At 54.4% G+C, this 57,405-nt stretch carries 54 protein-coding genes, 1 tRNA gene, 1 other RNA gene and 1 pseudogene (2 of these 57 running past the window's edge); 36 read left to right on the top strand and 21 right to left on the bottom strand.

All coding sequences use genetic code 11. The annotated features are described in order from the left end of the window. Both ACMVME_RS15225 and ACMVME_RS15220 read right to left on the bottom strand, forming a co-directional pair. Positions 1-273, bottom strand: the start of a protein-coding gene (locus tag ACMVME_RS15225; protein ID WP_025203270.1) for an OprD family outer membrane porin. The gene continues 996 nt to the left of window position 1, outside the view; 273 of the gene's 1,269 nt are visible here — the first part of the coding sequence; the start codon lies at positions 271-273; its stop codon lies beyond the left edge, outside the window. Positions 274-493: 220 nt separating this feature from the next. Beyond that, the gene (locus ACMVME_RS15220; protein ID WP_020883714.1) at positions 494-1,252 is read right to left on the bottom strand and encodes a M48 family metallopeptidase; all 759 of its coding nucleotides are present in this window, start codon (positions 1,250-1,252) and stop codon (positions 494-496) included. 272 nt (positions 1,253-1,524) lie between these two features. On the opposite strand from ACMVME_RS15220, the gene tkt reads away from it, so the two are divergent. The 7 genes from tkt to ACMVME_RS15185 all read left to right on the top strand — a co-directional run bounded on the left by tkt (position 1,525) and on the right by ACMVME_RS15185 (position 9,957). Next, positions 1,525-3,516, top strand: coding sequence for a transketolase (gene tkt / locus ACMVME_RS15215; protein WP_020883715.1), 1,992 nt, complete (start codon positions 1,525-1,527; stop codon positions 3,514-3,516). Between the two features lie 381 nt (positions 3,517-3,897). Continuing rightward, positions 3,898-4,917, top strand: a complete 1,020-nt coding sequence (gene epd / locus ACMVME_RS15210; protein WP_014171537.1) for an erythrose-4-phosphate dehydrogenase — start codon at positions 3,898-3,900, stop codon at positions 4,915-4,917. Positions 4,918-4,966: 49 nt separating this feature from the next. Next, on the top strand, positions 4,967-6,130 hold the full coding sequence (gene pgk / locus ACMVME_RS15205; RefSeq protein ID WP_014171536.1) for a phosphoglycerate kinase: 1,164 nt from the start codon (positions 4,967-4,969) through the stop codon (positions 6,128-6,130). Positions 6,131-6,221: 91 nt separating this feature from the next. Next, a complete protein-coding gene (fbaA, locus tag ACMVME_RS15200) occupies positions 6,222-7,301 on the top strand; it encodes a class II fructose-bisphosphate aldolase (RefSeq protein ID WP_014171535.1) in 1,080 nt (359 codons plus the stop codon). 187 nt (positions 7,302-7,488) lie between these two features. After that, positions 7,489-8,343: a small-conductance mechanosensitive channel MscS gene (gene mscS / locus ACMVME_RS15195; RefSeq protein WP_014171534.1), complete on the top strand. Its 855-nt coding sequence runs from the start codon at positions 7,489-7,491 to the stop codon at positions 8,341-8,343. A 146-nt stretch (positions 8,344-8,489) separates the two neighbouring features. Further along, positions 8,490-9,125 carry an arginine exporter ArgO gene (argO, locus tag ACMVME_RS15190; protein WP_068795001.1) on the top strand — a complete coding sequence of 212 codons (636 nt, stop codon included), beginning with the start codon at positions 8,490-8,492 and terminating at the stop codon, positions 9,123-9,125. A 91-nt stretch (positions 9,126-9,216) separates the two neighbouring features. Then, a complete protein-coding gene (locus tag ACMVME_RS15185; RefSeq protein WP_025203272.1) occupies positions 9,217-9,957 on the top strand; it encodes an oxidative stress defense protein in 741 nt (246 codons plus the stop codon). A gap of 47 nt (positions 9,958-10,004) precedes the next feature. Here ACMVME_RS15185 and argP read toward each other — a convergent pair whose 3' ends face one another. Further along, positions 10,005-10,898: a DNA-binding transcriptional regulator ArgP gene (gene argP / locus ACMVME_RS15180; protein ID WP_008499727.1), complete on the bottom strand. Its 894-nt coding sequence runs from the start codon at positions 10,896-10,898 to the stop codon at positions 10,005-10,007. A 127-nt stretch (positions 10,899-11,025) separates the two neighbouring features. Here argP and rpiA point away from each other — a divergent pair, with 127 nt between their 5' ends. After that, positions 11,026-11,685: a ribose-5-phosphate isomerase RpiA gene (gene rpiA / locus ACMVME_RS15175; RefSeq protein WP_014171530.1), complete on the top strand. Its 660-nt coding sequence runs from the start codon at positions 11,026-11,028 to the stop codon at positions 11,683-11,685. A 271-nt stretch (positions 11,686-11,956) separates the two neighbouring features. After that, positions 11,957-13,189 carry a phosphoglycerate dehydrogenase gene (gene serA, locus ACMVME_RS15170; protein WP_014171529.1) on the top strand — a complete coding sequence of 411 codons (1,233 nt, stop codon included), beginning with the start codon at positions 11,957-11,959 and terminating at the stop codon, positions 13,187-13,189. A 45-nt stretch (positions 13,190-13,234) separates the two neighbouring features. Here serA and ACMVME_RS15165 read toward each other — a convergent pair whose 3' ends face one another. The 3 genes from ACMVME_RS15165 to zapA form a co-directional block, all read right to left on the bottom strand. Further along, the gene (locus ACMVME_RS15165) at positions 13,235-13,831 is read right to left on the bottom strand and encodes a 5-formyltetrahydrofolate cyclo-ligase (protein ID WP_068795000.1); all 597 of its coding nucleotides are present in this window, start codon (positions 13,829-13,831) and stop codon (positions 13,235-13,237) included. Between the two features lie 25 nt (positions 13,832-13,856). Further along, a non-coding RNA gene (gene ssrS / locus ACMVME_RS15160) (6S RNA) lies at positions 13,857-14,040 on the bottom strand. A gap of 41 nt (positions 14,041-14,081) precedes the next feature. Further along, complete coding sequence (gene zapA, locus ACMVME_RS15155; protein ID WP_006811891.1) at positions 14,082-14,411, bottom strand: cell division protein ZapA; 330 nt, start codon at positions 14,409-14,411, stop codon at positions 14,082-14,084. A 168-nt stretch (positions 14,412-14,579) separates the two neighbouring features. Between zapA and ACMVME_RS15150 the strand changes: the two genes are divergently transcribed. From ACMVME_RS15150 to ACMVME_RS15115, 8 genes are all read left to right on the top strand, one after another. Continuing rightward, positions 14,580-15,158 (top strand): YecA family protein, encoded by a 579-nt coding sequence (locus ACMVME_RS15150; protein WP_025203274.1) that lies wholly within the window; start codon positions 14,580-14,582, stop codon positions 15,156-15,158. Between the two features lie 31 nt (positions 15,159-15,189). Next, a complete protein-coding gene (pepP, locus tag ACMVME_RS15145) occupies positions 15,190-16,503 on the top strand; it encodes a Xaa-Pro aminopeptidase (protein ID WP_025203275.1) in 1,314 nt (437 codons plus the stop codon). Beyond that, positions 16,500-17,678 carry a 2-octaprenyl-6-methoxyphenyl hydroxylase gene (ubiH, locus tag ACMVME_RS15140; RefSeq protein ID WP_049023380.1) on the top strand — a complete coding sequence of 393 codons (1,179 nt, stop codon included), beginning with the start codon at positions 16,500-16,502 and terminating at the stop codon, positions 17,676-17,678. Before pepP ends, ubiH begins: the two co-directional genes overlap by 4 nt. 12 nt (positions 17,679-17,690) lie before the next feature. Beyond that, on the top strand, positions 17,691-18,893 hold the full coding sequence (gene ubiI / locus ACMVME_RS15135; RefSeq protein ID WP_068794999.1) for an FAD-dependent 2-octaprenylphenol hydroxylase: 1,203 nt from the start codon (positions 17,691-17,693) through the stop codon (positions 18,891-18,893). Positions 18,894-19,323: 430 nt separating this feature from the next. Next, positions 19,324-20,418 carry a glycine cleavage system aminomethyltransferase GcvT gene (gene gcvT / locus ACMVME_RS15130; RefSeq protein ID WP_020883724.1) on the top strand — a complete coding sequence of 365 codons (1,095 nt, stop codon included), beginning with the start codon at positions 19,324-19,326 and terminating at the stop codon, positions 20,416-20,418. A 23-nt stretch (positions 20,419-20,441) separates the two neighbouring features. Continuing rightward, positions 20,442-20,831, top strand: a complete 390-nt coding sequence (gene gcvH / locus ACMVME_RS15125; RefSeq protein ID WP_014171522.1) for a glycine cleavage system protein GcvH — start codon at positions 20,442-20,444, stop codon at positions 20,829-20,831. A 125-nt stretch (positions 20,832-20,956) separates the two neighbouring features. Continuing rightward, the gene (gcvP, locus tag ACMVME_RS15120; RefSeq protein ID WP_014171521.1) at positions 20,957-23,830 is read left to right on the top strand and encodes an aminomethyl-transferring glycine dehydrogenase; all 2,874 of its coding nucleotides are present in this window, start codon (positions 20,957-20,959) and stop codon (positions 23,828-23,830) included. Positions 23,831-23,903: 73 nt separating this feature from the next. Continuing rightward, positions 23,904-24,647, top strand: coding sequence for an SDR family oxidoreductase (locus tag ACMVME_RS15115; protein ID WP_025203278.1), 744 nt, complete (start codon positions 23,904-23,906; stop codon positions 24,645-24,647). A gap of 36 nt (positions 24,648-24,683) precedes the next feature. On the opposite strand, the gene bglA is transcribed toward ACMVME_RS15115, so the two are convergent. After that, positions 24,684-26,117 (bottom strand): 6-phospho-beta-glucosidase BglA, encoded by a 1,434-nt coding sequence (gene bglA / locus ACMVME_RS15110; protein ID WP_068794998.1) that lies wholly within the window; start codon positions 26,115-26,117, stop codon positions 24,684-24,686. A 116-nt stretch (positions 26,118-26,233) separates the two neighbouring features. Next, complete coding sequence (locus ACMVME_RS15105; protein ID WP_040018863.1) at positions 26,234-26,965, bottom strand: MurR/RpiR family transcriptional regulator; 732 nt, start codon at positions 26,963-26,965, stop codon at positions 26,234-26,236. 266 nt (positions 26,966-27,231) lie between these two features. Here ACMVME_RS15105 and trhA point away from each other — a divergent pair, with 266 nt between their 5' ends. Beyond that, positions 27,232-27,891: a PAQR family membrane homeostasis protein TrhA gene (gene trhA, locus ACMVME_RS15100; RefSeq protein ID WP_014171517.1), complete on the top strand. Its 660-nt coding sequence runs from the start codon at positions 27,232-27,234 to the stop codon at positions 27,889-27,891. Positions 27,892-28,001: 110 nt separating this feature from the next. On the opposite strand, the gene ygfZ is transcribed toward trhA, so the two are convergent. Further along, positions 28,002-28,982, bottom strand: coding sequence for a tRNA-modifying protein YgfZ (ygfZ, locus tag ACMVME_RS15095; RefSeq protein WP_020883730.1), 981 nt, complete (start codon positions 28,980-28,982; stop codon positions 28,002-28,004). Between the two features lie 294 nt (positions 28,983-29,276). Here ygfZ and sdhE point away from each other — a divergent pair, with 294 nt between their 5' ends. Further along, positions 29,277-29,543 (top strand): FAD assembly factor SdhE, encoded by a 267-nt coding sequence (gene sdhE, locus ACMVME_RS15090; RefSeq protein ID WP_003863437.1) that lies wholly within the window; start codon positions 29,277-29,279, stop codon positions 29,541-29,543. Then, positions 29,524-29,934 (top strand): protein YgfX, encoded by a 411-nt coding sequence (locus ACMVME_RS15085; protein ID WP_014171514.1) that lies wholly within the window; start codon positions 29,524-29,526, stop codon positions 29,932-29,934. The genes sdhE and ACMVME_RS15085 overlap by 20 nt, the downstream gene beginning before the upstream one ends. Before the next feature lie 6 nt (positions 29,935-29,940). Here the strand turns inward: ACMVME_RS15085 and fldB are convergent, their stop codons facing one another. Then, the gene (fldB, locus tag ACMVME_RS15080; RefSeq protein ID WP_014171513.1) at positions 29,941-30,462 is read right to left on the bottom strand and encodes a flavodoxin FldB; all 522 of its coding nucleotides are present in this window, start codon (positions 30,460-30,462) and stop codon (positions 29,941-29,943) included. A gap of 101 nt (positions 30,463-30,563) precedes the next feature. Between fldB and xerD the strand changes: the two genes are divergently transcribed. The 5 genes from xerD (at position 30,564) to lysS (ending at position 36,652) form a co-directional block, all read left to right on the top strand. After that, positions 30,564-31,460, top strand: a complete 897-nt coding sequence (xerD, locus tag ACMVME_RS15075; protein WP_014171511.1) for a site-specific tyrosine recombinase XerD — start codon at positions 30,564-30,566, stop codon at positions 31,458-31,460. Positions 31,461-31,483: 23 nt separating this feature from the next. Next, the gene (gene dsbC, locus ACMVME_RS15070; RefSeq protein ID WP_020883731.1) at positions 31,484-32,197 is read left to right on the top strand and encodes a bifunctional protein-disulfide isomerase/oxidoreductase DsbC; all 714 of its coding nucleotides are present in this window, start codon (positions 31,484-31,486) and stop codon (positions 32,195-32,197) included. 5 nt (positions 32,198-32,202) lie between these two features. Next, positions 32,203-33,936 carry a single-stranded-DNA-specific exonuclease RecJ gene (recJ, locus tag ACMVME_RS15065; RefSeq protein WP_040018865.1) on the top strand — a complete coding sequence of 578 codons (1,734 nt, stop codon included), beginning with the start codon at positions 32,203-32,205 and terminating at the stop codon, positions 33,934-33,936. A gap of 90 nt (positions 33,937-34,026) precedes the next feature. After that, positions 34,027-35,125, top strand: a protein-coding gene (gene prfB / locus ACMVME_RS15060) for a peptide chain release factor 2 (protein WP_104440355.1) whose coding sequence is annotated in 2 segments (ribosomal slippage) — positions 34,027-34,101 and positions 34,103-35,125 — 1,098 coding nt in all. Because the reading frame shifts where the segments join, the coding sequence is not laid out codon by codon here. Between the two features lie 9 nt (positions 35,126-35,134). Then, positions 35,135-36,652: a lysine--tRNA ligase gene (gene lysS / locus ACMVME_RS15055; protein ID WP_025203283.1), complete on the top strand. Its 1,518-nt coding sequence runs from the start codon at positions 35,135-35,137 to the stop codon at positions 36,650-36,652. Between the two features lie 39 nt (positions 36,653-36,691). Here the strand turns inward: lysS and idi are convergent, their stop codons facing one another. Continuing rightward, positions 36,692-37,234, bottom strand: coding sequence for an isopentenyl-diphosphate Delta-isomerase (gene idi, locus ACMVME_RS15050; RefSeq protein WP_014171506.1), 543 nt, complete (start codon positions 37,232-37,234; stop codon positions 36,692-36,694). A 25-nt stretch (positions 37,235-37,259) separates the two neighbouring features. Here idi and ACMVME_RS15045 point away from each other — a divergent pair, with 25 nt between their 5' ends. The 6 genes and pseudogenes from ACMVME_RS15045 to ACMVME_RS15020 all read left to right on the top strand — a co-directional run bounded on the left by ACMVME_RS15045 (position 37,260) and on the right by ACMVME_RS15020 (position 39,904). After that, complete coding sequence (locus ACMVME_RS15045) at positions 37,260-37,415, top strand: hypothetical protein (RefSeq protein WP_153852832.1); 156 nt, start codon at positions 37,260-37,262, stop codon at positions 37,413-37,415. Further along, positions 37,397-38,137 (top strand): amidase activator ActS, encoded by a 741-nt coding sequence (gene actS, locus ACMVME_RS15040; RefSeq protein ID WP_014171504.1) that lies wholly within the window; start codon positions 37,397-37,399, stop codon positions 38,135-38,137. The genes ACMVME_RS15045 and actS overlap by 19 nt, the downstream gene beginning before the upstream one ends. Before the next feature lie 80 nt (positions 38,138-38,217). After that, positions 38,218-38,291 (top strand) — tRNA-Gly (locus ACMVME_RS15035). 374 nt (positions 38,292-38,665) lie between these two features. Next, positions 38,666-38,899 carry a hypothetical protein gene (locus ACMVME_RS15030; RefSeq protein ID WP_078774200.1) on the top strand — a complete coding sequence of 78 codons (234 nt, stop codon included), beginning with the start codon at positions 38,666-38,668 and terminating at the stop codon, positions 38,897-38,899. A gap of 103 nt (positions 38,900-39,002) precedes the next feature. Continuing rightward, positions 39,003-39,545, top strand: a pseudogene (locus ACMVME_RS15025) (type IV secretion protein Rhs). Positions 39,546-39,547: 2 nt separating this feature from the next. Next, positions 39,548-39,904: a putative T6SS immunity periplasmic lipoprotein gene (locus ACMVME_RS15020; RefSeq protein ID WP_414743454.1), complete on the top strand. Its 357-nt coding sequence runs from the start codon at positions 39,548-39,550 to the stop codon at positions 39,902-39,904. Between the two features lie 570 nt (positions 39,905-40,474). On the opposite strand, the gene ACMVME_RS15015 is transcribed toward ACMVME_RS15020, so the two are convergent. From ACMVME_RS15015 to ACMVME_RS14990, 6 genes are all read right to left on the bottom strand, one after another. Continuing rightward, entirely contained in the window at positions 40,475-40,687 is a 213-nt protein-coding gene (locus ACMVME_RS15015; RefSeq protein WP_080346982.1) for a hypothetical protein, read from the bottom strand. Positions 40,688-40,756: 69 nt separating this feature from the next. Then, positions 40,757-41,716 carry a LacI family DNA-binding transcriptional regulator gene (locus tag ACMVME_RS15010; RefSeq protein ID WP_025203317.1) on the bottom strand — a complete coding sequence of 320 codons (960 nt, stop codon included), beginning with the start codon at positions 41,714-41,716 and terminating at the stop codon, positions 40,757-40,759. Positions 41,717-41,793: 77 nt separating this feature from the next. Next, the gene (locus ACMVME_RS15005; RefSeq protein WP_333177413.1) at positions 41,794-42,699 is read right to left on the bottom strand and encodes an ROK family protein; all 906 of its coding nucleotides are present in this window, start codon (positions 42,697-42,699) and stop codon (positions 41,794-41,796) included. Positions 42,700-42,740: 41 nt separating this feature from the next. Next, positions 42,741-43,070 (bottom strand): PTS lactose/cellobiose transporter subunit IIA, encoded by a 330-nt coding sequence (locus tag ACMVME_RS15000; protein WP_074148033.1) that lies wholly within the window; start codon positions 43,068-43,070, stop codon positions 42,741-42,743. Between the two features lie 2 nt (positions 43,071-43,072). Next, positions 43,073-44,395 (bottom strand): PTS sugar transporter subunit IIC, encoded by a 1,323-nt coding sequence (locus tag ACMVME_RS14995; RefSeq protein ID WP_014171498.1) that lies wholly within the window; start codon positions 44,393-44,395, stop codon positions 43,073-43,075. A 14-nt stretch (positions 44,396-44,409) separates the two neighbouring features. Then, on the bottom strand, positions 44,410-44,721 hold the full coding sequence (locus ACMVME_RS14990) for a PTS sugar transporter subunit IIB (protein WP_014171497.1): 312 nt from the start codon (positions 44,719-44,721) through the stop codon (positions 44,410-44,412). 169 nt (positions 44,722-44,890) lie between these two features. Here ACMVME_RS14990 and ACMVME_RS14985 point away from each other — a divergent pair, with 169 nt between their 5' ends. From ACMVME_RS14985 to manA, 5 genes are all read left to right on the top strand, one after another. Further along, a complete protein-coding gene (locus ACMVME_RS14985; protein ID WP_333177416.1) occupies positions 44,891-46,162 on the top strand; it encodes a PTS sugar transporter subunit IIC in 1,272 nt (423 codons plus the stop codon). Between the two features lie 208 nt (positions 46,163-46,370). Beyond that, on the top strand, positions 46,371-47,708 hold the full coding sequence (locus ACMVME_RS14980; protein WP_025203318.1) for a maltoporin: 1,338 nt from the start codon (positions 46,371-46,373) through the stop codon (positions 47,706-47,708). A gap of 11 nt (positions 47,709-47,719) precedes the next feature. Next, positions 47,720-49,915, top strand: coding sequence for a CBM35 domain-containing protein (locus ACMVME_RS14975; protein ID WP_414743453.1), 2,196 nt, complete (start codon positions 47,720-47,722; stop codon positions 49,913-49,915). A gap of 51 nt (positions 49,916-49,966) precedes the next feature. Continuing rightward, entirely contained in the window at positions 49,967-51,385 is a 1,419-nt protein-coding gene (locus ACMVME_RS14970; RefSeq protein ID WP_032678911.1) for a glycoside hydrolase family 1 protein, read from the top strand. Next, positions 51,382-52,548, top strand: a complete 1,167-nt coding sequence (gene manA, locus ACMVME_RS14965; RefSeq protein ID WP_333177422.1) for a mannose-6-phosphate isomerase, class I — start codon at positions 51,382-51,384, stop codon at positions 52,546-52,548. The genes ACMVME_RS14970 and manA overlap by 4 nt, the downstream gene beginning before the upstream one ends. A 77-nt stretch (positions 52,549-52,625) precedes the next feature. Here the strand turns inward: manA and ACMVME_RS14960 are convergent, their stop codons facing one another. The 4 genes from ACMVME_RS14960 to ACMVME_RS14945 form a co-directional block, all read right to left on the bottom strand. Then, entirely contained in the window at positions 52,626-53,696 is a 1,071-nt protein-coding gene (locus tag ACMVME_RS14960) for an ABC transporter ATP-binding protein (RefSeq protein WP_020883751.1), read from the bottom strand. After that, a complete protein-coding gene (locus ACMVME_RS14955) occupies positions 53,689-55,458 on the bottom strand; it encodes an ABC transporter permease (protein WP_014171489.1) in 1,770 nt (589 codons plus the stop codon). Before ACMVME_RS14955 ends, ACMVME_RS14960 begins: the two co-directional genes overlap by 8 nt. Before the next feature lie 78 nt (positions 55,459-55,536). Further along, positions 55,537-56,625, bottom strand: coding sequence for an ABC transporter substrate-binding protein (locus ACMVME_RS14950; RefSeq protein WP_020883753.1), 1,089 nt, complete (start codon positions 56,623-56,625; stop codon positions 55,537-55,539). A gap of 168 nt (positions 56,626-56,793) precedes the next feature. Next, a protein-coding gene (locus ACMVME_RS14945) for a response regulator (RefSeq protein WP_014171487.1) crosses the window boundary here: on the bottom strand, positions 56,794-57,405 show its 3' portion. It continues 90 nt past the right edge of the window; 612 of the gene's 702 nt are visible here — the last part of the coding sequence; its start codon lies off the right edge, out of view — the gene reads right to left on this strand; the stop codon is at positions 56,794-56,796.

The raw sequence follows: 57,405 nt of genomic DNA, 5'->3' as shown, positions 1-57,405 counted from the left end.
GCCATCCAGACGCACGCCATACTGGGCAATGCCGTCCACACCAAAGCCAACCAGCCCTTCGGTATAGCCGGATTCAAACGTGGCAACGATACCCTGACCCCATTCGGCTTTGTCCTGCTGGCCCTGATGATAATCACGGCTGATATACGCATTGCGTAAAAACAGATCTAAATGGCTGTCGTCAACAAACCCTTTGCTGTCGGATTGCTGGCTTGCAACGGCGGGTAATGCGGCGAATAAACTTAACGCAATTAATGAAAATTCTTTTTTCACGGAGGGAACGTCTCTGTCTTAATATTGTAAATTGAATTACTGCGAGCTCGATAATTACCCGAATGGTAAATGATTGCAATAATTATGTGACGAGACGTTTCAGGGCAATAAGCCAGTGTTTGCGCGGCTTAGAAAGGTACTCAAGCGCTATTACCGATATGTGCGGTTAAATTAACAATTCATGCGAAATAAAAAGGAGGCAAATATGCCTCCTTTCGAATTATTTAATTCCGTCTGCGGCCATACGGTCGCGAATATGCTGTGCGCGCTCTTCTGACGCCGGGTGGTCATCAAACATAGAGCTCTGGCGACCGGCTTCCAGTTTGGCCAGTTTTTCGAAGCTGGTGGCTAAACCTGATGGATTAATGCCGCGTTTGCGCAACAGATCGTAGGAGTAGTCATCCGCTTCGGATTCCTGACGCTGCGAGAACTGAGAGTTAACCAGTTTTTCACCCACATCGCCAAGCTGCGACTGTGACAGGCTGCCGACGATACCGCCCGTAGACGCCGCCGCGGCGCGGATGGCGTTAGTGCCTAACGCAACCTGCATGCCTTTCTTCACGTGGCCAAGTGCAACGTGGCCCATTTCATGGCCGATAACCGCTTCAACTTCGTTGTCGGTCATCATATCCATCAGCCCGCTGTAAACGCGGATGCAGCCGTTCGCCATCGCGAAGGCGTTTACATCTTTGGCCATGTACACCTTATAGTTCACCGGCTGGCCGTTAATGTTATCACCCAGCGCGGAGGCTATCTTATTCAGACGCTGCGTGTAGGTACTATTGGCCGGGGCAAGCGTGGCTTTTCCGTCCATATCTTTACAGGCCTGGTCGCTCAGCGCTTTAACCTGTGCGTCGCTCAGGGAGTAGGCCTGAAAGGCTTCTGCGCCTGAGGACATCAGGCCGTTAGAATCCATATTCTGACAGCCGCTCAGCAGGAGCGTTGTACCCAGGGCCAGCACTATTGCACGCATTTTCATGATGTCGCTTCCGTACTCGTTAATCTGAATAAAATCTGAAAAGTGCACCGGCAACGAAGCCGGGGTCGGGCTAAGTATAAGGAATATCTACGGGGCCGGGCGAGCAGATTGCGCAACATGCGAGCATGATCCAGAGATTTCTTAAGCTGCAAAAGAATGCTCCATGTACATGACATGCCGCTTGGGTTACATTGTTGGCACTTTTTTCCGGCGTAGCCCAAAACGCGCTGTCGTCAAGGGCATGGCCTTTAACAGTCCGATCTGGAGTTAAAATGTCCTCACGTAAAGAGCTTGCTAATGCTATTCGTGCGCTGAGCATGGACGCAGTACAGAAAGCCAAATCCGGCCACCCGGGCGCCCCTATGGGGATGGCTGATATCGCCGAAGTCCTGTGGCGCGATTTCCTGAACCACAACCCGCAGAACCCTTCCTGGGCTGACCGCGACCGTTTCGTGCTGTCTAATGGCCACGGCTCAATGCTGATCTATAGCCTGCTGCACCTCACTGGCTACGATCTGCCAATTGAAGAGCTGAAAAACTTCCGCCAGCTGCACTCCAAAACGCCAGGTCACCCGGAAGTGGGTTACACCGCAGGTGTAGAAACCACCACCGGTCCGCTGGGTCAGGGTATTGCTAACGCGGTGGGTATGGCGATTGCCGAGAAAACCCTGGCCGCGCAGTTCAACCGTCCAGGTCATGACATTGTTGACCACTTCACCTACGCATTCATGGGCGACGGCTGCATGATGGAAGGCATTTCTCACGAAGTGTGCTCCCTGGCAGGTACCCTGAAGCTGGGCAAACTGGTTGCGTTCTATGACGACAACGGCATCTCCATCGACGGTCACGTTGAAGGCTGGTTCACTGACGACACCGCGAAGCGTTTCGAAGCTTACGGCTGGCACGTTGTGCGTGGCGTTGACGGTCACGATGCTGACTCGATTAAACGTGCAGTAGAAGAAGCGCGCGCAGTGACGGACAAGCCGTCACTGCTGATGTGCAAAACCATCATTGGTTTCGGTTCTCCAAACAAAGCGGGTACCCACGATTCCCACGGTGCGCCACTGGGCGACGCGGAAATCGCACTGACGCGCGAAGCGCTGGGCTGGAAATATCCTGCTTTCGAAATCCCATCTGAAATTTACGCGCAGTGGGATGCTAAAGAAGTGGGTCAGGCGAAAGAATCCGCATGGAACGAGAAGTTCGCTGCCTATGCGAAAGCCTTCCCACAGGAAGCGGCTGAATTTACCCGTCGTATGAAGGGTGACATGCCGTCTGACTTCGACGCCAAAGCGAACGAGTTCATTGCTAAACTGCAGGCGAACCCATCCAAAATCGCCAGCCGTAAAGCCTCTCAGAATGCGATTGAAGCGTTCGGTCCGCTGCTGCCAGAATTCCTGGGCGGCTCCGCTGACCTGGCGCCATCTAACCTGACAATCTGGTCTGGTTCTAAAGCAATCAACGAAGACACTGCCGGTAACTACATCCACTACGGTGTGCGTGAATTCGGTATGACCGCGATTGCGAACGGTATCTCCCTGCACGGTGGTTTCCTGCCGTACACATCTACCTTCCTGATGTTTGTTGAGTATGCGCGTAACGCCGTGCGTATGGCTGCGCTGATGAAACAGCGTCAGGTGATGGTCTACACCCACGACTCCATCGGTCTGGGCGAAGATGGCCCAACTCACCAGCCGGTAGAGCAGGTGGCTTCCCTGCGCGTGACGCCAAACATGAGCACATGGCGTCCATGTGACCAGGTTGAGTCCGCCGTGGCGTGGAAATACGGTGTTGAGCGTCAGGACGGCCCAACCGCACTGATCCTCTCCCGTCAGAACCTGGCACAGCAGGAACGTACTCCAGAGCAGCTGGCGAACATCGCCCGTGGTGGTTACGTGCTGAAAGATTGCGCGGGTCAGCCAGAGCTGATCTTCATCGCGACCGGTTCTGAAGTTGAGCTGGCTGTTGCCGCATGGGAAAAACTGTCTGCCGAAGGCGTTAAAGCGCGCGTGGTTTCCATGCCGTCTACCGATGCGTTCGACAAGCAGGATGCAGCCTACCGTGAATCCGTACTGCCTAAAGCCGTTACCGCGCGCGTGGCAGTAGAAGCAGGTATCGCTGACTACTGGTTCAAATATGTGGGCCTGAACGGCGCAATCGTCGGCATGACCACCTTTGGTGAATCTGCTCCGGCAGAGCTGCTGTTCGAAGAGTTCGGCTTCACCGTTGAAAACGTTGTCGCGAAAGCAAAAGAACTGCTGTAATCGTTTGTAGGGGAGGGGCGCGAGCCCCTGTCCGTGCTCTCACTGAGAAGAGGGCGCAAACACCCTAAACGGTAACCTTTGGGTTACCGTTTTGTTTTTTCACGCTATCCGCTTTATATGTCCACTATTCCTCAAACATGTAACGTTCCTGTGAATTATTCCATCCAAAATGTGACGCAAGTCATATAGCGCGCTTATTGCTCTGGACAGACATTCCTTTTATTCACTGATTCGCTTATTCTAGCTGAAGCGTTTCAGTCGATTAAATGTTCGACAATTGACCAATCAATCGCAGTTTGTGACAGCAAGGATTCCCCTTCGGGCGTAGCTGGATTACTCTTTCAGCCACCTCAAACTCAGGGATAGCTTTGCAGGAGATCTATGACCGTACGCGTAGCGATTAATGGCTTCGGTCGCATCGGGCGTAACGTGGTTCGTGCTTTATATGAATCCGGGCGTCGGGCGGAAATAACCGTGGTGGCTATCAACGAACTGGCGGATGCTGCGGGCATGGCGCATTTGTTGAAATATGACACCAGCCACGGACGCTTTGCCTGGGATGTTCGCCAGGAAAGAGATCAGCTGTTTGTCGGCGACGATGCCATCCGCGTGCTGCATGAGAGCAGTATTGCCGGGCTACCGTGGCGTGAACTGGGTGTGGATATCGTACTTGACTGTACTGGCGTATACGGTAACCGCGAGCATGGCGAAGCGCATCTGACAGCAGGTGCGAAAAAAGTCCTGTTTTCCCATCCTGGCAGCAACGACCTCGACGCGACCGTCGTATTTGGCGTGAATCAGCATGAGCTGCAAGCCGAACACCGCATTGTTTCCAACGCCTCCTGCACCACCAACTGCATTATTCCGGTCATCAAACTGTTAGACGATGCGTATGGCATTGAATCCGGCACCGTAACCACGATTCATTCAGCGATGCACGATCAGCAGGTGATTGACGCCTATCATCCGGACTTACGACGCACGCGAGCCGCGAGCCAGTCAATCATTCCGGTGGACACAAAACTGGCGGCAGGTATCACCCGTTTTTTCCCGCAGTTTAATGATCGTTTTGAAGCAATTGCCGTACGTGTACCGACGATTAACGTCACCGCAATTGACCTGAGCGTGACGGTGAAAAAACCGGTAAAAGCCTGTGAAGTCAACCTGTTGCTGCAAAAAGCGGCACAGGGGGCATTTCATGGTATAGTTGACTATACGGAATTACCGTTGGTCTCAGTAGATTTTAACCACGACCCGCACAGCGCCATTGTCGATGGCACTCAAACGCGCGTCAGTGGCGCACACCTTATCAAGACGCTGGTCTGGTGTGATAACGAATGGGGCTTTGCTAACCGAATGCTCGACACCACGTTAGCAATGGCCGCTCAAGGTTTCAGGTAAGACGCATCGTGCGTCTGCAAAACTTTAAGAATCAACGAGAGGATTCACCATGTCTGTAATTAAGATGACCGATCTGGATCTGGCTGGTAAACGCGTTTTCATCCGTGCTGATCTGAACGTACCGGTTAAAGATGGCAAAGTGACCAGCGACGCGCGTATCCGTGCATCTCTGCCAACCATCGAACTGGCTCTGAAGCAGGGCGCTAAAGTGATGGTGACCTCCCACCTGGGTCGTCCAACTGAAGGCGAGTACAATGAAGAGTTCTCTCTGCTGCCAGTTGTTAATTACCTGAAAGACAAACTGTCCAACCCGGTTCGCCTGGTAAAAGATTACCTGGACGGCGTAGACATCGCTGCCGGTGAACTGGTTGTTCTGGAAAACGTTCGCTTCAACAAAGGCGAAAAGAAAGACGACGAAGCGCTGTCCAAAAAATACGCTGCACTGTGTGACGTATTCGTGATGGACGCCTTCGGTACTGCTCACCGTGCGCAGGCTTCAACCCACGGTATCGGTAAATTCGCAGACGTTGCGTGTGCCGGTCCTCTGCTGGCTGCTGAGCTGGACGCACTGGGTAAAGCGCTGAAAGAACCTGCTCGTCCAATGGTTGCAATCGTTGGTGGTTCTAAAGTTTCTACCAAACTGACCGTACTGGATTCCCTGTCTAAAATCGCTGACCAGCTGATCGTTGGCGGTGGTATCGCGAACACCTTCGTGGCGGCACAAGGCCATAACGTCGGTAAATCCCTGTACGAAGCGGATCTGGTTGACGAAGCAAAACGTCTGCTGACCACCTGCGATATCCCGGTTCCAACGGATGTTCGCGTCGCGACTGAGTTCTCTGAAACAGCGACTGCGACCCTGAAATCTGTTAACGACATCAAAGATGATGAGCAGATTCTGGACCTGGGCGACGTTTCTGCACAGAAACTGGCTGAAATCCTGAAAAACGCAAAAACTATCCTGTGGAATGGTCCTGTTGGCGTGTTCGAATTCCCGAACTTCCGCAAAGGTACTGAAATCGTTGCTAACGCTATCGCAGACAGCGAAGCGTTCTCTATCGCAGGCGGCGGTGATACGCTGGCAGCAATCGACCTGTTCGGTATTTCTGACAAGATCTCCTACATCTCCACTGGTGGCGGCGCATTCCTCGAGTTCGTGGAAGGCAAAGTACTGCCAGCAGTAGCAATGCTCGAAGAGCGCGCTAAGAAGTAAGCCATTCAAGGGCAGGGAAACCTGCCCAATTTTCAGCGCGCTTTAAGAGCTCGCACCTTTTCTAACGGCCGAAGATACAGGACTAAGCAACATGTCTAAAATTTTTGATTTCGTAAAACCTGGCGTGATCACTGGTGATGACGTTCAGAAAGTGTTCCAGGTAGCTAAAGAAAACAACTTCGCTCTGCCAGCAGTTAACTGCGTTGGTACCGACTCCATTAACGCCGTACTGGAAGCCGCTGCAAAAGTTAAAGCACCGGTTATCGTTCAGTTCTCTAACGGTGGCGCAGCATTCATCGCTGGTAAAGGCGTGAAAACTGACGTTCCTCAGGGCGCGGCAATCCTGGGCGCAATCTCTGGTGCGCACCATGTACACCAGATGGCTGAACACTACGGTGTTCCGGTTATCCTGCACACTGACCACTGCGCGAAGAAACTGCTGCCGTGGATCGACGGTCTGCTGGACGCGGGTGAAAAACACTTCGCAGCGACCGGTAAGCCACTGTTCTCTTCTCACATGATCGACCTGTCTGAAGAGTCCCTGCACGAAAACATCGAAATCTGCTCTAAGTACCTGGCGCGCATGGCCAAAATGGACATGACCCTGGAAATCGAACTGGGTTGCACCGGTGGTGAAGAAGACGGCGTGGACAACAGCCACATGGACGCTTCTGCACTGTACACCCAGCCAGAAGACGTTGATTACGCTTACACCGAGCTGAGCAAAATCAGCCCACGCTTCACCATCGCAGCGTCCTTCGGTAACGTACACGGCGTTTACAAACCAGGTAACGTGGTTCTGACCCCAACCATCCTGCGTGATTCTCAGGAATACGTTTCTAAGAAACACAACCTGCCGCACAACAGCCTGAACTTCGTCTTCCACGGCGGTTCCGGTTCTTCTGCTCAGGAAATCAAAGACTCCGTAAGCTACGGCGTAGTGAAAATGAACATCGATACCGACACCCAGTGGGCAACATGGGACGGTATCCTGCAGTACTACAAAACGAACGAAGCTTACCTGCAGGGCCAGCTGGGCAACCCGAAAGGCGAAGACCAGCCGAACAAGAAATACTACGATCCACGTGTATGGCTGCGTGCTGCGCAGACTTCCATGGTGGCGCGTCTGGAGCAGGCTTTCAAAGAACTGAACGCGGTTGATGTTCTGTAATTTAAGCTCCTCATAGCATCAGAAGGCCCGCGAATGCGGGCCTTTTTTTATGCTTTTTCAATGGTCTGCCCGGTCCGTTTATGTGATCTGTTTGGCAAAACCGGTCCTTTTTGTTTACCCTTTACTGACCTGCCTGTCTCCATGGGGGATGGATTTTGTGTTTTTGGGATAACAAAAGGAAGACTAAATGGAACAACTCGATGTTGTAGACAGCATCAATAATGCCGGTAACTGGCTGGTGCGCAACCAGGCGCTGCTGCTGAGCTATGCCGTTAACATCGTCGCGGCGATTGCCATCATCATCGTCGGGATGATCGTGGCACGTATCGTATCAAACGCCGTAAACCGCGTGATGCTGGCGCGTCACATTGACGCCACTGTGGCTGACTTCCTCTCTGCACTGGTGCGCTACGGTATTATTGCCTTTACGCTGATTGCTGCACTGGGGCGTGTTGGCGTACAGACTGCCTCGGTGATTGCTGTTCTCGGTGCCGCCGGTCTGGCCATTGGTCTGGCGCTGCAGGGGTCGCTCTCGAACCTGGCTGCGGGTGTGTTGCTGGTAACCTTCCGTCCGTTCCGCTCTGGCGAGTACGTTGACCTGGGCGGTATTGCCGGCACCGTACTGCAGGTGCAGATTTTCTCAACCACCCTGCGAACTGTTGATGGCCGTATCGTGGTGGTACCGAACGGGAAAATCATCGCGGGCAACATCATTAACTTTTCCCGCGAGCCGGTGCGTCGTAACGAGCTGATTATCAGCGTGGCGTATGATTCTGATATCGATCAGGTGAAATCGCTGATCGCCAATATCATTGCCTCCGACGATCGTATTCTGAAAGATAAAGAGCAGACCGTTCGCCTGAACGAGTTGGGGGCATCGTCCATCAACTTTGTTGTGCGCATCTGGAGCAAAAGCAGCGATCTGCAAAACGTTTACTGGGATGTTCTGGAACGTATCAAACGTGATTTTGATGCCAACGGGATCAGCTTCCCGTATCCACAGATGGACGTGAACCTTAAACGCGAGAAAGAAGCCGAGTAATCCTCTTCCTCAGGAGGCCCGGTGAGCGGCAACGCCACCGGGCCTTTTTATTAGCAATACTAATCACCAATTAATATTATCAATTTCCTCTAATAAGATTCTCGCAGTATAGTCAGCTCCCAGGACAACTTGCTGAGAATTTATTCATGTTATCTTACTATTTTCAAGGCCTTGCATTAGGCGCGGCCATGATCCTTCCCCTTGGCCCGCAAAACGCGTTCGTGATGAACCAGGGCATTCGCCGTCAGTATCATCTCATGATTGCCCTGCTGTGCGCGGTGAGCGATTTGCTGCTGATCTGCGCCGGAATCTTTGGCGGCAGTGCGCTGCTGATGCAGTCTCCCTGGCTGCTGGCGCTGGTGACCTGGGGTGGCGTGGCGTTCCTGCTGTGTTATGGGTTCGGGGCGCTGAAAACGGCAATGAGCAGCAATCTCGAACTGGCGAGCGCCGAGGTCATGAAGCAGGGCCGCTGGAAGATTATCGTCACCATGCTGGCGGTCACCTGGCTCAACCCGCACGTTTATCTGGATACCTTTGTGGTGCTGGGCAGCCTGGGTGGGCAGCTCGACGTTGAGCCAAAACGCTGGTTTGCCCTGGGTACCGTCAGCGCCTCATTCCTGTGGTTCTTCGGTCTCGCGATTCTGGCGGCATGGCTGGCCCCGCGTCTGCGTACCGCTAAAGCCCAGCGGATCATCAACACGCTGGTGGGCGTGGTAATGTGGTTTATCGCCTTTCAGCTGGCAAAAGAGGGGATTCATCATGTTCAGGAATTGCTCAACTAAGCGTTGTCTTATGGACAACTGAGCGAGAGCCGCTAAGCTTGCTGGCATGCGCCCTGTTGTTGGGCACTCTTCGCAACATGGAGGAATGACAGTGAAGTTTAAAGTGATGGCCCTGGCGGCATTAGTGAGTTTAGGTGCGGTGTCGGTGCAGGCAAGTGAATTGCCTGATGGCCCGCACATCGTCACTTCAGGCACCGCAAGCGTGGATGCGGTACCCGATGTTGCAACGCTGGCAATTGAAGTGAACGTGGCCGCGAAAGATGCCGCTTCTGCCAAGAAGCAGGCTGACGATCGTGTTGCGCAATATCTCTCTTTCCTGGAGCAGAACGGTGTCGCTAAAAAAGACATCAGCTCTGCCAACCTGCGTACCCAGCCTGATTACGACTACCAGAACGGTAAAAGCATCCTGAAAGGCTACCGTGCCGTGCGCACCGTTGAAGTGACCGTGCGTCAGCTCGATAAACTGAACTCGCTGCTGGATGGCGCGCTGAAAGCGGGTCTGAATGAAATTCGTTCCGTCTCACTGGGCGTTGCGCAACCGGAAAAATACAAAGACCAGGCGCGTAAAGCCGCCATTGATGATGCAATCCATCAGGCGCAACAGCTGGCGTCCGGGTTCAACAGTAAGCTCGGTCCGGTATACAGCGTGCGTTACCACGTCTCAAATTATCAGCCAAGCCCGATGGTGCGGATGATGAAGGCCGACGCGGCGCCGGTGTCTGCTCAGGAAACTTATGAGCAGCCGACGATTCAGTTCGACGATCAGGTTGATGTGGTGTTCCAGCTGCAGCCGACCCAAAGTCAGCAGACTGAGCCGGCAAAAGCGCAGTAATCTGTCTTCACGATCCCCCTCTCCCGTCAGGAGAGGGGAATTGTTCCTTAATCCTGTCTCAACACCTTATGCCCATACGCCAGCAGCGCGTCGGTGACGTTGCGCATCATGCGGCTTTCTGGCGCAAAACGGTGCCAGTAGAGCATCCGGCGCTGATACAGCCCCGGCGTTAAGTCAATCAGCTCACCGCTTTTCAACTCTTTCTCTATCTGCAGGTGCGGGATCATACAGCAGGTGGTGCCCTGACGTGCGAGCTGCACAAACGCTTCAGACGAGTTCACGATATGACATGGCACGCTGCCCGGCGGCAGATCGAAGTTTTGCTGCAGGAAGGCCTGATGCATATCGTCCAGATGGTCGAACGCCACCGCAGGGGCTTTCAGCAGCGCGGCGCGGGTGACACCATTCGGGAAGTAGCGCTCGGCAAACGCTTTTGAGCCGACAAACAGGTAGTCCAGTGCGCCCAGCTGATCGACAAGACAGCTCGGCAGCGCCTGAGGCTGGATACTGACCGCCCCAACCACTTCACCGCGACGCAGGCGCTCCTGCGTACGGGTTTCATCTTCAACCTGCAGATTCAGGCGAATCGGGGAGTCTGCTAATACCGGCGCAAGGGCCGGCAACAGCCAGGTTGCCAGACTGTCGGCGTTCACCGCCAGCGAGAGCAGCAGCGGCGTTGAGCCGGTCTGTTCGTCACCCAGCCACTCATCTTCGAGCAGTTCAACCTGGCGCAGCAGGGCGAGGAGCTTTTGCCCTTGCTCCGTTGGACGCGGTGGAACAGTACGTACCAGCAGAGGCTGCCCGAACATGTTCTCCAGCTGTTTGATGCGTTGTGATACGGCGGACTGAGTGATACAAAGCTTTTGCGCTGCGCGCTCAAAACCGCGTTCACGAATAACTGCATCAAGTGCCTGTAGTGTTCTGTAGTCCGGACGTTTCATTGCTCTGGCTGACTCCTTAATTTTGCTTAATCTGCACTATGACACAATTTTCCCTTCGTGGCAGACGAAATCCACCCGACGTGTTCTATAATGCGGCCTACGTTTTCACACCACAGGCTAAACGATCATGACGCAGGATGAACTGAAAAAAGCAGTAGGATGGGCCGCTCTCCAGTATGTGCAACCGGGTACCATTGTCGGTGTTGGTACGGGCTCGACGGCGGCACACTTTATCGATGCGCTGGGCACGATGAAAGGGCAGATCGAGGGCGCAGTTTCCAGCTCCGACGCTTCCACGGAAAAGCTGAAAAGCCTTGGCATCACCGTTTTCGATCTGAATGAAGTTGACCGTCTTGGCATCTACGTTGATGGCGCGGATGAAATCAACGGCCATATGCAGATGATCAAAGGCGGCGGTGCGGCGCTGACGCGTGAAAAAATCATCGCCTCCGTGGCGGATAAATTCATCTGTATCGCCGATGCGTCAAAGCAGGTTGATATCCTGGGTAAATTCCCGCTGCCGGTAGAAGTGATCCCAATGGCGCGTAGCGCTGTGGCGCGTGAACTGGTGAGACTGGGTGGACGCCCGGAATATCGTCAGGGCGTCATCACTGATAACGGCAACGTGATCCTCGACGTTCACGGTCTGGAAATTCTCGACGCCATTGCGCTGGAAAATGCCATTAACGGTATTCCAGGCGTAGTGACTGTGGGGTTATTCGCCAACCGTGGCGCGGATGTCGCGCTGATCGGCACGGCAGATGGCGTGCAAACCATCGTAAAATGATCTGATGGGGGGAGCCCTCCCCCCGCTAAAAAATTTTGAAAAGCTAAATTCGGTGACTTGTGTCACGCTTTTTACCTCTCGTTTGCCGATCCTGCCGCATTCGCAAATTTCTACAGCATTTTCCTCTGTCATTTTGCTCTGTATGACTTTTCTTCAGAGTGCCGACGCAAACGTTCATATTGCTGCAATAGTTTTTTTTGATATGTTGGCTACAGCGGATTTTAATCCAGCACAACATCAGTTCAGACAAAAACAGGGTCGGGTAAGGTAAATGGCAAAGGTATCACTGGAGAAAGACAAGATTAAATTCCTGCTGGTTGAGGGCGTGCATCAGAAAGCGCTTGATAGCCTTCGTGCAGCAGGTTACACCAACATCGAATTTCACAAAGGCGCGCTGGACACCGAAGAGCTGAAAGCGTCCATCCGTGATGCCCATTTCATTGGCCTGCGATCCCGTACCCAACTGACTGAAGACGTGATTGCCGCGGCGGAAAAGTTGGTTGCCATCGGCTGTTTCTGCATCGGTACCAACCAGGTTGATCTGAATGCCGCCGCAAAACGCGGTGTGCCTGTCTTTAACGCCCCGTTCTCCAACACCCGTTCCGTGGCGGAGTTAGTGATTGGCGAGCTGCTGCTGTTGCTGCGTGGTATTCCGGAAGCTAACGCCAAAGCGCACCGCGGCGTGTGGAACAAACTGGCTGCGGGTTCATACGAAGCCCGTGGTAAAAAACTCGGTATCATCGGCTATGGCCACATCGGTACTCAGCTGGGGATCCTGGCTGAATCCCTGGGGATGCATGTCTATTTTTATGATATCGAAAGCAAACTGCCGCTGGGCAACGCCACTCAGGTTCAACACCTCTCTGACCTGCTGAACATGAGCGACGTGGTCAGCCTGCATGTGCCGGAAAATGCGTCGACGAAAAACATGATGGGTGCTGAGGAACTGGCGCTGATGAAGCCAGGTTCACTGCTGATCAACGCCGCGCGCGGTACGGTTGTCGATATTCCGGCGCTGTGCGATGCGCTGAAGCGTAAGCATCTGGCGGGGGCGGCAATCGACGTCTTCCCGACTGAGCCTGCTACCAACAGCGATCCGTTCACCTCTCCGCTGTGCGAATTCGACAACGTGATCCTGACGCCGCACATCGGCGGCTCGACGCAGGAAGCGCAGGAAAATATCGGTCTGGAAGTCGCGGGCAAGCTGAGCAAATACTCCGACAACGGTTCTACGCTCTCTGCCGTGAACTTCCCGGAAGTGTCTCTGCCGTTGCACGGTGGCCGTCGTCTGCTGCACATCCATGAAAACCGTCCGGGCGTGCTGACTGCGATCAACCAGATCTTTGCCGAGCAGAGCGTCAACATTGCCGCGCAGTATCTGCAAACGAACTCTCAGATGGGTTACGTGGTAATTGATATTGAAGCGGACGAAGATGTAGCGGAAAAAGCGCTGCAGAGCATGAAGGCCATTCCGGGTACCATTCGCGCCCGTCTGCTGTACTGATTCTGTTTCTGTGAGCATAAAGCCGGGTCGCTACCCGGCTTTATTTTACCAGCGCCAGGTTTTGCCCGGCGTCACTACCGCAGGCAGCGGAATATCCCACTTCTCTACCGGCAAGGCTTCCACGCCCTGACAGTCATATGCGTATCCCACAGGCTGTAAATGATACTGCTGCCAGTTTTGCAGCGTCCTGTCATAAAAACCGCCACCCATCCCTAAGCGCTGACCCTGCTCATCAAACGCCACCAGCGGCGTGATCAGCACATCCAGTTCTGATAGGGGGAGGACGTCGCGGACGTCGAGTTTTGGTTCGGTGATTTTCAGACGATTCACCACCAGTTCGCTGTGCGGATGGTAATGTAAAAACAGCAAATTTCCCCGGCTAAACGGATGCAGCACCGGCAGGTACACTCTTTTCCCGGCGCGCCACAGCTGTTCGATCAGCGGTTGAGTATCCAGCTCGCCATCAAACGAGAGGAACAGGGCGACGGTACGCGCCATCACAACAGGGGGATAGGCCATCATACGGGCAGCGCCTTGCTGGGCAAACTGTGCTTGCTGTTCGGGAGTTAACGCACGACGGCGTTGACGCATGAGCTGACGGATGTCCTGGCGTGAGGAAGAGACTTCAGGGAGTTGGGTCATGGTAGTCGGTAGAAGAAAAAGAGAGGGAATCTCCGAGATGCCGCCGCAGGCTGTAACCCTTGAACCCTTGGTTCAAGGTGAATGTGTCGTCATAGTTTTAAGGCTTCTCGGACGAACCGAGCATGCTCACCAACCATGGAGCGCCACATTCTTGTGGTATGAAATATCGGCTCAGGGGACTGGCCCGCTTGCGAACATCTCAGAGAAATTTTGTCTTCACAGTTACTCTACCATAGTCAACTGAGAAGTGTTATTCAAACTTTGGTCCCGGTCTTTCGGGATTGCGACCTTGATCAAGCAATGCTTGTTCAATGGTCTGCTGGAGCATTTTAATGCGCTGCTCCATGCTTGCCGCGTAATCGCGGGTCTTCGCTTTTTCCTGAGTCAGTTCATAACTGATGTTCAACGCGGCGATGAAAACCAGCTGCTCAGTATTTGTGACTCTAGTGCGTTCTTTGAGATCTTGCAACCGCTGATTCAAATCGTCCGCAGCCTGATTCAAGGCATCCCTTTGTTCAGGCGGACAATTCACTCGCAGTGAACGGCCAAAAATCTGGAGATCGACGGGTTGTGCAGACATGCCACCTTCCTGCTGATTGACTGCGCTGCCTTCGCTTACTGCCCCAGGGGCTGCGAAGGGGCGACACTATAGCTACCCTGATGTGAAGATACAAGCCCTTTTCTGGTATCACCAGGGTCCAAAGTGGTAGCATATCATGAATATTCCTCCCAACGATGACGAATGCGCATGTCTATACAGAACGAAATGCCTGGTTACAAGGATTTAAACCAGTTACTGAACCAGCAGGGAGTCGGTTTAACCTCTGCGGAAATGCACGGTCTGATCAGTGGCATGCTGTGCGGCGGAAACAGCGACAGCTCATGGCAGCCGCTGATCCACGACCTGACGAACGAAGGGCTGGCGTTTGGTCACGAGCTGGCGGAAGCCGTGCGTAAAATGCACTCCGCGATCAGCGATTCGCTGGAAGACGATGGCTTCCTTTTTCAGCTTTATCTGCCTGAAGGCGATGACGTCAGCGTCTTCGATCGTGCCGATGCGCTCGCAGGTTGGGTCAACCACTACCTGTTGGGGCTGGGCGTCACGCAGCCGAAACTCGATAAAGTGACCGGCGAAGCGGGTGAGGCGATCGACGATCTGCGTAACATTGCGCAGTTGGGCTACGATGAAGACGAAGACCAGGAAGAGCTGGAAATGTCTCTCGAAGAGATCATCGAATACGTTCGCGTTGCTGCTTTGCTGTGCCACGACCACTTTACGCGTTCGCAGCCGACCGCGCCGGAAGTCCGCAAGCCAACCTTACATTAAGAAAAATAACGCACAGGAGGGTGTCATGGTTATCTCAAATCAAGAGTATTCGCGCCGTCGTCAGGCGCTGCTGGCCAATATGCAGCCGGGCAGCGCCGCGCTGATTTTTGCTGCGCCAGAAGTGACGCGCAGCGCCGACAGCGAATACCCCTATCGCCAGAGCAGCGATTTCTGGTACTTCACCGGCTTCAACGAGCCGGAAGCGGTACTGGTGCTGATTAAGAGTAATGACACCCACAACCACAGCGTGATTTTTAACCGCGTTCGCGATCTCACAGCCGAAATCTGGTTTGGCCGCCGCTTAGGGCAAGAGGCTGCGCCAGAGAAGCTGGGGGTGGATCGGGCGCTGGCATTCAGTGAAATCAACCAGCAGCTCTATCAACTGCTCAATGGCCTGGATGTGCTTTACCACGCGCAGGGCGAGTATGCGTATGCCGATGAGATTGTCTTTACCGCTCTGGATAAGCTGCGCAAAGGTTCGAGGCAGAATCTGTCCGCGCCAGCCACCCTGACGGACTGGCGTCCGGTGGTGCATGAGATGCGTCTGTTCAAATCCCCGGAAGAGCTGGACGTGATGCGCCGCGCGGGTGAAATCAGTGCGCTGGCACACACCCGTGCCATGGAGAAATGCCGCCCGGGAATGTTTGAATACCAGCTGGAAGGGGAGATTCATCACGAATTTAACCGCCACGGCGCGCGTTATCCTTCATACAACACCATTGTCGGCGGCGGTGAAAACGGCTGCATTCTGCACTACACCGAAAACGAAAGTGCGCTGCGCGACGGGGATCTGGTGTTGATTGACGCCGGATGCGAATTCCAGGGGTATGCGGGCGATATTACCCGTACGTTCCCGGTGAACGGTAAATTCACCCCCGCACAGCGCGCGGTGTATGACATCGTCCTCGAATCGCTCGAGACGGCGCTCAGGCTGTACCGTCCAGGCACGTCCATTCAGGAAGTGACTGGCGAAGTGGTACGCATCATGATCACCGGTCTGGTGAAGCTCGGTATTCTGAAAGGCGACGTGGATACCCTGATTACCGAGAACGCACATCGTCCGTACTTTATGCACGGCCTGAGCCACTGGCTGGGGCTGGATGTGCATGACGTGGGGGCATACGGTGCCGATCGTTCCCGCGTGCTGGAGCCAGGCATGGTATTAACGGTTGAGCCGGGGCTGTATATCGCGCCGGATGCCGACGTGCCGGAAGCATACCGTGGGATTGGCATTCGTATCGAAGATGACATCGTCATTACCGAAACCGGCAACGAAAACCTGACCGCCAGCGTCGTGAAAAATGCTGACGATATCGAGGCGCTGATGGCAGCGGCACGCGTATGAGCGTGATTATCGTTGGCGGCGGGATGACCGGAGCCACGCTGGCACTGGCCATCTCGCATTTTACGCAGGGAAAACTGCCGGTGCATCTGGTGGAGGCCGTTGCGCCAGAGGCCTCTGATCACCCCGGTTTTGATGCCCGCGCCATTGCACTGGCGCAGGGTACCTGTCAGCAACTCTCACGCATTGGCATCTGGCAGGCGATAGCCGACTGCGCGACGGCGATTAACACCGTTCACGTCAGCGATCGCGGTCATGCCGGTTTCGTTACCCTGGATGCGCATGATTACCGTATAGATGCGCTGGGCCGGGTCGTGGAGCTGCACGACGTCGGGTTACGCCTGTTCCGCCTGCTTAAGGATGCGCCAGGCGTGACCCTGCATTGCCCGGCGCGTGTGGCCAGCTTTAGCCGCAGTGACGCGTCGGTCAACGTGGTGCTGGAAAACGGTACCGTCCTTGAAGGCCAGCTTCTGGTAGCGGCAAACGGTTCGCGCTCTTCGCTCGGCACGCAGTGCGGCGTGGAGTGGCGACAACAGCCCTACGGGCAGGTGGCCGTCATTGCTAACGTTTCGACAGCGGGCGCTCACAACGGCCGCGCTTTTGAGCGTTTCACCCAGCATGGCCCGCTGGCGATGCTGCCCATGTCCCACGATCGCAGTTCGTTGGTGTGGTGCCATCCGCAGGACAACGCGGCTGAGATACAAACCTGGTCTGACGAACGTTTTTGTACCGAGCTGCAAAAAGCCTTTGGCTGGCGGCTGGGACGTATTACCCACGCGGGAAAGCGGAGCGTATACCCGTTGTCGCTGACCACCGCCTCGCAGTCTATCTCCCATCGCATGGCGCTGGTCGGCAATGCCGCGCAGACATTGCATCCCATCGCCGGGCAGGGGTTTAACCTCGGGCTTCGCGACGTGATGAGCCTGGCAGAAACGCTTTCACAGGCGTGGAGCGAGCAAAAAGACTGTGGTGCCTGGTCGGTGCTCAGCCATTACCAGAAGCGACGCCGGGCAGATAAAGAGGCGACGATTGGTGTGACGGATGGTCTGGTGCATCTGTTTGCCAATCGCTGGGCACCCCTGGTTGCAGGCCGCAATCTTGGGCTGATGGCGATGGAATTATTCATTCCGGCACGTGACGTGCTGGCGCAGCGGACTCTTGGTTGGGTCGCGCGTTAAGGAGTTATCACCGTGCAAAATGTTGATGTCGCCATCGTTGGCGGCGGAATGGTAGGACTGGCGCTGGCCTGTGGTTTACAGGGCAGCGGCCTGCGCGTTGCGGTACTGGAGCAAAACGTGCCTCAGCCTGTCGCGCAGGACGCGCCGCCGGAACTGCGCGTCTCGGCAATCAATGCGGCCAGTGAAAAGTTGCTGACGCACCTTGGCGTCTGGTCAGATATCGTGGCGCAGCGTGCCAGTTGTTATCACGGCATGGAAGTGTGGGACAAAGACAGCTTTGGTCATATCGCGTTTGATGATGAAAGCATGGGCTACAGCCATCTGGGACACATCATCGAAAATGCCGTTATTCACCATGCGTTGTGGCAAAAAGCCCAGTCCTGCAGCGATGTCACGCTGCTGGCACCGGCGCAAATCCAGCGGGTCGCCTGGGGAGAAAACGACGCGTTTATCACCCTGCAAAGCGGTGACATGCTGACCGCGCGACTGGTTGTGGGCGCTGACGGTGCCAACTCCTGGCTGCGTAACAAGGCGGATATTCCGCTGACGTTCTGGGACTATCGCCATCATGCTCTGGTGGCAACGATTCGCACTGAAGAGCCGCACGGTGGGGTGGCGCGCCAAATCTTCCACAATGACGGCATTCTGGCATTCCTGCCGTTGAGCGATCCGCACCTGTGTTCGATTGTCTGGTCTCTGGTTCCTGATAAAGCGCAACAGATGCAGGAGGCGACTCCCGAGGCATTCAACCAGGCGCTGTGCGTCGCGTTTGATAACCGTCTTGGGCTATGCACCCTTGAGAGCGAGCGGCTGGTGTTCCCGTTAACCGGACGCTATGCGCGTCAGTTTGCGGGGCACCGTCTGGCGCTGGTGGGTGACGCGGCGCATACGATCCATCCGCTGGCCGGGCAGGGCGTGAACCTTGGCTTTATGGACGCGGCAGAGCTGGTTGAAGAGTTGCGTCGCCTGCATCGCGAAGGCAAAGATATCGGCCAGCATCTCTATCTGCGTCGCTACGAACGCAGCCGTAAGCACAGTGCAGCGGTGATGCTGGCAGGCATGCAGGGTTTCCGTGAGCTGTTTGCCGGCGCGAATCCAGCGAAAAAACTGCTGCGCGACCTCGGCCTTAAACTTGCCGATACCCTTCCGGGCGTAAAACCTCAACTCCTTCGCCAGGCGATGGGTCTTAACGACCTGCCGGACTGGCTGCGCTAATATAGACCCCCGTCACACTTTGTTTTCCCGGCCTCTGCGCCGGGGAAATTCGCTCGTTTGAAATAATCTAATTTCACCGCATTTTTCGCATTAGAAAATCTAATCTTACTATTTTTTTGTTACGGAAATTCCGCCCGTTTTTCCGCATGAAATATCACCATCTGCTAAATCCTGTTAGAGCAATGTTAATTTTATGCGGGTTTAATCGCAGTTTGCCAGTGAATAACTCTGTAAGCTTTTTCGTGTTTTTAGGTCATAAGCTAATGTGATGACCCGTTTTACCTTATGGTTAATCGCCGGTTTCGGTGGTAAGTTCAGGTAAAAGAGAACGTTTGCGTCGGGGTCCAGAAAGCGATCGCGGCGCCGGGTTTCGTGGCACTGTTCAGGTGTGCGAAACGCAAGACAGCCCTGCTTATTCAACGAGGAAAAGATGGCTCAACAGACTCCTTTGTACGAACAACACGTGTTATGCGGCGCACGCATGGTGGACTTCCATGGCTGGATGATGCCGCTGCACTACGGCTCGCAGATTGATGAGCACCACGCGGTGCGCACCGATGCCGGTATGTTCGACGTGTCACACATGACGATTGTCGACCTGCATGGCAGCCGCACCCGGGAGTTTTTACGTTATCTGCTGGCAAACGACGTCGCCAAACTGAAGACGCCAGGCAAAGCGCTCTACACCGGCATGCTAAATGCCTCCGGCGGCGTAATTGATGACCTCATCGTCTATTACTTCTCTGAAGATTTCTTCCGCCTCGTTGTAAACTCCGCCACCCGCGAAAAAGACCTCTCCTGGATTACCCAACACGCTGAGCCTTACGCCATCGACATCACCGTCCGCGATGATCTGTCGCTGATCGCCGTACAGGGGCCGAACGCGCAGTCTAAAGCCGCCTCTCTGTTCAGCGATGAGCAGCGTAAAGCCACCGACGGCATGAAGCCGTTCTTCGGCGTACAGGCAGGCGATCTGTTTATCGCGACCACCGGCTACACCGGTGAAGCGGGCTATGAAATTGCCATGCCGAATGAGAAAGCCGCCGATTTCTGGCGTGCGCTGGTGGAAGCCGGCGTTAAGCCGGCAGGTCTGGGCGCGCGCGATACGCTGCGTCTGGAAGCCGGTATGAACCTCTACGGGCAAGAGATGGATGAAGGCGTGTCACCGCTGGCGGCCAACATGGGCTGGACCATCGCCTGGGAACCGGCTGACCGTGAGTTTATTGGCCGTGAAGCGCTGGAAATGCAGCGTGAAAAGGGCACTGAACAGCTGGTTGGCCTGGTGATGACCGAGAAAGGCGTGCTGCGCGGCGAGCTGCCGGTGCGTTTTACAGATGCTGACGGCAACCCGCGTGAAGGCGTGATCACCAGCGGTACCTTCTCCCCGACGCTGGGCTACAGTATTGCACTGGCGCGTGTTCCGGCGGGCATTGGCGAAACGGCAGTGGTGCAAATCCGCAACCGTGAAATGCCGGTCAACGTGACCAAACCGATTTTTGTTCGCGCCGGTAAGCCGGTCGCCTAATCATTTTTATCAGGAGAACTTCAATGAGCAATGTGCCAGCAGAACTGAAATACAGCAAAGAACACGAGTGGCTGCGCAAAGAGGCGGACGGCACTTACACCGTAGGGATCACCGAGCATGCGCAGGAGCTGCTGGGCGACATGGTGTTTGTTGACCTGCCTGAAGTCGGCGCATCCGTGGAAGCAGGCGATGACTGCGCCGTGGCCGAGTCCGTAAAAGCGGCTTCTGATATCTACGCCCCGGTAAGCGGTGAAATTGTTGCCGTGAACGACGCCCTGAGCGACTCCCCGGAGCTGGTGAACAGCGAGCCTTATGAAGGCGGCTGGATCTTCAAAATCAAAGCCAGCGACGAATCGCAGGTCGCCGCGCTGCTGGATGCCACCGCGTACGAAGCGCTGTTAGAAAACGAGTAAGCCTTAACCCTCTCCCCTTTGGGGGGAGGGTAGGGTGAGGGGAACAGACGACACCCTCACCCCAGCCCTTTCCCTCCGGGAGAGGGAGAAAACACATTCACTGCACGTTTCAGGAACCATCGCTCATGACACAGACTTTAAGCCAGCTTGAAAACCGTGGCGCCTTCATTGAACGTCACATTGGGCCGGATGCTCAGCAACAGCAGGAGATGCTGAAGACAGTTGGCGCGGATTCATTAAATGCACTGATCGGCCAGATTGTGCCAAAAGACATCCAGCTTGCCACGCCGCCTCAGGTGGGTGAAGCCACCACTGAATTCGCCGCTCTGGCGGAGCTGAAGGCGATTGCCGGCCTGAACAAGCGCTATAAGTCTTACATTGGCATGGGCTACACCAACGTGCAGTTACCCCCGGTTATTCTGCGTAATATGCTGGAAAATCCGGGCTGGTACACCGCCTACACCCCGTATCAGCCAGAAGTTTCTCAGGGCCGTCTGGAAGCGCTGCTGAACTTCCAGCAGGTTACGCTGGATTTGACCGGCCTGGATATCGCGTCCGCTTCACTGCTGGATGAAGCCACCGCCGCCGCCGAAGCAATGGCAATGGCGAAGCGCGTGAGCAAACTGAAAAATGCCAACCGCTTCTTCGTGGCAGCGGACGTGCATCCGCAAACGCTTGATGTGGTTCGTACCCGTGCCGAAACCTTTGGTTTTGACGTGATTGTCGACGACGCCGACAAAGTCCTCGATCATCAGGATGTGTTTGGCGTGCTGCTGCAACAGGTCGGCACCACCGGTGACGTTCACGACTACAGCGCACTGATTGCTGAGCTGAAAGCCCGCAAAGTGGTTGTCAGCGTCGCGGCTGATTTTATGGCGCTGGTCCTGCTGACGGCTCCAGGTAAACAGGGCGCGGACATTGTTTTCGGTTCTGCACAACGCTTTGGTGTCCCGATGGGCTACGGTGGCCCACATGCGGCGTTCTTTGCCGCAAAAGATGAATTCAAACGCTCCATGCCTGGCCGTATCATCGGCGTTTCAAAAGATGCCGCCGGTAACACCGCGCTGCGCATGGCAATGCAGACTCGCGAGCAGCATATTCGTCGCGAGAAAGCGAACTCCAACATCTGTACCTCGCAGGTCCTGCTGGCCAATATCGCCAGCCTGTACGCTGTCTTCCACGGTCCGGTTGGCCTGAAACGCATTGCCAGCCGTATTCACCGTCTGGCGGATATTCTGGCCTGTGGTCTGCAGCAGAAAGGCCTGAAACTGCGCCACGCCCATTACTTTGACACGCTGTGCGTTGAAGTGGCTGACAAAGCCGCGGTGCTGGCTCGTGCTGACGCGGCAGAGATCAACCTGCGTAGCGACATCCATAACGCGGTAGGCATTACCCTGGATGAAAGCACTACCCGCGAAGATATCGTTAACCTGTTTAACGTCTTGCTGGGCGATGCACACGGCCTGGATATTGATACGCTCGATAAAGATGTCGCGCTCGACAGCCGCTCTATCCAGGAAAGCATGCTGCGTGATGATGCGATCCTGACTCACCCGGTGTTCAATCGCTACCACAGCGAAACCGAGATGATGCGCTATATGCACTCTCTGGAGCGCAAAGACCTGGCGCTGAACCAGGCGATGATCCCGCTGGGCTCCTGCACCATGAAGCTGAACGCTGCGGCAGAGATGATCCCAATCACCTGGCCTGAATTTTCCGAGCTGCACCCGTTCTGCCCACCAGAGCAGGCGGAAGGTTACCATCTGATGATCAACCAGCTCTCCGACTGGCTGGTGAAGCTGACCGGTTACGATGCACTCTGCATGCAGCCAAACTCCGGGGCGCAGGGGGAATACGCGGGCCTGTTGGCAATTCGTCACTATCACGAAAGCCGCAATGAAGGGCATCGCGATATCTGCCTGATCCCAAGTTCTGCGCATGGCACCAACCCGGCGTCTGCCCAGATGGCGGGTATGGAAGTGGTGGTAGTGGCCTGCGACAAGAATGGCAACATTGACCTGGCCGATCTGCGTGCGAAAGCCGAGCAGGCGGGCGAAAAACTCTCCTGCATCATGGTGACCTATCCGTCCACCCACGGTGTGTACGAAGAGACCATCCGTGAAGTGTGTGAAGTGGTCCATCAGTTCGGCGGTCAGGTTTATCTCGACGGTGCGAACATGAACGCACAGGTTGGCATTACCTCTCCGGGCTTTATCGGCGCGGATGTGTCGCACCTGAACCTGCATAAAACTTTCTGTATTCCACACGGCGGTGGTGGTCCGGGTATGGGCCCAATCGGTGTGAAAGCACACCTGGCGCCGTTTGTCCCAGGCCACAGCGTAGTGCAGATTGAAGGCATGTTGACCCGTCAGGGCGCGGTCTCTGCGGCACCGTTCGGTAGCGCCTCAATCCTGCCCATCAGTTGGATGTATATCCGCATGATGGGCGCGGAAGGGCTGAAGCAGGCAAGCCAGGTGGCTATCCTCAATGCTAACTACATCGCAACGCGTCTGAAAGAAGCGTATCCGGTACTCTACACGGGCCGTGATGGTCGTGTGGCGCACGAGTGCATCCTCGATATCCGTCCTTTGAAAGAAGAGACAGGTATCAGCGAGCTGGATATTGCTAAACGTCTGATCGACTACGGATTCCATGCGCCAACCATGTCGTTCCCGGTGGCGGGTACGCTGATGGTTGAACCCACCGAGTCTGAAAGCAAAGTTGAGCTGGACCGCTTTATTGACGCGATGCTGGCTATCCGCGCTGAAATCGACCGCGTGAAAGCCGGCGAGTGGACGCTGGCTGATAACCCGCTGGTTAACGCACCGCATACCCAGAATGAGCTGGTCTCCGGGTGGGAGCACGGTTATACCCGTGAGCAGGCGGTGTTCCCGGCTGGCATAGCAAACAAATACTGGCCGACCGTGAAACGTCTCGATGACGTCTACGGTGACCGTAATCTGTTCTGCTCTTGTGTGCCAATGAGCGAATACCAGTAATCGTTTCGCGGTTATAATGTGTACAGGCCGAGTAGCGTTAACGCTACCCGGCTTTTTTTATAAGGAGACATAGATGGCAATTGCACTGGTCACCGGCGCCAGCCGCGGTATTGGTAAAGCTACCGCGCTGCAGTTGGCGCGCGAAGGCTACACCGTGGCGGTGAACTATCACCACAACATTAAAGCCGCGACGGATGTGATCACGATGATTACCGACGCGGGGGGGACCGCTTTTGCCGTGCGCGCAGATATCAGTGATGAAGCTCAGGTGCTGGCAATGTTCGACAGTATCGATCGTGAAGCCGGACCGCTTACCGCACTGGTGAACAACGCCGGGATCCTGTTTGAACAATCCACGATTGAACACCTCTCCGCTGAACGGATCAACCGCGTGTTAGCCACGAACGTGACCGGTTATTTCCTCTGCTGCCGCGAAGCGGTAAAACGCATGTCGTTCAGACATGGTGGCAAAGGCGGCGCGATCGTGAACGTGTCATCCGCGGCATCGCGCCTCGGTGCTCCGGGTGAATATGTGGATTACGCCGCGTCCAAAGGTGCTGTCGATTCGTTGACGACGGGATTATCGCTGGAAGTGGCAGCGCAAGGGATCCGCGTAAACTGCGTGCGTCCCGGGCTGATTTACACCGAGATTCATGCATCTGGCGGTGAGCCGGGCCGGGTGGATAGGGTCAAATCCATGCTGCCTATGCAGCGTGGCGGTCAGCCGGAAGAGGTGGCGCAGGCGATTGTCTGGCTGCTGAGCGAGAAAGCCTCGTATGTGACGGGAAGTTTTATTGAACTGGCGGGTGGGAAATAAACATCTCCTCTCCCCATCGGGGAGAGGAGAAAAGCGTTAAAGCGTCTCGCCGTTGCTGGCAATCACGTCTTTGTACCAGTTAAAGCTCTTTTTCCGCGAGCGTGACATATCGCCGGTACCGTCGTCGTGCTTGTTCACATAAATAAAGCCGTAGCGCTTGCTGTACTGGCCGGTAGTGAACGACACGCAGTCGATGCAGCCCCACGGGGTATAACCCATCAGATCCACGCCATCATACGTGACGGCTTTCATCATCTCTTCCACGTGCGCACGCAGGTAGTCGATGCGGTAGTCATCGTTGATGCTGCCGTCTTCTTCTACTTTGTCGTAGGCGCCATAGCCGTTTTCCACGATAAACAGCGGTTTCTGATAACGCTCGTACAGTTCGCACAGGGAATAGCGCAGACCCACCGGGTCAATCTGCCAGCCCCAGTCAGAGGCTTTCACATGCGGGTTCGGTACGCTGCCTTCAAAGCCTGAGATAGCATCGCCAGTACCGCCTTCCGCTTTCACTGCGTTGGTCATGTAATAGCTGAAGCCCAGATAGTCACAGGTGCCTTCACGCAGGATCTGCTCGTCACCCGCTTCCATATGGATGGTGAAGCCACGGCGTTCCCATTCATTAAGCACATAGGATGGGTAGTAACCGCGCAGCTGGACATCGGTAAAGACATAGCGTTCACGCATGGATTCCTGTGCAAACATCACGTCCTCTGGTTTACAGGAGAACGGGTAGAGCGCCACCATTGCCAGCATACAGCCGACTTTCATTTCCGGGTTAATGCGACGCGCCGCTTTCACCGCCAGCGCGCTGGCAACGAACTGGTGGTGCAGCACCTGGTACATGGTCTCTTCCGGATTGTCATGCTCGGTATAAACCACGCCTGAGCAGCAGTAGCCAAACAGCGGCGCACGCCAGTTACGCTGGTTGTTGATCTCGTTAAAGGTCATCCAGTATTTGACCTTATTTTTGTAACGCTCAAACACCACCTCCGCGAAGCGCACAAAGAAATCCACCACTTTACGGTTGGTCCAGCCGCCGTACTCCTGCACCAGGTGGAGCGGCATTTCGAAGTGGGAGAGGGTGATGACCGGTTCAATATTGTATTTCAGCAGCTCATCGAACATGTCGTCGTAGAACTTCAGGCCTTCTTCATTCGGCTGTGTTTCATCCCCTTTCGGGAAGATACGCGTCCAGGCGATAGAGGTGCGGAAACATTTGAAGCCCATCTCAGCAAACAGCTTGATGTCTTCTTTGTAATGGCCATGGAAGTCGATAGCTTCGTGGTTCGGATAGTACTTCCCCGGCACGACTTCCTGCGTGATTTCGCGCGGCACGCCGTGCGCACCGCCCGTTAAGACATCGCAGATGCTCGGCCCTTTACCGCCTTTGTTCCAGCCGCCTTCAACCTGGTGAGCGGCCACTGCGCCGCCCCATAAAAAGTCTTTTGGTAGGGTAAGTTTTTTCATCGCTGCTATTCTCAGTAAATGACATATTGCGTTCGAGTCTAGCAAAGCGGAATTAAATGTCACGATATAACAATTCGCTGAAAATGTAATTTGTCACATCGAAAAAACAAGGTGTTTTATTCTGTCAGTTTCTTCGCCAGTTTCCGGCCAAGCGATTCGAGAATATAGATGACGGGTATTTGTGTGGTGATATCGTACACGCCGCCTATCCGCGTCTGAGGGACATGCCAGGAGAGGTTAAAGTCCGCGAGCTTTGCCAGGCGCGAGTGCTCGTGGCTGGTAATGGAGAGCACTTTGCAGCGATGCAGGCTAAACTGGCTGGCAAAGCGCAGGATCTCTTCGGTTTCACCGGATACCGACAGCACAATCGCCAGCGCGTTTTTAGCCATATCATTGGTGACCGGGAAATAAGGATCGTCGATGTGGTTGCTGAATTTACCGATATTCGAAAAGAAGCGTGCGCCATATTTTGCCAGCGAGCCAGACGTGCCCGCACCAACAAATATAATACGTTCGGAGGATAAAATAATATCGACCGCCTCATCTAATAAAGCATCGAACTCTTCGTTATTAACGCCTTTAAAGAAGCTGATAATTTCACTGGCACCAAAATTTGCCTGCTGAGGTTCGTTCTGCTCTAAATAGAGCTTAAAGCGCACGCGGAATTCAGAGTAGCCTTCGCAGTTGAGTTTGCGGCAAAAGCGCAGGATAGTGGTCGTTGAGACGCCGGCCGCATCCGCCAGCTCGCGGATGGTCATGTACATGACTTTGTCACGATTTTTAATGACATAGTTGTAGACCATCATTTCCAGATTATTGAGACTGGCAATGGCGGCGTGGGTGAACATACTCACAATGGCGAAACTCTCATTCAGACATCATTTATCCATCATAACATGCAGCAAGTCGGCAGGATCCAATTTTATGCCCTTGATTCTTAATGATTAAATTTTAATGTGAACAAATGTTAGGTGAATAATTTGTTTATGTGCATGATTTATAGATAAAAATTATGCTTGTGAAATTATTTTAGCTAACAGGTGTTCACTGGAATCATTCTCAGTTAGCATATACAGGTGATGAATATTCATCGTTAGTTTTCCCGGAGTTTTGTATGGTGAGCAGACCATTAATTGCACAGGGATATTCGCTGGCTGAGGAAATAGCCAACAGTATTAGCCACGGTATTGGCCTGGTTTTTGGGATTGTCGGTTTAGTGTTATTGCTGGTGCAGGCGGTGGATACGAATGCCAGCGCAATGGCCATTACCAGCTACAGTCTGTATGGCGGGAGTATGATCCTGCTGTTCCTGGCGTCGACGCTGTACCACGCTATCCCGCATCAACGGGCCAAGATCTGGCTCAAGAAATTCGACCACTGCGCTATCTATCTTCTTATTGCAGGTACCTACACGCCTTTCCTGCTGGTGGGTCTTAACTCGCCGCTGTCGCGTGGCCTGATGATTGTTATCTGGAGCCTGGCGCTGCTGGGGATCCTGTTTAAGCTGACCATTGCGCACCGGTTTAAGGTGCTGTCGCTGGTGACCTATCTCACGATGGGCTGGCTTTCGCTGATTGTGGTTTATCAACTGGCGATCAAGCTGGCGGTAGGGGGCGTGACGCTTCTGGCCGTTGGGGGCATCGTCTACTCGCTGGGCGTCATTTTCTATGTCTGCAAGCGTATCCCGTACAATCATGCTATCTGGCATGGGTTTGTGCTGGGCGGTAGCGTGTGCCACTTTTTAGCGATTTATCTCTATGTGGGGCAGGTTTAATTTCAGAACGTTGATCTTTTTGCCTCCGCCCTCTCTTCGTGAGAGTAAGCAAAAAAAAACGGTAACCGTCAGGTTACCGTTTTTTTATCTCGTCGCCGGCCAATGACGCCTTACTCTTCCAGCGAATACGGCAGAGGCTCAATGCTCAGCGTATTGGCATCGTCACGCACGCGGAACACGCTGTCGGCTTCCATATCGTTGTTCATGACGGCCTGAACCAGAAGGCGGCCATCATCCAGTTGAACTGCGGCTAACACCGTGCCGGTACGGCGCCAGTTCTCGCCCATCTTCAGTTCTAAATCTTCACCAGCGTCAGGCACGCGGCTGGCGTGGCCCGCCAGGGTCCACAGTGCGCGTTTGTTGGCTCCGCGGAATTTGGCGCGTGCCACCATCTCCTGGCCGGTATAGCACCCTTTCTTAAAGCTAATGCCACCCAGCGCCTGCAGGTTGGTGGCCTGAGGAATGAACTGCCCGCTGTTTGCGGCGTCAATCACCGGCAGACCGGCTTCAATGTTCAGCGCCAGCCACTGTTGGCTGTTATTAAACTGGGCTTCACCACGCAGCGCCTCGGTGACGCGTTCGGCGGTCGCGGTATCCGTGACTAACAGAAAGCGTTCCGCCGGGTGTTCAAACCACAGGATAGACGTTGCGCCTTCGCTGACGACCTGTTTCTGGGCATCCGGGAGTTCACTGAACAGATTTTTCAGCGCCGCACGGGCCTGGAAGCCTGCCACGCCCAGCAGAACGTGTTCATCATCCGCGGCGATAGTGACTTTTGAGAAGACCGCGTATTTTTTCAGCTCGGTGAGCTGCGCGTCCCGCAGGCTGCGGCGCTCAATAAAGGCAAAACCCTCCTGGCGACGGAACAGGCGCAGGTTGCTCCACATCTTCCCTTTTGGATCGCAGTGTGCGACCAGCAGATGCTGGTGTTCGTCCATCTGGCTGACGTCGGCGGTTACCTGGCCCTGCAGGTATTTTTCGCTGTCTGCACCGGTGAGTGTCGCCAGCGCCCAGTCATCAAGAGTAATAAGCGTCAGCGGCAGACGCGCAGAGGCGGCGGGCTGGCGAGGAGAAAATGGTGTAAAGGCCATAACGATATCCTGAATTGCTTAACGCTTTGATAATGCCTAATGGTAAAAGAGCCTGCTGGCATTGCAAGCGCTTTCAACAGGCCATTTGTGCCATAACCCGGTTATGCGTAGCGCCACGCAAAATAGTGTAATCCGCTGTCTTTATAGGGTTTATTGTGGAAGCGCGCTCGTGGTTCGCAATATTCCAGTAAAGAAACGGTCAAAAACACGTTACACTAGCTGGTGTCCCCGCAGAGAAATCAAGAACACTGGACGGGGTGCCGACTGTGCCAAACGTAATGCAGGAAACAGAACATGGATATTAACAACAAGGCCCGTATTCACTGGGCGTGCCGTCGCGGCATGCGTGAACTTGATATTTCCATCATGCCTTTCTTCGAATATGAGTATGACAGCTTAAGCGATGATGATAAGCGTCTGTTTGTTCGCCTGCTTGAGTCTGACGATCCTGATTTATTTAACTGGCTGATGAATCACGGCAAACCCGCCGACACCGAGTTGCAACGGATGGTGCAATTAATTCAAACACGGAATCAGGAACGTGGTCCTGTGGCAATCTGACCTTCGCGTCTCGTGGCGCTCGCAGTGGATGTCGTTGTTGCTCCACGGCCTGGTCGCGGCCTTTGTGTTACTGATGCCGTGGCCGCTTAGCTATACGCCTCTGTGGCTGCTGTTGCTGTCGTTTGTGGTGTTTGACAGCGTGCGCAGCCAGCGCCGCATTCATGCCCGTCAGGGGGAGATCAAATTACTGATGGATTCCCGCCTGCGCTGGCAGGGAAAAGAGTGGGAAATTCTCGGTATGCCCTGGATGATCGCTTCCGGCATGATGCTGCGGCTACGTAGCGTGGACAGCGGGCGTCGCCAGCATCTGTGGCTGGCCGCGGACAGTATGGATAGCGCTGAGTGGCGGGACCTGCGTCGGATGTTATTACAGCAGCTGACGCAGGAGTAATTCGCGTTAGCTAAACTGTTCTGCCATTTCGCCCAGAATCTGCTCACACCAGCTTTGCAGGCGCTCATCGCTGAGATCGTACTGGTTGGTTTCATCCAGTGCCAGCCCGACAAACAGCTGCCCATCGGCAATAATCGGTTTCTTACTGGTGAACTCGTACCCTTCGGTTGGCCAGTAACCGATAAACGTGACGCCCTTCGGTGCCAGTTTGTCGTGCAGCATGCCGAGTGCGTCCAGGAACCACTCACCGTAACCCAGCTGATCTCCCATGCCGTACATGGCAATGATTTTGCCGTCGAGGTTAAGCGTATCAAGCTGGTCCCAGATGGCTTCCCAGTCTTCCTGTATTTCGCCGAAATCCCAGGTCGGGATGCCGAGGATCAGCACGTCGTACTGCTCCATCAGCGTAAGCGCGTCATCTTTCAGGTTATGCAACGTCACCAGTTCCGGGCCAATGATGTCCCGAATTTTCTCTGCCGCCATTTCGGTGTAGCAGGTGCTGGAACCATAGAACAGACCAATATTCATCGCGTGACTATCTCAATTCTTGCTTTGACTTTGCGCGTAGTGTACCAGAAACCGATCGCAATCAGGCATAATGGCCTGACTGCAGAATCAAAGGGGCTGATGTGGAAAAGGATCTCGCACTCATCGAACAGTTTCTCGATGCACTGTGGCTGGAGAAGAACCTGGCCGAGAATACGCTCAGTGCCTACCGGCGCGATCTCACCATGCTGGTGGAGTGGCTGGCGCACCGTGGGCTGTCGCTGGCGAACGCACAAAGCGACGACCTGCAGGCGCTGCTGGGCGAGCGGATGGAAGGGGGCTACAAGGCCACCAGTTCCGCACGTTTGCTCAGCGCAATGCGTCGGCTGTTCCAGCACCTCAACCGTGAGAAAATTCGCGAAGACGATCCCAGCGCGCTCCTGGCCTCCCCGAAACTCCCGCAGCGGCTGCCGAAAGATCTCAGCGAAGCACAAGTTGAGAGATTATTACAGTCACCCGCAGTTGACCTGCCGCTGGAGTTACGCGATAAAGCCATGCTTGAGCTATTGTATGCTACCGGTTTGCGTGTTTCTGAACTGGTCGGCCTGACGATGAGCGACATTAGTCTTCGTCAGGGCGTGGTTCGCGTAATCGGTAAAGGAAACAAGGAAAGGCTGGTGCCGCTGGGTGAAGAGGCGGTGTACTGGCTGGAAACGTATCTGGAGCACGGTCGTCCATGGTTGCTTAATGGCGCTTCAATCGACGTCTTGTTCCCCAGCCAGCGCGCACAACAGATGACGCGGCAAACGTTCTGGCATCGCATCAAACATTACGCCACACTGGCGGGTATCGACAGTGAAAAGCTTTCGCCACACGTTTTGCGTCATGCCTTTGCGACGCATCTGCTGAACCACGGCGCCGACCTGCGCGTGGTGCAGATGCTGCTGGGACACAGCGATCTTTCCACGACCCAAATTTATACCCATGTCGCGACGGAACGGCTGCGGCAGCTACACCAACAGCACCACCCACGAGCGTGAGTGCCGACGAATTAGGATCTTATATGAAAAAGTCTTTCGCGCTGTTCACCCTGCTGGCAGCCTCATTTACCGGTTTTGCCCATGCGGATGACGCCGCTATCAAACAGTCTCTGGCGAAGCTTGGCGTCACCAGCAGTGATATCCAGTCTGCACCGGTTGCCGGCATGAAAACGGTTCTGACGAACAGCGGCGTGCTGTACGTGACCGAGGACGGAAAACACATTATTCAGGGGCCAATGTACGACGTGAGCGGTGCACAGCCGGTCAACGTAACCAACCAGCTGCTGATGAAAAACCTGAACGCGCTCGAAAAAGAGATGATCGTTTATAAAGCGGCGCAGGAAAAACACGTCATTACCGTCTTCACCGACATCACCTGTGGCTACTGCCATAAGCTGCATGAAGAGATGAAAGATTACAACGCGCTGGGGATCACCGTGCGTTATCTGGCCTTCCCGCGCGCGGGCGTTGAGAGCAAGCCAGAGCAGGATATGAAAGCTATCTGGTGTGCGAAAGACCGCAACAAAGCCTTTGATGACGCGATGAATGGCAAAGGCGTGCAGCCTGCATCCTGCGACATTGATATCGCTAACCACTACGCGCTGGGTGTGCAGTTTGGCGTGAACGGTACGCCAGCGATTGTCCTGAGCAACGGCTATGTTGTTCCGGGTTATCAGGGACCTAAAGAGATGAAAGAGTTCCTCGACGCGCACCAGAAACAGTTTGGTGGTAAATAATTCGCGTGAAAGCCCCAATAAAACTGCGCCGCCGCGAGGCGGTTGAACATGCTGATTTGCCTGACGACCTCCCGCCGCTGCTAAAGCGGCTATACGCCAGCCGTGGCGTGCGTACCGCCGCCGACCTTGAGCGCAGCGTTAGAGGGATGTTGCCATGGCAGCAGTTAAACGGCATCGAAAAAGCCACAGAAATACTCTACAACGCGCTGTGTGAAGGTACGCGTATTGTGGTGGTGGGGGATTTTGATGCTGATGGCGCAACCAGTACCGCGCTGAGCGTGTTGAGCCTGCGCGCGCTGGGTTGCGACAACGTGACATATCTGGTGCCGAACCGGTTTGAAGATGGTTACGGCCTCAGCCCGGAAGTGGTCGATCAGGCCCATGCCCGCGGCGCACAGCTGATCCTGACCGTAGACAACGGGATCTCTTCCCATGCGGGCGTCGATCATGCGCATCAGCTGGGGATCCCGGTGCTGGTTACCGATCACCACCTGCCGGGTGAAACGCTGCCTGCCGCGGAAGCGATCATCAACCCGAACCTGCGCGACTGCGATTTCCCGTCGAAATCACTCGCAGGCGTCGGCGTGGCATTTTATCTGATGCTGGCGTTACGCACGCTGCTGCGTGATAAGGGCTGGTTCGACGCCCGCGGTATTGCCGTGCCGAACCTGGCCGAGTATCTCGACCTGGTCGCACTGGGGACCGTCGCAGACGTGGTGCCGCTCGATACCAATAACCGTATTCTGACCTGGCAGGGCTTAAGCCGCATCCGGGCGGGCAAATGCCGTCCCGGTATCAAAGCGCTGCTTGAGATTGCTAACCGCGATCCGCTCAAGTTGGCGGCAAGCGATCTGGGCTTCGCCCTGGGGCCTCGCCTGAACGCGGCCGGCAGACTGGACGACATGTCCGTTGGCGTCGCGTTGCTGCTGTGCGACAACATTGGTGAAGCGCGCGTGCTGGCTAATGAGCTGGACGCCCTGAACCAGACCCGTAAAGAGATTGAACAGGGAATGCAGGTTGAAGCGCTGACCCTGTGCGAAAAACTGGAACGCAGCGGCGATACGCTGCCGGGCGGCCTGGCGATGTATCACCCTGAGTGGCATCAGGGCGTGGTGGGCATTCTGGCTTCGCGTATTAAAGAGCGTTTCCACCGCCCGGTCATTGCGTTTGCACCGGCTGGTGATGGCACCCTCAAAGGCTCCGGGCGTTCGATTCAGGGGCTGCACATGCGCGATGCGCTGGAGCGTCTGGATACCCTCTACCCGGGTCTGATGCTCAAGTTCGGCGGCCATGCCATGGCGGCAGGTTTGTCGCTGGAAGAGGCGAAGTTCGACGAGTTCCAGCGTCTGTTCGGCGAGCTGGTCACCGACTGGATTGACCCGGCCCTGCTGCAGGGCGAAGTGGTTTCCGACGGCGAACTCACGCCGGTTGAGATGACGATGGAAGTGGCACAGATGCTCCGGGATGCAGGGCCGTGGGGGCAGATGTTCCCGGAACCCCTGTTCGATGGCCGCTTCCGTCTGCTGCAACAGCGCATTGTCGGTGAGCGTCATCTGAAAGTGATGGTCGAGCCTGTAGGCGGTGGCCCGCTGCTGGACGGTATTGCCTTTAACGTCGATACCGCTGTCTGGCCGGACAACGGCGTGCGCGAAGTTGAGCTGGCATACAAACTGGATATAAACGAGTTCCGCGGTAACCGCACCCTTCAGATCATCATCGACAATATCTGGCCAATTTAGCGGCAGTAATCTCTATAAAAAAGGGCGTGGATTCGGTACAATCCCGCTCTTATCACCGCATTTTGACAAGTCCATAAAAGAAAACAGACCATGTTTGAAATTAATCCGGTAAAAAACCGTATTCAGGACCTCACGGAGCGCTCTGACGTTCTTAGGGGGTATCTTTGACTACGATGCCAAGAAAGAGCGTCTTGAAGAAGTAAACGCCGAGCTGGAACAGCCGGACGTCTGGAACGAACCTGAACGCGCGCAGGCGCTGGGTAAAGAGCGTTCCTCTCTCGAAGCTATCGTAGATACGCTGGATCAAATGGCTCAGGGGCTGGAAGATGTTTCCGGTTTACTGGAGCTGGCCGTCGAAGCTGACGACGAAGAAACCTTTAACGAAGCCGTGGCTGAACTCGACGTGCTCGAAGAGAAGCTGGCACAGCTTGAATTCCGTCGCATGTTCTCCGGTGAATACGATAACGCTGACTGCTATCTCGATATTCAGGCAGGTTCTGGCGGTACCGAAGCCCAGGACTGGGCCAGCATGCTGATGCGCATGTATCTGCGCTGGGCGGAAGCCCGCGGCTTCAAAACCGAAATCATCGAAGAGTCTGAAGGTGAAGTGGCCGGTATTAAATCTGTCACCATCAAGATTATTGGCGATTACGCCTACGGCTGGCTGCGTACCGAGACGGGTGTTCACCGCCTGGTGCGTAAGAGCCCGTTCGACTCCGGCGGCCGTCGTCACACCTCCTTCAGCTCCGCGTTTGTCTATCCGGAAGTTGACGAAGATATCGATATCGACATCAACCCGGCGGATCTGCGTATCGACGTTTACCGCGCATCCGGCGCGGGTGGTCAGCACGTTAACCGTACGGAATCTGCGGTGCGTATCACCCACATTCCAACCGGGCTGGTGACGCAATGCCAGAACGACCGTTCCCAGCATAAGAACAAAGACCAGGCCATGAAGCAGATGAAAGCGAAGCTTTATGAGCTGGAGATGCAGAAGAAAAATGCTGAGAAACAGGCGATGGAAGATAACAAATCTGACATCGGTTGGGGCAGCCAGATCCGTTCTTACGTCCTTGATGACTCCCGCATCAAAGACCTGCGTACCGGGGTTGAAACCCGTAACACGCAGGCGGTGCTGGACGGCAGCCTGGACCAATTTATCGAAGCAAGTTTGAAAGCAGGGTTATGAGGAACCAACATGTCTGAACAACAAGCACAGGGCGCTGACGCGGTAGTCGATCTTAATAACGAACTGAAAACCCGCCGCGAGAAGCTGGCAGCACTGCGCGAGCAGGGCGTGCCGTTCCCGAACGATTTTCGTCGTGACCATACCTCAGACCAACTGCACGCTGACTTCGACGGTAAAGAGAACGAAGAGCTGGAAGCGCTGAACATCGAAGTGGCCGTTGCTGGCCGCATGATGACCCGTCGTATCATGGGTAAAGCCTCCTTCGTGACGCTGCAGGACGTTGGCGGCCGTATTCAGCTGTACGTCTCCCGTGACGACCTGCCGGAAGGCATCTACAACGAGCAGTTCAAGAAGTGGGACCTGGGCGATATCCTGGGGGCGAAAGGTAAGCTGTTCAAAACCAAGACCGGTGAGCTGTCTATCCACTGCACCGAACTGCGTCTGCTGACCAAAGCCCTGCGCCCGCTGCCGGACAAATTCCATGGCCTGCAGGATCAGGAAGCGCGCTACCGTCAGCGTTACCTGGATCTCATCTCCAACGATGAATCCCGTAAGACCTTCAAGATTCGCTCTCAGATCATGGCCGGTATCCGCCAGTTCATGGTTAACCGCGACTTTATGGAAGTGGAAACCCCAATGATGCAGGTGATCCCAGGCGGTGCGTCTGCACGTCCGTTCATCACCCATCACAACGCCCTCGATCTGGACATGTACCTGCGTATCGCGCCGGAACTGTACCTGAAGCGTCTGGTCGTCGGTGGTTTTGACCGCGTGTTCGAAATCAACCGTAACTTCCGTAATGAAGGCATCTCCGTGCGTCATAACCCAGAGTTCACCATGATGGAACTCTATATGGCGTATGCGGATTATAAAGATCTGATCGAGCTGACCGAATCTCTGTTCCGTACCCTGGCGCAGGACATTCTGGGCACCACTAAAGTGCCTTACGGTGAAGAAGTCTTCGACTTCGGCAAGCCGTTTGAAAAACTGACCATGCGCGAAGCGATCATGAAATACCGTCCAGAAACCAACATGGCCGATCTGGATAACTTCGACTCTGCGAAAGCGATCGCGGAAAGCATCGGTATCAACGTTGAGAAGAGCTGGGGTCTGGGCCGTATCGTGACCGAGATCTTCGAAGAAGTGGCCGAAGCGCACCTGATTCAGCCGACCTTCATCACCGAATACCCGGCAGAAGTTTCTCCGCTGGCACGTCGTAATGATGTGAACCCGGAAATCACTGACCGCTTTGAGTTCTTCATCGGTGGCCGCGAAATCGGCAACGGCTTTAGCGAGCTGAACGATGCAGAAGATCAGGCTCAGCGCTTCCAGGATCAGGTTAACGCGAAAGCGGCGGGCGATGACGAAGCGATGTTCTTCGACGAAGACTATGTGACTGCGCTGGAGCACGGTCTGCCACCAACCGCAGGTCTGGGGATTGGTATCGACCGTATGGTTATGCTGTTCACTAACAGCCACACCATCCGTGATGTGATCCTGTTCCCGGCGATGCGCCCGGTGAAGTAAGCCGTTAAGACAGTAAAAAAAGCCCCGAAAGGGGCTTTTTTATTGCGCCGCGAAGGCCCTGAGCGCGTCGCGGGCGACCGTCGCTTCCTGCACCATCCACGGGCTAAAGCTCCAGGGGGCAGCGTCCAGTGCGCGGAACAACGCTTCCAGTTCGACCCATTCATACTCCATCACTTCATCGTGATTAATATGCAGTTCGCTGGTGACACGTGCTGCGAATACCGGGCAAATCTCGTTCTCCACGATCCCCGAAGGATCGGCTTCACGGTAACGGAATTCAGCGGCGATGGGGGTAATATTGGCGATCTCCGCGCCAACCTCAAAGCGGCAACGGCGGATGATAGCCTGTTCCGTCTTTTCACCTGACTGAGGATGTCCGCAAACGGAGTTGGTCCAGACCCCTGGCCAGGCTTTTTTGCTTAAGGCGCGTCGGGTAACCAGACACTCACCTCTGGCGTTAAAAAGCCACGATGAGAAAGCCAGGTGCAGCGGGGTGTGGGCGGTGTGCGCGGCGTACTTTTCCTGAGTGCCAATCACCATTCCCTGGTCATTTACCAAAATAACGTGTTCTTGAATACTCATTGATGCTCCAGTGCCAACGATGCGGATGGCTCAGCACCATCAGCAGCTGCATTATACCGCATTCCTCCATGCGCCGTTTGCTCTCAAGAGCGGAAAAGGGCTGACCCATATCAGTCTGGGCTGGTATCATAGTGCGCCATTCACGCTGACCGAGGATCTGTTTTGTTTGCAGGAAGCCTGACGAGAAATCCCATTACCGCCGTTTTTTGTCTGACGCTGACGCTATTACTGGCAGGCTGTTCAGGAAGCAAGTCGTCGGATATGGGCAGCTATTCCGGTGCGGTCTATACCGTTAAGCGCGGGGATACGCTGTATCGGATTTCGCGCGCAACGGGGACCAGCGTGAAGGATCTGGCGCGTCTGAATAACATCTCTCCACCCTACACTATCGAGGTGGGGCAGAAACTGAAGGTTAACGGTGGCGCGTCTTCAACGAAGAAATCCTCTAAAGGCAAAACAGCCAAAGTGACGCCGTCTTACGCGGTGCCGCAGTCCTCATGGCCTCCGGTCGGCCAGCGTTGCTGGGTCTGGCCTGCCAGCGGCAAGGTCGTGTTGCCTTACTCCTTGTCTGAGGGAGGCAATAAAGGCATTGATATCGCTGCTGCGCGCGGCACGCCAGTCTATGCATCAGGGGCAGGGAAGGTGGTCTACGTCGGCAACCAGCTGCGCGGTTACGGTAACCTGATCATGATTAAGCATGGGGAAGATTACATCACTGCCTATGCCCACAACGATACGATGCTGGTGAACAACGGGCAGAATGTGAAGGCTGGGCAGAAGATTGCCACCATGGGCAGTACCGGCACGGACTCGGTGAAGTTACACTTCCAGATCCGCTATCGCGCTACAGCCATCGATCCGCAGCGTTATCTTCCGGCGCCAGGCAGTAAGCCAAAGTGCTAAGTGATTATATAATCGCCATTTAGTTGCAAAGAGGCTTGTATGAAGAGGCGTAAGGTCTATAATGCCTTACGCACCTCAAAGCGGGCGTAGTTCAATGGTAGAACGAGAGCTTCCCAAGCTCTATACGAGGGTTCGATTCCCTTCGCCCGCTCCAGTCTCTCCCTTTCTTAAGAAGCCCTTTAAATCCTTCTCTATCAGCAAATTAAATAGTTACCTGTTTTAGTCGCCTATGGGTTCTACCATTATGATCCGCCCCTGGTAACTGTCACGCTAAGTTACACGGTGAGATGACAGGATAACTCAGCGTTGGCGGCAGTTGCATCCTCACACTGCGATAGTAAAACGTGAAAAAAACCTATCCTGGCATTGTTATGACATCGACAGACTGATCACTCGCATTAAAGCCCGATATACAGGCTCTTCCAGCGCTTCGACAGATATACGAGCACCCTGATAAGGTGTGATCCTTCTGACAATATGATGAAGTCGCTACGCTCTGCTTGTTGCTTGTACCGCTAACGGGGCTTTATGACTGCTATTGTCCAAAATCTGTTAGTTGCGCATTTTATGCACCCTGGATACCCTGAGATTAATCCTATTAACTCAAGGGTGAGCATGGCTAGCGGGAAGAGACAGAACCAAAAGGAATCACCTGAAGAAGAGTTAGATCGCTTGCTGGATGAGCTTGAACTCACACAAGAGCAACGAGAGTTTATAGAATCTATGCGGCAAGAGGAGGGGGATAAAAGCAACGGGGAGTAGTGTTTGCACCGTCACTGCGTTTGATGAATGGCTAAAGTTCGCGTATAGACTATTTCGAATTATGATTTTACGATGTAGATAAATCATACAAGGAGGGCAGTTTATGAGCGCGCAGGCGGAGGAAGGTACATTACGCCGGATGACGTTAGGCGAGATTGCAATGGCTCGTAGGGTGTTCGGAGATTCAATAGTTTATAGCCGTGTCTGGATTCATTGCGACAGCTATTTACCCTTCGGACTACAGAAACAAAACTATGCGATGACTCCCAACGGAGAGTTATGGTACAGAAAGTCGATGTACAGAGAAGATTTTTCCGCAAACTCTGTTTTTATCGAAGATAAATACGTTTTCATCCATGAACTGGGGCATGTGTGGTAACACCAACATGGGCAATGGGTGAGAGTGAGGGGGGCTTTTAGCTGGGCTGCTGAATATACCTACAAGCTGGATAAAGAAAAGCTCACTGATTACTCTCTTGAACAGCAAGCCTCTATTTTGGCTGATTACTGGTTACTGCTGGTTTATGGTATCAGTAAGTGGTCTTACTATCAGAGACCAGGGCGCATGGGGATGTACAGGGGCGTTGATATGTTGCAGGATGTCCCCTCGCTTTATCAGAAAATCGTAACAGGGAAGGGGCGTTAAACATGAAGAATAAAATATTGCTGGGTGTTGTATTCCTCTTAACGGGATGCCCTGGGCCTGGTGATCGAATGGTAGGTCGAGAATCTACAACGGCATTAATCAAAGATAATCAAATTTGTGTGGTGTCACCACTGGAGCCGCAGGAACGGATCACTGCTATTCAAATCAATAGCGATAATAGCGACTCTCTTCACAAGATTTTCGATGACAAGCCTGTTTATGTACCGAAGGGTGAGAGTCTTCCAGTATTTGGATTTAAGTTTACATCTGGAAAACGATATAACTTCGCGTATGGCGTCCAATCTGATAAGTCAGAATCGCATTTAGTCACCGCAGAATTTTCGTATCCCAAAGGATAAGGGGGCAGAACGCCCCCAAGATCTTACTTCTTCAAGTCACCAGTATATTGATATTCCATTGTGACTATTGTTTCCATACATCCGCTTAAGGATGGTTGAGAACAAACTCAGGTATAACCGCCGTGATCTGCTCCCCATTCATTAACACATCACAATGTAATTTATATCTGTATAAACCACGTGAGGACATCCCCTTAAAAAAGTATTTTTTGACAAACACATCTTCTGTATCCTCCGCCAGACCGAACCGGGGTTTTGCATTGAAACGCTGTCTTAAGGATGCTATTTAAGACGCCATCTTTTGGAACTTATGGTAGAAGTCTGGCGGTATGGAAGTACCCGAAGTGAAGCGGGAAGCCGTGGGCGTTATGTCTGAGTGAGCACGGATTCAGCGATATTTTCATGCCCGGAAAATCATAAATGGCTTGCGGCAGGGCATAACGAGTACAGACCTCATTTATCGCTTAATGACCAGACTCCATCTTAATTTGTCGCAGGACTGACTTTTAATCAAAAAAATAGGGGGGTAAATTCTTACCGCCTGGTAATAACTCCACCCCTTCAAAAAAATCAGGACTGTTTTACCGCTTTACTCTGTGGGCAATCGTTGCCGCCCTGCATCACAACCTTTTCACTGCGCGCAGCATCGCCATACACGCATAACGTACCTTCATCGGTATGAATTTGCTCTTTCAGCGGCAGGGGCGTTTCCTGGGCGATGGCATAGCAGGAGAGCGCCGGGAAAAGGGTGAGGGCACTTATGAACAGAAAGGTTTTCATCATCTCGCTCCAGAACAGGGATAACGTTTATTGTGTTATCACACCCTTAAGCCGGCAATCGCTGCGTACCCGCTAGCTTTTTTCCATCACCGACTGGCGAGGTGTGAGTTTACCAATCACGGGGGAGAGCTCTGACGTGCGAACAGGTCGGCCATCCACCAGGCTTTTAATGCGCTCAACGCACTGAGTGAGCAACTGATCCATTGGCCACGAGATACAGGTCAGCTGTGGATAGAGCTGGGTTGCCAGAGGCGAATCTTCCAGACTCAGCAGCGATACTTCCTGCGGAACGGAAATGCCAAATTCCCGGAACAGACGCATCGCTTCAGCGGCATAGGCATCACGTTTAACCACAATGGCGGAAAACTTGCTCAGGCTATTGATGAGCGTCAGCAGCGCCTGTTCAACATCTTCATTCGCCGTTAACACCAGCTGGCGATTAAACGGCAAAGAGTAGTTTTGCAGGACGTTGCGATAGCCTTCCACCATCTTTTTACTGTTGTCATCGTGTTCGCTGTCAATCACCAGTGCGATATTGCGATGGCCCTTACCCGTCATGTAGCGACAGGCGCTTTCCGTCGCAAAGGCAAAGTCATATCCCTGAGGTTTCGCATCCACCACGGGACGATCGAAGGAGATGACATTCTCTGCACTACCGGCCGCAACCGGCCCAAAGACTACGACAGCAACGCACTGGCGCTGAAGATCATCAACGGTGACAGCCTGCTCAACAGGATCGTTTACGTACTCCACGATGAGCGTTTTATTCAACGCTTTCATGGCGCGGGAGAGCGCAGGCAGCAAACGTGCACCGCTGCTTTCATCCTTCGCAGAGAGAACCAGACCAACGTAGCTTGATGACTGACTTGCCAGGTTTTGCGCGGCAAAGCTTGGGCGATAATTAAGCTCTTCTACGGCGCGCAGCACGGCTTCACGGCTCTCTTCGCGCACGCCGCGCGTCCCCGTCAACACGCGTGAGACGGTTGCTCGTGAGACATTGGCTAATCGTGATACATCGTCAATCGTTGGCATAGCATTTTCTGCGTGGTGGGTTTTGGTTATCTTAACATAACCCACCTTAAGAATCTTAGCGCCCCCCACAGGCGGTTTCACGTCTGCGTGGCGTGCAAACCCGGTAGCCACGCCGCACCACGCACGCCACTGGCGTCGCCGTAACGGGCCGGGACGATACGGGTACGGCAGCTTTCCGAGAAGATGTAGGGCCTGATGGCGGCCGGAAGTTCGTCGTACAGCTGGCTGACATTTGATAACCCACCGCCCAACACAATAACCTGCGGATCAAGAATATTGATCACCGAGGCCAGACTGCGGGCAAAAGCGTCGATAAAGTGTCGCCAGTGGGCCCGCGCGGTCAGGTTTCCCTGGGCCGCCGCTTCAATGATGGCCTGCGCGCTCAGTTCGCTGGGATAACGGCGGGCAAAGCCGGTGCCAGAGATAAAGGTTTCGATACAGTTATGTTTCCCGCAATAGCAGGACTGCGCCGGACCATCCGTCTCGGGGGCATAGCCAGGCAACGGGTTATGTCCCCATTCGCCAGCGATGGCGTTTGGCCCCTGAAGCAGACGCTTATGTACCGCCACGCCACCGCCGCATCCGGTACCGACAATTACGCCAAAGACGGTATCTGCTTCTGCGCCTGCGCCATCAACCGCTTCAGACAGGGTGAAGCAGTCCGCGTCATTGGCTATCCACACGGGCTGATTGAGCTGCTTTGCTAAATCATGCTTCAGGTCGTGACCGTTGAGCACCAGGCAGTTGCAGTTTTTAATCAGCCCGCTTTGTGGGTCGATGGCCCCCGGCAGGCCAATACCGATACTGAATGGCACTTCACTTACCGCGCGCGCTTCGCCGATAAACGCCAGCAGATGGTGCATAAAGGCGTCATAACTCTCTTTTTGCGTCGGACGACGCTCACGCCAAAGGCATTCGCCCTGAGGCGAAAGCAGGACGGCTTCCATTTTTGTGCCGCCAATATCAAGTCCAAGATAGTGCATACGTTCCTCGAAAAGGAGAGGCCAGCGCCTCTCCTGAATGGTTATGCCTGACGAGTGCGGTACAGTTCGATCAGCTCCGTCACCAGTTCTTTCGCCAGAATCGAGGTCATCAAATGATCCTGAGCGTGCACCATCACCAGCGTCATTTTGGTTTTGCCTTCCCCTTCGTCAGCTTCGATCAGTTGGGTTTGCACCAGATGCGCTTCACGGGCGAAGTGCGCCGCCTCTTTCATTCGCGCGTCGGCTGAGGCAAAGTCACCTTTTTTTGCGAAGCCAAGCGCTTCGTAGCAGAGACTGCGTGACTGACCGGCATTGATAATAATGCCCATGACCTGTTCTTCTAATTCCATCCGTAACCTCTGTGTTTTCACTATCAGGCGGACTGTGCCGCTTCTTCAGATTGTTCAACCGCATTTTCATGCTCTTGTTCCAGCAGCTGCTTCTCGTACGCTTTGAGGAACGGGAAGTACATGGCCGCTGAGGTAACCATGCACAGCAGGCAGAGGATCACCGGGCTAAAGCTCCAGTTGGCTGCCCAGGATGCGCCGATAGGGGCAGGCGTTGTCCACGGTGTCATCGAGACCACGCGACTGACCAGGTCGAAATCAAGGGCAAAATAGGCGAGGGTGGCATTGACCATCGGAACCAGCACGAACGGCAGGAAAAAGAGCGGATTCATGATGATAGGGGCACCGAATAAAATCGGTTCGTTGATATTAAACATCCCCGGCACCACGCCCATACGCCCAATGGTACGCAGATGTACTGCTTTGCTGCGCAGCAGCAGTAACGCCAGCGGCAGCGTGGAGCCGACCCCGCCAATCAGCAGGTAGTGATCCCAGAATCCCTGAACGTAAATGTGCGGGATCGCCTGACCGGCAGCCATTGCTGCCTGGTTAACCGACAAGTTCGCCATCCAGAACGGGTTCATAATTCCGGTGACAATCAGCGCGCCGTGGATGCCCGCAAACCACAGAACCTGACACACCAGCACCGAGAGCAGAATGGCAGGCAGCGTATCGGAGGCGGCAACCAGCGGTTTCACCAGCGACATAATCGCTTCCGGAATAATCATGCCGAGCTGGGCCTCAATGAAGAGGTTGAGCGGGTGCAGAGTGACAACAATTGCCAGCACCGGGATCAGAATTTCGAACGAACGCGCAACGCCCGTAGGCACTTCTGGCGGCAGGCGGATGGTAATATTGTGACGCTTCAGGAAGGCATACAGCTCGGTAGAGTAGATAGCCACCAGAATGGCCGTGAAGATCCCTTGCCCGGAGAAATAGGCGGTAGAAATCTGCCCGTCTTTTAACGGTGCAGCCACCAGCAGAAATGCCATCAGCGACAGCATGCCGGCGGTAAGGGCATCCAGATCGTGATGTTTGGCCAGGCTCGCGGCGATCCCGACTGAAATGAAGATCGTCATGATCCCCATGCTGAAGTTGAACGGCAGCATCAGGGCTTCACGGTGATCCAACGAGAATTGCAGCCATGCCCGGGCGAAACCCCAGGACGTGTCGGGTGAGAAGGGCGGGAAAATAAACACCAGCATAAAGGAACCGACGATCATGAACGGCAGGGCGGTGATAAAGCCGTCACGAATCGAGGTCACATACTTCTGCTGCCCGACGGCGCCTGCCATCGGGGTAATTTTCTGTTCAATGACCTGGATAAGTTTCGCGTACAGAGAGCTCATGGGTTTTCCCTTCGTTATTTGTTATCTATCAGGGAGAGGGCGAAATCGAGAACGGCGCCCCCTTTTTGCATGCCGTAATCCATCATGTTGATAGGCTCAACACGGATCCCGTATTTATCAGCTTGTTTCTGAAGATCGCTTTGCATGTACTTCACCTGCGGTCCAAGCAGCACCACCTGATAGTGACCGACCTGCTCGGCGAATTCGGCCACGCCAAACGCTTTGATCTCCGCTTCCAGGCCACGCTTTTGCGCTTCGTCGACCATTTTTTTCACCAGCAGGCTGGTGGACATCCCGGCAGAACAACACAACATGATTTTTTTCATAACGTCTCCTTTGAACTTATGGCTGGAATATAGTCATCATGGAACAAAACGGAAAGCGCTTTCCGTTGGTGGATAAGGTAATTGTGACCGCGATCACCTGAGGGAATCTTTCACTTTGTCCGGATGTGCGAGATCATCGCGGCTATTCACGAACTATTAAGGTCGAGTTATGAACATTCATTTGATGAATGTTGCTGTGGATTTGATTGAGCAACGTCTCACACCAGCAGCCAATATAATCACCAGAAATCAACATATTACCGCGATGCGGGACGGCTTTTCCCTCGCCATGCCTTTTGTGATTGTGGGAAGCCTGATGGTGCCACTGCTGTTTCCACCGTTCGCCATTTCAAGTGCATCGCGCCTCGGACACGTCTATCTGCTGCTGCGTCCGATGCTGTTGCCAACCTTTGAGCTGACGCTCGGACTGGTGGCGCTGATTGTCGCGTTTGGTGCCAGCGCCAGTCTGGCCAAGCAGTATCAACTCCCGGAACGGCTGTGTGGGCTCACCGGCTGCCTCTCCTTTTTGCTGTTCATTGGCTTTCGGGATAACGGTGCAACGAATATTTTTCTGGGTGGGATGGGGCTTTTCACTGCGCTCATTTCAAGCGCTTACTCTATTGAAATAATAAGGTTTTTCTACAAAAAAGGGTGGTGCATTCGTCTGCCGGAGGAGGTACCGGTGATGACGCGAAATGGTTTCCAGCTGCTGATGCCGCTGCTGGTGATCATGCTCTCCATTAGCGTAATGAATGCCGTGATGCTGCAGACGACCGGACAAATTTTGCCACAGCTGATTGGCGAGGCGTTACGCCCGCTTATCGTGGCATCCGATACCCTTACGGCGGTGCTTATCTCCTTGTTTCTGTGTAATCTTTTATGGTTCGTCGGTATTCATGGTGCCCTGATCATTACGGGCATCATGAACCCGTTCTGGCTCACCTATCTGTTTGAAAACCAGCGGGCCTTGGCCGCCGGGGAAGCCGTGCTGCCCCATATTTATCTGCAGGGATTCTGGGATTTTTATCTGCTGATTGGCGGTATCGGCTCTACGCTGCCGCTGGTCTTTATGGCGATGCGAAGCCGATCCCGACAGTTGAAGAGCGTCGGGAAAATTGGCCTTCTGCCGTCGCTGTTCAACATTAACGAGCCGATATTGTTTGGTTTCCCCGTCATCATGAACCCGGTTTTTTTACTGCCCTTTGTGTTTGTACCGCTGATAAATGCTTGTATAGCTTGGTATTTAACCCAGCTTGGCGTGCTCGACAGAGCCGTCGCCATGCTGCCCTGGTCTATGCCTTCACCGCTGGGCGCAGCCTGGTCGGCGAACGGCAGCTGGAAAAATATGTGCATGTGCCTGTTCGCCTTTTTCAATGCATGGATGCTCTATCGCCCCTTCTTCAAGGTTCATGAACGCCAGTTGATGCAGCTGGAAAAATAATCCCCGCCTCCCTGCTTCTGCCCGTTCCTGATGGGCAGAAGATTATTTCGTGACATTCTTCACAAAAATTTTCTCTTTGATCTTAAATTTGTGATTCAATCCGGCAAACATGGAAAGCGCTTTCCGTTTGTGGATGTACATTTCCGAATTTGATCCTTACATTTCCCCTGCACGTTTAACCGTGAAAATAAAAATTCAAAGGGAACCTATGCAAACGTTAATGAAATCAATACCTCTGTCCTTGATTGCTCTTACTGTCATCAGCGGTTATGCCAGCGCCGATGAGAAATATGATTTCGCCCTCCACGGCTATTTACGCTCGGGTATTCTTGCCAATAGCGATGGCAACCGGGTCGATTCGGTGGGGCTGATGCCTGACGGGAAATGGCGTCTGGGTAACGAAGAAGATACCAAAATTGAGCTGATCCCGACGGTAACGCTGAAGTCGGATTCAGGCGCAGTCGCACGTATTCAGGCCAACCTGACGCACCAGACCAAATGTACCGCCGACTGGAACTGTACTGACGATGACGGCAAAGAGACCCAGTTCCGCGAAGGGTTTGCTGAATTAACGAATCTCGATTTTGCCCCGGACATGACCTTCTGGGCCGGTAAACGCTACAGCAGCTCCAACCTTTCCAGCCACCAGTTCGACTGGGAGTACATTCAGTACAACGGAACCGGGGGCGGGTTCGATAACCTGGATTTAGGCTTTGCGCGCTTTGATGCGGGTGTGTATGCCTTCTCGACCACCGACGAAGCCAAAGCTTATCCGGTAGATCTGGGGGATCAGGGCTATCCGGACGACTATTCGCTTAACCTGTGGTTTAAAAAGATCGGCGGCACTGGGCTCGACGTCGAACTTATCGGCCACCACATGAACCGCAATGAAAACCATCCTACCTCGGCTGAGAAGGGGTACGGCGTGACCGCGCTGTACAACTTTGACAGCTTCTACGGCCTGACTAACGGGTACTCCCGCATCGCTTTCCAGTATGGCAAAGGCCTGGCCGCCGCAGATTCGCTGGGTAAAAACGGCTGGGGCTGGGCAAACCTTGAGGATACGCAATCCTGGCGCGTCGTGCTGGACAGCATGGCCAACCTGGGTGACGTGGAGGTATCGACCTTTGCGTTTTATCAGAAAGACAAAAACTACCGCTGGTGGACCAACGACGATGACGGCTGGGGACGTTCCATGTGGGTCGCGGGTATCCGTCCGTATCATCAGATAACCAAAAACTTCGCCATGCAATATGAGGTGGGCTACGAATATCTGGATGATAAAAACTACATGGGCGTAAACGGTAAAGGGAAAGGTGGCCTGACCAAGGTGACCATTGCGCCGACCCTGACCTTTGATTCAGGTTTCTGGAGCCGTCCGCAACTGCGCTTCTTTGCCACCTACGCAAAATGGGATAAAGGCGTCTCGGATGCGATGGACAGAAATTACGACTGGAGCACTGGCACCCTGAGTCCGGGGGGATATTCACGTAGCGGCGATACCGATACGCTGAATTTTGGTGTACAGGCTGAAGTCTGGTTCTGAGGAGAAAAGAGATGGCTTTCCCGATTCGAAAACTGCTTCTCGTCTCCTTACTCTCCGCGCTGGGAAGCGCGGGGGCTCTGGCGGCCGAGCAATCCCATTTTGAACACTTTATTACTCGCGATGGCGCAGCGTTAAAAGATGGCAATCGCGTCTTTCGCTTCGCCGGGATCCACGCCCCGGAGTTGCATCGTATAGAAGATGACGCGCGCGGAACCTGTAAGGCGGATCCGCGCGGCTGGGGGCAATACTTTAGATGGCCGACTGCTGAAGAGCAGGAGAACTGGATCAAAGCGCTGGTGCAAACCGGTGCTAAAGCACAGCGCGTATATGTGCTTTCCGTGCAGCAGGAAAATGATGCTGCCTGCGGACGTGAGACACATATTCTGGCACCGGCAACGCCGGACGGCATGCCGCGGCTGAATGAAACGGCCATGAAAGTGTATGACAACATGATTGCCGAGGCGGATAAGCAGGGGCTGCGCCTGATTCTGCCGTTTATTGACCACTGGTGGTGGTGGGGGGGACGCGAACAGCTGGCCGCGTTTTATCATGAAAAGTCGGAAGATTTTTATCGAACCGACAGTAAAACCTACCGTGCTTATCAGGATGTGATCCGTCAGGTGATTACCCGTACCAACACCATTACGGGACGCCATTACTACGATGAAAAGGCGATCATGGCCTGGGAAACGGGTAATGAGCTGGAAAACACCAACGCTGATTTCCTGCAGAAAACGTCGGCCTGGATCCGCAAGTGGGCGCCCCATCAGCTTGTCGTCGATGGTACCTATAAAAAGGTGAATGATTTCGCGCTCAACGATCCGAACGTCGACATCATCAGTAACCACTATTACACCAACGCTGAGAACAACCACCCCGAGCAGGTTCGCAACGATCTGGAGGCGATTGGCGGCAAAAAGGTCTATCTGGTTGGTGAATTTGGTCTGCTCGATCAAAAAGACCTTAACACTATCATGCAGGCCATTGTGCATACCGAGGTCAATGGCGCGCAGGCGGCGGGGGGCTTTATCTGGGGCTTCCGTGGTCATCGCCATGATGGTGGTTTTTACTGGCACAAAGAGTTTACCGGGCACTACAGCTACCACCTGCCTGGCTTCCCGGTCGAGGGCAAAGCAAACCAGGAGATGGAGGTCGTCAATCTGGTGCGAACCGCCTCGGCGCAAATGGCGGGGTTGAGTCAGGCGCCGGCTCTACCGGTCCCGGAAGCGCCTAAGCTGCGCGAGAGCAACTCACCGTTTGCCATTAACTGGATGGGATCCCCCGTCGGGCGTTATTACGATGTGGAGAGAGCGACTCAGCCACACGGCCCGTGGACCCGCGTTGGTCAGGATATTTCTGACGGCAAAAATGAGTGGGATCCGGCAAAAATGGATCTCTTCCGTGATGACTATCGCAGCCTGACGCTGGGCCAGACTTACTACTACCGGGTGATCGCAAAGAACGAAAGCGGTCAGTCTGCGCCTTCAAACGTGATTCGCCTTGAGCATACGCAGAAAAACCTGCCTCCGGTCATCACTCTGCAGGATGCGCTCTCTACCACCGTGGATAAAGGCGTTCAGCTCACCGCGGCCTGGCAGGATGACAATCTGCCGGAGCCGAAGGTCAGCGTGGCATGGCATCACGAAGGCAAGGATAACGTCCACTTTTGTGACAGCACCAAAGCGGAAACCCGTGCCTGGTTCTCGGCTCCCGGTGACTATGCGTTGACCTTTACCGCTGACGATGGACTGCTGAAAAGCAGCAAGACGGTAAACGTTAGCGTGAAGGCCGCGGCGGGACCCGTGCCGGCGGACTACTGTCATTTTGGCGGCGGAACGCTGGACGTCAGCAAGGGGAAACTGAACATCACCAAAAGCGATAAAGATACGTTAGCGATTGGTGAAGACGGTTTCCTTGGTCCTTTTGCCAATGACGGAGACAGCGTGACCTGGCAGGTTAACGCCCCCTGGGACGGTAAGTTTGCCCTGCACGCGAAATTTAACGGCAAATGGGGGAGTAAGAAAAACTCGTTCATTGTGAACGGCGGAACGCCGGTGAGCATTGAATTCCCGCAAACGGATGAGAAAGGCCAGACGATGATCGTACCGGTCGCGCTCAGGGCAGGGGACAACACCATTAGCTTTGGCAAGTTCTCTGGCGACTGGGGATATATGTTCATCAAATCAATTGAAGTCACTGCAGAGTAGTTATTTGGCTGCCCTGTTCGGGGCAGCCCTTTTTTTCATTCAGGAGGCGTTATGAACCGGTATCAATTCCCGGAAGGTTTTTTTTGGGGCGCAGCGGCATCAGGTCCGCAGACGGAAGGCATAGCCAATAAGCCGCACCGTTCTGTCTGGGACAGCTGGTTTGCCGAACAACCGGAGCGTTTTTTTCAGCAGATTGGTCCGCAGCACGTTTGTGAAACCTACAGTAAATATAAAGAAGACGTAGCCCTGATGAAGCAAACGGGGTTTAACTCGTTTCGAACCTCTATTCAGTGGTCGCGTCTGATCGATGATTTCAAAACCGGACAGCCAAACCGCGACGCCGTCCGCTTCTATAACGATTACTTCGATGAAATGATTGCCAACGGCATCGAGCCCATCATCAATCTTTACCATTTTGATATGCCCGAGGCGCTGCAAAAAGCATATGGCGGATTTGAGTCATCCTACGTAACCGAGCTTTTTGCCCGCTTCGCCCGCACCGCGTTCGAGCTGTTTGGCCATAAGGTGAAATACTGGATAACCTTTAATGAGCCGATCGTGCCGGTGGAAGGCGGTTATTTATATGACTTCCATTATCCGTGTAAAAAAGATGGCAAACTGGCGGCTCAGGTCGCCTTTAATATTATGCTGGCGCACGCCAGGGCGGTGAATGTCTACCGTGAAATGGGCTTGCCGGGTGAGATTGGTGTCGTGCTCAACCTCACGCCTTCTTATACCCGCAGCGACAGCGAGGCCGATAAAAAAGCGGCCTGGTATGCCGACCTGCTGTTTAACCGCAGCTTCCTCGACCCGCTGGTTAAACATGAATTCCCCAAAGAACTGTGCGAAATCTTAACCGCAAACGGCTGCTTACCAGAGGTTTCACGGCAGGATGTGGAGACGATCCTGCAGTCGAGAATTGATTTTCTGGGGGTGAATTATTATGTGCCGAGAAGGGTGAAAGCGCGGGAAAGCGTTTACGCGCTCGATTACTTCACGCCGGAAGTCTATTTCGAAAATTACATTGATCCTCAGGGACGGTTTAACCCTTATCGCGACAATAACGAGATCCACCCGGAAGCTATCTATGACATTGCCTGCAATATTCGCGATAACTACGGCAACATCAAATGGTATCTGGCGGAAATTGGCATCGCGATGGATCTGCAGTCCGAAGGGCCGGTGCAGGCCGATGGCGTGATAGATGACACCTTCCGTATCGCTCTGATGGAGGAGCATCTGGCTCAGCTGCATCGTGGTATCGCTGACGGCGCCAACTGTTTTGGTGTTCATCAGTGGACCTTCATTGATAACTGGTCCTGGATCAACAGCTTCAAGCGGCGATATGGCTTCTGGCGTCTGGATTTAGCCACCGGGGAGCGACAAATCAAACGTAACGCATTGTGGTTTGCGCAGCTGGCGGCTGAAAATGGCTTCACCCCTGGCGAATGTGAAAAGGATACGCAATGAGTCAGCCTTTTTACCGGATGCGTAACGGCATCAAAAATTACGCCTGGGGCAGTCGCGTAGCGCTTAATCATCTTTTTGGCCTGCTCAACCCTGACGATCAACCCCAGGCCGAGGTCTGGATGGGAAGCCACCCCGCAGGCTGCTCGGAGATTGAAACCGATACAGGTTTACGCTCTTTACAGGACCTTATTTCACAGAGGCCGGCAGAGATGTTGGGCACGTGCGCGGGAGAAACTGCGGGGCAGTTGCCTTACCTGCTGAAGTTGCTGTCAGCGGAGCGCGCACTGTCGCTGCAGGTACATCCCAATAAGCGCCAGGCAGAAGACGGGTTCGCCCGTCAGGGTAACCTGCCCGGAGAGGATTACACCGATGCGAACCATAAGCCTGAGCTGGTTTTTGCCCTGACGCTTTTTATGGCCATGAACGGCTTCCGGCCGTATCAGGAGATTGCTAATCACTTTTTGCGCCTGGATGCCCCGGCCCTGACGTCCGCGCTGTCGCTGTTTCGCAACAACCTGCATGCTGAAGGGCTTAAGGCCTTTTTTACGCGTCTGATGGCGCTTGAGCCGGCGGAAAAAGAGGGCGTGCTGACGTGTCTGGAAGCGCGACTTGCATGCGGGGTGTTTGCTCCGGTAGCGCCCTTTATCGAACGGCTACTGCGAGACTACCCGGGGGACATCGGGGCTCTGGCCCCGCTGTATCTGCACTGCATTACGCTTGCGCCGGGTGAGGCGATGTTCCTGCACGCCGGTACGCTACATGCCTATGTGAACGGTACGGCGGTAGAGGTCATGGCCAGTTCAGACAACGTGCTGCGTGCGGGCTTAACCCCCAAGAACATCAACATGGCAGAATTGGTGCGCTGTACGGTGTTTGACGAAACCCCAGCCGACCGCCTCAGGATGCATCCGCAGCGGGAAGAGGGGATGCAGCAATACCCGATCCCGGTAACGGATTTTCGCTTTAGCGTCATTGAACATTGCGAGCAGCAAAGCATCCGGACAGACCGTGCGCAAATTCTGCTGGTGCTGAAGGGGAGTGCCACGCTCAGCCACGCCGAGGGTGCCACCATGACGCTGAACGCCGGTCAGTCCGCGTTCATCCCGGCGGTCACAACCTTATGGACGTTGACTCAGCGCGGGCAGTCTTGCCTGGTAAGCTGATGACGTAAGGCTTTCACTCCCGTGTGCAGGCAGTATGTCGGGTATAAAAAAGGCTGCTTATCGCAGCCTTTTTACATTTAATTTTTCGGAAAGATCCACACGTGCTTTTCAGGCAGCGAAAGGTGGCAGTGCAGCGGGTCCCGGGCCTCGTGACCATAGGCGCGAATGACAAAATCATCCCCCGGCGTGCGGAACAGGTATTCCCAGCGATCACCGAGATACATGCTGGTCAGTAACGGGAGCGCCAGCTGGTTTTCCCCCGGCCCCTCGACCACCGCCACGCGCTCGACGCGGATCACCGCGGTGGCGTCTTCACCGCTTCGTACCCCTTCACCGGCCTGGCCCCACAGCACCCAGCCTTTGCCTTCGATACGCGCTTTGCCGTCGCGCACTTCCGTTACCTTACCGTGCAGGCGATTATTGCTGCCCATAAACTCAGCGGTAAACAGCGTTTTCGGCGAGCCGTACATCTCCTGCGGTGTGCCCTGTTGCTCGATTTTACCGTTGTTAAGCAGCAGGATACGGTCGGAAATCGACATCGCCTCATTCTGGTCGTGCGTTACCATCAGCGCGGATAAGCCCAGCTTGATAATCAGCTCACGCAGGAATACGCGAGCCTCTTCGCGCAGCTTGGCGTCGAGGTTAGAGAGCGGTTCATCCAGTAAAATGACCGGCGGGTTGTAGACCAGCGCCCGGCCAATTGCCACGCGCTGCTGTTGTCCACCGGAGAGCTGGTGCGGGTGGCGTTTGCCCAGATGGCCTAGCCCGAGCTGGTCCAGCACGTCCTGTACGCGCTGCTGGATCTCTTTGGCCGGAACCTTGCGCAGCTTGAGCGGATAGGCCACGTTTTCAAAAACGGTTTTGTGCGGCCACAGCGCATACGACTGAAACACCAGGCCCAGGTTACGCTCTTCCGCCGGGATCTCACTGCGCGGCGTGCCGTCATAGACTTTGTTTTTGCCAATGATAATCGAGCCCTGAGTCGGTTTTTCCAGGCCCGCCACCGCACGCAGCAGGGTGGTTTTCCCGCTGCCGGAAGGCCCCAGCAGGGAGACCACTTCGCCGCGGTTGAGGTTCATGGAGACCCCTTTTAAAACAGGATTGTCACCGTAGGTCAGGTGCAGATCGTTAACCGCTAATTCAATCATGTATTTTGACTCCGAAACGAAGGGCAATGCCCAGACCTACCACCACCAGCAGGATGTTAATAAAAGAGAGCGCCGCCACAATATCAATGGCTCCCGCGGCCCAGAGGGATACCAGCATCGAGCCGATGGTTTCCGTGCCGGGTGAAAGCAGGTACACACCCGTTGAATATTCGCGTTCAAAAATCAGGAACATCAGCAGCCACGAACCGATAAGGCCGTAGCGGGAGAGCGGGATCGTGACATGGCGGGTGATCTGGCCACGCGTAGCCCCCGTACTGCGGGCGGCCTCTTCAAGCTCCGGCGCAACCTGCAGCAGGGTGGACGAGATGAGTCTCAGCCCGTAAGCCATCCAGACCACCGTATAGGCCAGCCAGACGCTGAATATGGTGCTGCGCAGCGAACGTAGCCAGACAATCAGGTTTTCACGCATCCAGTCGCTCCAGGCGAACCCGGAAAGCCAGCCCGATTTCAGCGAGTTATCAAGCCACATTGGCAGGAACAGGAACACCCAGAGAAAGGCCAGACCCGCGAGCAGGCCAGGCACGGCGCGCGGCACCAGGACGCTGTAATCCAGGAAACGCGTGGTATTGTCCGGTTTGCGGTGCATGGCGATACCGACAAACAGGTAGCACGCCACGGCCAGCGCGCCGCCAATGACCCCAATGGACATGGAGTTGACGATGGCGCGCAGCAGGTTCGGCTGCGCCCATATCGTGCGAAAAGTACTCAGGGAAAGCTCGTCCCACAGCGAAACGCCCACGCCCCAGTTTGAGATAAACGCGCGTAACACCACGCCGAGCAGGGGAACGCCGATCGTGACGGTGAGCCAGAAAGCGACCACCGCGCCCGCCACCCAGCGCCATTTACCCAGAGGTAAGGCCCGGGCCTGGGACGCTTTGCCTTTCATGGTCACGAAACGGTTGGCGGTGCGCATCAGGCGACGCTGCAGCATGACCAGCGGAATGGTGATACAGATAAGCACCACCGCAACCGCCGCCATCAGGTGGTAGGAAGGGGTACCAAGCTTGTTGGTCAGCTGGTACAGGTAGGTTGCCAGCACCATGTTGCCTTCCGGATCGCCGAGGACCAGCATCAGACCAAACACTTCAAGACCGAGGAAGAACAGCAGAACGATGGCGTACAAAATGGACGGTCGCACCATCGGCAGGCTGACCGAGGTCATCACCTGTAACGGCGACGCACCCGCGGTACGTGCGGCCTCTTCCACATCGGAACCGACGCTTCGCAGCGCGGACGAAATATAGAGATAGGCATGCGGAACATGCGTCAGGCCAGCAATGACCACGATGCTCGACATGTCGTAGATATTCCACGGTACGAAACCAATCAGCGCCTGCGCCCAGAGGGATAAAAAGCCCACCGGACCGGCGGCCACCACGTAGCCGAATCCCAGCACCATTGGCGACACGAAAACCGGCACGAGGATCAGCGGTTCAATCAGACGGCGGCCGGGCAGGTCGGTACGCACCATCAGAAAGGCCAGCACGCCCCCTAACGGAATGGCGATGATGACCAGCCCGAAAGCGAGAATAAAACCGCTTTTCAGCGCCTTATAGAAATCAGGGTCGGTGAAGATAAAACCAAATGATTCAAGGCTCCACTCTTTTGCCGGTGAAAAGAACGGGGCGGACAAGAAGCTCTGTATCACGATAAACGACAGCGGCGTGTAGATAACCAGGGCGGTTATCAACACGACAATACCGCGCGGCAGGCTTTGCCACTTTCTGCGAAATGTATTCATGGGGTATCCCTGGTGTTGCAGCCCAGCAAAACGAACTCAGGTAACAGGAGCGCGACGGCCCGCGTCGCGCTCAGACGCTTATTTGGCGGCAGCGGTACGCCACTGTTTGATGTACTCCAGGCGTTTTTTCGGCTGCAGATACTCCAGCAGACTTTCATCAACCGGGATAGGTTTCAGCGCATTGCCGAGCACTTTCGTCAGGCCGTCGATATCATTTTTGCCGTCGATATCGTTACGAATGGACGGGATATCCGCCTGGCTTGCCAGAATACTTTGTCCTTTTTCAGACAGGACGTAGTCCAGCCACAGTTTCGCGGCATTGCTGTTTTGCGCCTGCTGGCTGATGAACGACACGCGTGATAACACCAGGGTGTAATCTTTTGGATAGGCGATCCCCAGCGACGGATCGTTCTTCGCGCGCGCTTCCGCGTAGGAGCCGAGGATATTAAAACCGATCAGGTTTTCCCCTGATGACACCCTCTCCATCATGGTGCCGGTTGAAGACTGAACGGCTAAGCCACCTTTGGCGATATCGGCCAGGGTTTTGAAGTAGTTAGGATCGGCCTTGTGATCCTGCACCGAGAGCATAAAGCCCAGACCCGATTTTTCGATGTCGTAGGTGGTGACTTTGCTCTTGAATTTATCCGTCTGGCTGGCAATAAGCTTAGCCAGCGCCGCATGGGAATCAGGCACGTCGCCCGCCGGGATCAGCCGTTTGTTGTAGATAAACACGACGGGTTCATAGGTGGTACCGTAGGCTTTATCTTTCCAGACCGCCCATTTCGGCAGCTGGCTTTGCTCCGGTGATTTGTACTCCATGGCGTAGTCGGTAGCGAGCTTCAGCCCGGTGTCCATGGAGGAGCTCCAGACCACATCGCCGCTACCGCCACCCGAGGCCTGTTCGCTGATAAAACGGTTGTACAGCTCGGTGCTGTTCATGTCGTTATATTCAACTTTGATGCCCGGATAGGTTTTTTCGAAGCCCTCAATCAGCGGCCCGGCAGCTTTGGTGTCGGTGGTGGAGTAGATCACCACTTTGCCCTCTTTGGTCGCGGCATCGACCATTTTTTGATAGTCAGCAGGGTAGCCCTGCGGCAAAGCAGACAGTGCGGAAGCAGAACACAGTACGGTAGCGGTAATCAGAGAAATTCGGAAAATGTTCGACATTATAGTTAACCTTTTAGTTACATTTGAGGAACTAATTGTCAACATAGCGCATGGCTCCGCGCCGACAATAGGGGGGCGCGGGTTGCGGTTCCGAAGTGTGATTGTCGGCGTCGTTTCAGCAATTAACACCATAAAATCCGCGACGCTTAGCAAACGAACGGTTGCGGATTACGTTTTCTCTGCCGCTTTGCGGTAAAGCCTTCTGGGATGACCGATATTGCCATACAGCATTTCGATGCTGATTAACCCACTTTCCACGCAGTATTCCAGATAACGGCGGCCCGTGGTTTTGCTGATCCCGACGTATTCCACCACCTCTTCCACCGACATTGTTTTTTCGGGGTGTTCCGCAAATAAACGCTTAATACGGTCCAGGGTGTGGGGCTCAATACCCTTTGTGGACGGGGTCTGCGAGGTGTCCGCAGCGGGGAGGTTAAACAGGCGATCCAGCGCATGCTGGTCGACAACCTTCACCTGCTGCACGGTGTGGATGAAACGCATAAAACGCTCCAGCGAGGCGTGCAGACGCTGGAAAAAAACAGGCTTAATCAGGTAGTCAAACGCGCCGCTGCGCATGGCATGGCTACAGGTCTGCATATCGCTGGCTGCGGTGATAAAGATCACCGAGCATTCATAGCTTTTCAGGAGCGGGTTATCGATTAACGCCACGCCTTTACCGTCCGGGAGATAATTGTCCAGCAGTATCAGTCTCGGCTGATGCTGGCGTATCAGGTTACACGCCTGCTCAATCGACGCGGCAATGCCCACCACGCGCAAATG

It is taken from the genome of Enterobacter cloacae complex sp. 2024EL-00711 (genome assembly GCF_047529885.1).
GTDB classification, from domain to species: Bacteria; Pseudomonadota; Gammaproteobacteria; order Enterobacterales; family Enterobacteriaceae; genus Enterobacter; species Enterobacter ludwigii.
Note: the sequence above shows the minus strand (reverse complement) of the source record. Positions and strands in the feature narration are given on the sequence as shown.

Bases quoted from the DNA above. Each gene is read 5' to 3' on its own strand.
- ACMVME_RS14995 (WP_014171498.1), bottom strand. From the start codon at position 44,395: ATGAGCTCTCTGTACGCGAAACTTATCCAGGTCATTGAACAGAAAATT.
- ACMVME_RS15165 (WP_068795000.1), bottom strand. From the start codon at position 13,831: ATGACCCAACTCCCTGAAGTCTCTTCCTCACGCCAGGACATCCGTCAG.
- epd (WP_014171537.1), top strand. From the start codon at position 3,898: ATGACCGTACGCGTAGCGATTAATGGCTTCGGTCGCATCGGGCGTAAC.
- idi (WP_014171506.1), bottom strand. From the start codon at position 37,234: ATGAGTATTCAAGAACACGTTATTTTGGTAAATGACCAGGGAATGGTG.
- ACMVME_RS15150 (WP_025203274.1), top strand. From the start codon at position 14,580: ATGTCTATACAGAACGAAATGCCTGGTTACAAGGATTTAAACCAGTTA.
- ACMVME_RS14955 (WP_014171489.1), bottom strand. From the start codon at position 55,458: ATGAATACATTTCGCAGAAAGTGGCAAAGCCTGCCGCGCGGTATTGTC.
- ACMVME_RS14960 (WP_020883751.1), bottom strand. From the start codon at position 53,696: ATGATTGAATTAGCGGTTAACGATCTGCACCTGACCTACGGTGACAAT.
- ygfZ (WP_020883730.1), bottom strand. From the start codon at position 28,982: ATGGCCTTTACACCATTTTCTCCTCGCCAGCCCGCCGCCTCTGCGCGT.
- gcvT (WP_020883724.1), top strand. From the start codon at position 19,324: ATGGCTCAACAGACTCCTTTGTACGAACAACACGTGTTATGCGGCGCA.
- ACMVME_RS14975 (WP_414743453.1), top strand. From the start codon at position 47,720: ATGGCTTTCCCGATTCGAAAACTGCTTCTCGTCTCCTTACTCTCCGCG.
- dsbC (WP_020883731.1), top strand. From the start codon at position 31,484: ATGAAAAAGTCTTTCGCGCTGTTCACCCTGCTGGCAGCCTCATTTACC.
- pgk (WP_014171536.1), top strand. From the start codon at position 4,967: ATGTCTGTAATTAAGATGACCGATCTGGATCTGGCTGGTAAACGCGTT.
- ACMVME_RS14970 (WP_032678911.1), top strand. From the start codon at position 49,967: ATGAACCGGTATCAATTCCCGGAAGGTTTTTTTTGGGGCGCAGCGGCA.
- lysS (WP_025203283.1), top strand. From the start codon at position 35,135: ATGTCTGAACAACAAGCACAGGGCGCTGACGCGGTAGTCGATCTTAAT.
- ACMVME_RS15020 (WP_414743454.1), top strand. From the start codon at position 39,548: ATGAAGAATAAAATATTGCTGGGTGTTGTATTCCTCTTAACGGGATGC.
- zapA (WP_006811891.1), bottom strand. From the start codon at position 14,411: ATGTCTGCACAACCCGTCGATCTCCAGATTTTTGGCCGTTCACTGCGA.
- ACMVME_RS14950 (WP_020883753.1), bottom strand. From the start codon at position 56,625: ATGTCGAACATTTTCCGAATTTCTCTGATTACCGCTACCGTACTGTGT.
- tkt (WP_020883715.1), top strand. From the start codon at position 1,525: ATGTCCTCACGTAAAGAGCTTGCTAATGCTATTCGTGCGCTGAGCATG.
- ACMVME_RS15015 (WP_080346982.1), bottom strand. From the start codon at position 40,687: ATGATGAAAACCTTTCTGTTCATAAGTGCCCTCACCCTTTTCCCGGCG.
- ACMVME_RS15005 (WP_333177413.1), bottom strand. From the start codon at position 42,699: ATGCACTATCTTGGACTTGATATTGGCGGCACAAAAATGGAAGCCGTC.
- sdhE (WP_003863437.1), top strand. From the start codon at position 29,277: ATGGATATTAACAACAAGGCCCGTATTCACTGGGCGTGCCGTCGCGGC.
- ACMVME_RS15220 (WP_020883714.1), bottom strand. From the start codon at position 1,252: ATGAAAATGCGTGCAATAGTGCTGGCCCTGGGTACAACGCTCCTGCTG.
- ACMVME_RS15115 (WP_025203278.1), top strand. From the start codon at position 23,904: ATGGCAATTGCACTGGTCACCGGCGCCAGCCGCGGTATTGGTAAAGCT.
- ACMVME_RS15045 (WP_153852832.1), top strand. From the start codon at position 37,260: ATGGCTCAGCACCATCAGCAGCTGCATTATACCGCATTCCTCCATGCG.
- ACMVME_RS15010 (WP_025203317.1), bottom strand. From the start codon at position 41,716: ATGCCAACGATTGACGATGTATCACGATTAGCCAATGTCTCACGAGCA.
- gcvP (WP_014171521.1), top strand. From the start codon at position 20,957: ATGACACAGACTTTAAGCCAGCTTGAAAACCGTGGCGCCTTCATTGAA.
- ACMVME_RS14985 (WP_333177416.1), top strand. From the start codon at position 44,891: ATGAACATTCATTTGATGAATGTTGCTGTGGATTTGATTGAGCAACGT.
- ACMVME_RS15105 (WP_040018863.1), bottom strand. From the start codon at position 26,965: ATGTTCACCCACGCCGCCATTGCCAGTCTCAATAATCTGGAAATGATG.
- serA (WP_014171529.1), top strand. From the start codon at position 11,957: ATGGCAAAGGTATCACTGGAGAAAGACAAGATTAAATTCCTGCTGGTT.
- ACMVME_RS14980 (WP_025203318.1), top strand. From the start codon at position 46,371: ATGCAAACGTTAATGAAATCAATACCTCTGTCCTTGATTGCTCTTACT.
- mscS (WP_014171534.1), top strand. From the start codon at position 7,489: ATGGAACAACTCGATGTTGTAGACAGCATCAATAATGCCGGTAACTGG.
- bglA (WP_068794998.1), bottom strand. From the start codon at position 26,117: ATGAAAAAACTTACCCTACCAAAAGACTTTTTATGGGGCGGCGCAGTG.
- argO (WP_068795001.1), top strand. From the start codon at position 8,490: ATGTTATCTTACTATTTTCAAGGCCTTGCATTAGGCGCGGCCATGATC.
- argP (WP_008499727.1), bottom strand. From the start codon at position 10,898: ATGAAACGTCCGGACTACAGAACACTACAGGCACTTGATGCAGTTATT.
- rpiA (WP_014171530.1), top strand. From the start codon at position 11,026: ATGACGCAGGATGAACTGAAAAAAGCAGTAGGATGGGCCGCTCTCCAG.
- trhA (WP_014171517.1), top strand. From the start codon at position 27,232: ATGGTGAGCAGACCATTAATTGCACAGGGATATTCGCTGGCTGAGGAA.
- gcvH (WP_014171522.1), top strand. From the start codon at position 20,442: ATGAGCAATGTGCCAGCAGAACTGAAATACAGCAAAGAACACGAGTGG.
- ACMVME_RS15030 (WP_078774200.1), top strand. From the start codon at position 38,666: ATGACTGCTATTGTCCAAAATCTGTTAGTTGCGCATTTTATGCACCCT.
- manA (WP_333177422.1), top strand. From the start codon at position 51,382: ATGAGTCAGCCTTTTTACCGGATGCGTAACGGCATCAAAAATTACGCC.
- fldB (WP_014171513.1), bottom strand. From the start codon at position 30,462: ATGAATATTGGTCTGTTCTATGGTTCCAGCACCTGCTACACCGAAATG.
- fbaA (WP_014171535.1), top strand. From the start codon at position 6,222: ATGTCTAAAATTTTTGATTTCGTAAAACCTGGCGTGATCACTGGTGAT.
- ubiH (WP_049023380.1), top strand. From the start codon at position 16,500: ATGAGCGTGATTATCGTTGGCGGCGGGATGACCGGAGCCACGCTGGCA.
- ACMVME_RS14990 (WP_014171497.1), bottom strand. From the start codon at position 44,721: ATGAAAAAAATCATGTTGTGTTGTTCTGCCGGGATGTCCACCAGCCTG.